The 54,799-nt window shown below is 70.0% G+C and carries 57 protein-coding genes and 1 pseudogene (2 of these 58 only partly in view); 33 read left to right on the top strand and 25 right to left on the bottom strand.

The features are described from left to right. The 5 genes from ACL03I_RS09035 to ACL03I_RS09015 form a co-directional block, all read left to right on the top strand. Positions 1 to 1,037 carry the 3' portion of a 2-dehydropantoate 2-reductase gene (locus ACL03I_RS09035; protein ID WP_355077565.1) on the top strand. Its footprint begins 13 nt before the window's first position, so 1,037 of the gene's 1,050 nt are visible here — the last part of the coding sequence; its start codon lies beyond the left edge, outside the window; the stop codon is at positions 1,035 to 1,037. A gap of 64 nt (positions 1,038 to 1,101) precedes the next feature. After that, on the top strand, positions 1,102 to 1,362 hold the full coding sequence (gene tatA / locus ACL03I_RS09030; RefSeq protein WP_355077567.1) for a Sec-independent protein translocase subunit TatA: 261 nt from the start codon (positions 1,102 to 1,104) through the stop codon (positions 1,360 to 1,362). Positions 1,363 to 1,460: 98 nt separating this feature from the next. Beyond that, positions 1,461 to 2,414 (top strand): twin-arginine translocase subunit TatC, encoded by a 954-nt coding sequence (gene tatC, locus ACL03I_RS09025; RefSeq protein ID WP_355077569.1) that lies wholly within the window; start codon positions 1,461 to 1,463, stop codon positions 2,412 to 2,414. Positions 2,415 to 2,417: 3 nt separating this feature from the next. Further along, positions 2,418 to 5,120, top strand: a complete 2,703-nt coding sequence (locus ACL03I_RS09020; RefSeq protein WP_355077572.1) for a DEAD/DEAH box helicase — start codon at positions 2,418 to 2,420, stop codon at positions 5,118 to 5,120. 164 nt (positions 5,121 to 5,284) lie between these two features. Continuing rightward, complete coding sequence (locus tag ACL03I_RS09015) at positions 5,285 to 5,977, top strand: DUF4333 domain-containing protein (RefSeq protein WP_379251734.1); 693 nt, start codon at positions 5,285 to 5,287, stop codon at positions 5,975 to 5,977. Positions 5,978 to 6,406: 429 nt separating this feature from the next. Here the strand turns inward: ACL03I_RS09015 and ACL03I_RS09010 are convergent, their stop codons facing one another. Beyond that, positions 6,407 to 7,372, bottom strand: a complete 966-nt coding sequence (locus ACL03I_RS09010; protein WP_412805647.1) for a 5'-3' exonuclease — start codon at positions 7,370 to 7,372, stop codon at positions 6,407 to 6,409. Positions 7,373 to 7,456: 84 nt separating this feature from the next. On the opposite strand from ACL03I_RS09010, the gene ACL03I_RS09005 reads away from it, so the two are divergent. Beyond that, positions 7,457 to 8,584 carry a M24 family metallopeptidase gene (locus ACL03I_RS09005; RefSeq protein WP_355077578.1) on the top strand — a complete coding sequence of 376 codons (1,128 nt, stop codon included), beginning with the start codon at positions 7,457 to 7,459 and terminating at the stop codon, positions 8,582 to 8,584. Positions 8,585 to 8,625: 41 nt separating this feature from the next. On the opposite strand, the gene ACL03I_RS09000 is transcribed toward ACL03I_RS09005, so the two are convergent. After that, a complete protein-coding gene (locus ACL03I_RS09000; RefSeq protein WP_412805646.1) occupies positions 8,626 to 9,069 on the bottom strand; it encodes a PPOX class F420-dependent oxidoreductase in 444 nt (147 codons plus the stop codon). A 101-nt stretch (positions 9,070 to 9,170) separates the two neighbouring features. On the opposite strand from ACL03I_RS09000, the gene ACL03I_RS08995 reads away from it, so the two are divergent. The 4 genes from ACL03I_RS08995 to ACL03I_RS08980 are packed head-to-tail and all read left to right on the top strand — an operon-like array spanning position 9,171 to position 12,630. Then, positions 9,171 to 9,926 (top strand): SDR family NAD(P)-dependent oxidoreductase, encoded by a 756-nt coding sequence (locus ACL03I_RS08995; RefSeq protein ID WP_412805645.1) that lies wholly within the window; start codon positions 9,171 to 9,173, stop codon positions 9,924 to 9,926. After that, positions 9,923 to 11,236: a precorrin-6y C5,15-methyltransferase (decarboxylating) subunit CbiE gene (cbiE, locus tag ACL03I_RS08990; RefSeq protein ID WP_412805644.1), complete on the top strand. Its 1,314-nt coding sequence runs from the start codon at positions 9,923 to 9,925 to the stop codon at positions 11,234 to 11,236. Before ACL03I_RS08995 ends, cbiE begins: the two co-directional genes overlap by 4 nt. A gap of 30 nt (positions 11,237 to 11,266) precedes the next feature. After that, on the top strand, positions 11,267 to 11,884 hold the full coding sequence (locus ACL03I_RS08985) for a hypothetical protein (protein ID WP_412805643.1): 618 nt from the start codon (positions 11,267 to 11,269) through the stop codon (positions 11,882 to 11,884). Then, a complete protein-coding gene (locus ACL03I_RS08980; RefSeq protein WP_412805735.1) occupies positions 11,881 to 12,630 on the top strand; it encodes a cobalt-precorrin-6A reductase in 750 nt (249 codons plus the stop codon). The genes ACL03I_RS08985 and ACL03I_RS08980 overlap by 4 nt, the downstream gene beginning before the upstream one ends. A 30-nt stretch (positions 12,631 to 12,660) precedes the next feature. Here the strand turns inward: ACL03I_RS08980 and ACL03I_RS08975 are convergent, their stop codons facing one another. The 5 genes from ACL03I_RS08975 to ACL03I_RS08955 all read right to left on the bottom strand — a co-directional run bounded on the left by ACL03I_RS08975 (position 12,661) and on the right by ACL03I_RS08955 (position 16,403). After that, positions 12,661 to 13,191 carry a PadR family transcriptional regulator gene (locus tag ACL03I_RS08975; protein WP_355077587.1) on the bottom strand — a complete coding sequence of 177 codons (531 nt, stop codon included), beginning with the start codon at positions 13,189 to 13,191 and terminating at the stop codon, positions 12,661 to 12,663. Between the two features lie 57 nt (positions 13,192 to 13,248). Beyond that, positions 13,249 to 13,644 carry a hypothetical protein gene (locus tag ACL03I_RS08970; RefSeq protein WP_355077588.1) on the bottom strand — a complete coding sequence of 132 codons (396 nt, stop codon included), beginning with the start codon at positions 13,642 to 13,644 and terminating at the stop codon, positions 13,249 to 13,251. A 35-nt stretch (positions 13,645 to 13,679) separates the two neighbouring features. After that, positions 13,680 to 15,233: a precorrin-3B C(17)-methyltransferase gene (cobJ, locus tag ACL03I_RS08965; protein WP_412805642.1), complete on the bottom strand. Its 1,554-nt coding sequence runs from the start codon at positions 15,231 to 15,233 to the stop codon at positions 13,680 to 13,682. After that, entirely contained in the window at positions 15,230 to 15,865 is a 636-nt protein-coding gene (locus ACL03I_RS08960) for a precorrin-8X methylmutase (RefSeq protein ID WP_412805641.1), read from the bottom strand. Before ACL03I_RS08960 ends, cobJ begins: the two co-directional genes overlap by 4 nt. 100 nt (positions 15,866 to 15,965) lie before the next feature. Continuing rightward, on the bottom strand, positions 15,966 to 16,403 hold the full coding sequence (locus tag ACL03I_RS08955) for an Lrp/AsnC family transcriptional regulator (RefSeq protein ID WP_043726335.1): 438 nt from the start codon (positions 16,401 to 16,403) through the stop codon (positions 15,966 to 15,968). 98 nt (positions 16,404 to 16,501) lie between these two features. Here ACL03I_RS08955 and ddaH point away from each other — a divergent pair, with 98 nt between their 5' ends. Then, a complete protein-coding gene (ddaH, locus tag ACL03I_RS08950; RefSeq protein ID WP_355077594.1) occupies positions 16,502 to 17,386 on the top strand; it encodes a dimethylargininase in 885 nt (294 codons plus the stop codon). Positions 17,387 to 17,398: 12 nt separating this feature from the next. Here the strand turns inward: ddaH and cobG are convergent, their stop codons facing one another. Beyond that, on the bottom strand, positions 17,399 to 18,604 hold the full coding sequence (gene cobG / locus ACL03I_RS08945; RefSeq protein WP_412805640.1) for a precorrin-3B synthase: 1,206 nt from the start codon (positions 18,602 to 18,604) through the stop codon (positions 17,399 to 17,401). 44 nt (positions 18,605 to 18,648) lie between these two features. Then, entirely contained in the window at positions 18,649 to 19,668 is a 1,020-nt protein-coding gene (locus tag ACL03I_RS08940) for an alpha/beta hydrolase (RefSeq protein WP_412805639.1), read from the bottom strand. 360 nt (positions 19,669 to 20,028) lie between these two features. On the opposite strand from ACL03I_RS08940, the gene ACL03I_RS08935 reads away from it, so the two are divergent. The 3 genes from ACL03I_RS08935 to ACL03I_RS08925 all read left to right on the top strand — a co-directional run bounded on the left by ACL03I_RS08935 (position 20,029) and on the right by ACL03I_RS08925 (position 22,498). Beyond that, positions 20,029 to 21,093 (top strand): hypothetical protein, encoded by a 1,065-nt coding sequence (locus ACL03I_RS08935; RefSeq protein ID WP_364428254.1) that lies wholly within the window; start codon positions 20,029 to 20,031, stop codon positions 21,091 to 21,093. A 154-nt stretch (positions 21,094 to 21,247) separates the two neighbouring features. After that, positions 21,248 to 22,030, top strand: coding sequence for an SAM-dependent methyltransferase (locus tag ACL03I_RS08930; protein WP_412805638.1), 783 nt, complete (start codon positions 21,248 to 21,250; stop codon positions 22,028 to 22,030). A gap of 27 nt (positions 22,031 to 22,057) precedes the next feature. Continuing rightward, a complete protein-coding gene (locus ACL03I_RS08925; RefSeq protein WP_355077603.1) occupies positions 22,058 to 22,498 on the top strand; it encodes a nuclear transport factor 2 family protein in 441 nt (146 codons plus the stop codon). Between the two features lie 272 nt (positions 22,499 to 22,770). Here the strand turns inward: ACL03I_RS08925 and ACL03I_RS08920 are convergent. Next, positions 22,771 to 22,989 (bottom strand): annotated as a pseudogene (locus ACL03I_RS08920) (MFS transporter); the annotation flags it as partial. Positions 22,990 to 23,118: 129 nt separating this feature from the next. Between ACL03I_RS08920 and ACL03I_RS08915 the strand changes: the two are divergent. From ACL03I_RS08915 to ACL03I_RS08905, 3 genes are all read left to right on the top strand, one after another. Continuing rightward, positions 23,119 to 23,289: a hypothetical protein gene (locus tag ACL03I_RS08915; protein WP_412805637.1), complete on the top strand. Its 171-nt coding sequence runs from the start codon at positions 23,119 to 23,121 to the stop codon at positions 23,287 to 23,289. A gap of 176 nt (positions 23,290 to 23,465) precedes the next feature. Further along, positions 23,466 to 27,041, top strand: a complete 3,576-nt coding sequence (cobN, locus tag ACL03I_RS08910) for a cobaltochelatase subunit CobN (protein WP_412805636.1) — start codon at positions 23,466 to 23,468, stop codon at positions 27,039 to 27,041. Positions 27,042 to 27,208: 167 nt separating this feature from the next. Then, positions 27,209 to 27,727 (top strand): hypothetical protein, encoded by a 519-nt coding sequence (locus tag ACL03I_RS08905; protein ID WP_356962095.1) that lies wholly within the window; start codon positions 27,209 to 27,211, stop codon positions 27,725 to 27,727. A 146-nt stretch (positions 27,728 to 27,873) separates the two neighbouring features. Here the strand turns inward: ACL03I_RS08905 and ACL03I_RS08900 are convergent, their stop codons facing one another. From ACL03I_RS08900 to ACL03I_RS08875, 6 genes are all read right to left on the bottom strand, one after another. Next, entirely contained in the window at positions 27,874 to 29,226 is a 1,353-nt protein-coding gene (locus ACL03I_RS08900) for a cytochrome P450 (RefSeq protein ID WP_355077609.1), read from the bottom strand. A gap of 117 nt (positions 29,227 to 29,343) precedes the next feature. Continuing rightward, complete coding sequence (locus ACL03I_RS08895) at positions 29,344 to 29,712, bottom strand: STAS domain-containing protein (protein WP_355077611.1); 369 nt, start codon at positions 29,710 to 29,712, stop codon at positions 29,344 to 29,346. A gap of 454 nt (positions 29,713 to 30,166) precedes the next feature. Next, positions 30,167 to 30,424 carry a DUF4235 domain-containing protein gene (locus tag ACL03I_RS08890; RefSeq protein ID WP_355077613.1) on the bottom strand — a complete coding sequence of 86 codons (258 nt, stop codon included), beginning with the start codon at positions 30,422 to 30,424 and terminating at the stop codon, positions 30,167 to 30,169. Further along, positions 30,421 to 30,816: a DUF3618 domain-containing protein gene (locus tag ACL03I_RS08885; protein WP_355077614.1), complete on the bottom strand. Its 396-nt coding sequence runs from the start codon at positions 30,814 to 30,816 to the stop codon at positions 30,421 to 30,423. Before ACL03I_RS08885 ends, ACL03I_RS08890 begins: the two co-directional genes overlap by 4 nt. After that, positions 30,813 to 31,229, bottom strand: a complete 417-nt coding sequence (locus tag ACL03I_RS08880) for a phage holin family protein (protein ID WP_412805635.1) — start codon at positions 31,227 to 31,229, stop codon at positions 30,813 to 30,815. Before ACL03I_RS08880 ends, ACL03I_RS08885 begins: the two co-directional genes overlap by 4 nt. 179 nt (positions 31,230 to 31,408) lie before the next feature. Further along, positions 31,409 to 31,957 (bottom strand): TerD family protein, encoded by a 549-nt coding sequence (locus tag ACL03I_RS08875; RefSeq protein ID WP_412805634.1) that lies wholly within the window; start codon positions 31,955 to 31,957, stop codon positions 31,409 to 31,411. Between the two features lie 338 nt (positions 31,958 to 32,295). On the opposite strand from ACL03I_RS08875, the gene ACL03I_RS08870 reads away from it, so the two are divergent. Then, a complete protein-coding gene (locus ACL03I_RS08870; RefSeq protein WP_364428226.1) occupies positions 32,296 to 32,586 on the top strand; it encodes an RskA family anti-sigma factor in 291 nt (96 codons plus the stop codon). 12 nt (positions 32,587 to 32,598) lie between these two features. Here ACL03I_RS08870 and ACL03I_RS08865 read toward each other — a convergent pair whose 3' ends face one another. Continuing rightward, entirely contained in the window at positions 32,599 to 33,750 is a 1,152-nt protein-coding gene (locus ACL03I_RS08865) for a carboxylate-amine ligase (protein ID WP_412805633.1), read from the bottom strand. A gap of 139 nt (positions 33,751 to 33,889) precedes the next feature. Between ACL03I_RS08865 and ACL03I_RS08860 the strand changes: the two genes are divergently transcribed. Together ACL03I_RS08860 and ACL03I_RS08855 are read left to right on the top strand one after the other, a co-directional pair. Next, entirely contained in the window at positions 33,890 to 34,225 is a 336-nt protein-coding gene (locus tag ACL03I_RS08860; RefSeq protein WP_412805632.1) for a hypothetical protein, read from the top strand. 72 nt (positions 34,226 to 34,297) lie between these two features. After that, complete coding sequence (locus ACL03I_RS08855; RefSeq protein ID WP_355077625.1) at positions 34,298 to 35,248, top strand: FAD-dependent oxidoreductase; 951 nt, start codon at positions 34,298 to 34,300, stop codon at positions 35,246 to 35,248. Between the two features lie 25 nt (positions 35,249 to 35,273). Here ACL03I_RS08855 and ACL03I_RS08850 read toward each other — a convergent pair whose 3' ends face one another. After that, entirely contained in the window at positions 35,274 to 35,651 is a 378-nt protein-coding gene (locus tag ACL03I_RS08850) for a hypothetical protein (protein WP_355077627.1), read from the bottom strand. Between the two features lie 208 nt (positions 35,652 to 35,859). Here ACL03I_RS08850 and ACL03I_RS08845 point away from each other — a divergent pair, with 208 nt between their 5' ends. Then, positions 35,860 to 37,125 carry a PucR family transcriptional regulator gene (locus ACL03I_RS08845; RefSeq protein ID WP_355077629.1) on the top strand — a complete coding sequence of 422 codons (1,266 nt, stop codon included), beginning with the start codon at positions 35,860 to 35,862 and terminating at the stop codon, positions 37,123 to 37,125. On the opposite strand, the gene ACL03I_RS08840 is transcribed toward ACL03I_RS08845, so the two are convergent. Both ACL03I_RS08840 and ACL03I_RS08835 read right to left on the bottom strand, forming a co-directional pair. Continuing rightward, positions 37,065 to 37,835, bottom strand: a complete 771-nt coding sequence (locus tag ACL03I_RS08840; protein ID WP_412805631.1) for a histone deacetylase — start codon at positions 37,833 to 37,835, stop codon at positions 37,065 to 37,067. The two genes, ACL03I_RS08845 and ACL03I_RS08840, sit on opposite strands and share 61 nt — an antisense overlap. A 131-nt stretch (positions 37,836 to 37,966) precedes the next feature. Next, positions 37,967 to 38,890, bottom strand: coding sequence for a LysR substrate-binding domain-containing protein (locus ACL03I_RS08835; protein ID WP_412805630.1), 924 nt, complete (start codon positions 38,888 to 38,890; stop codon positions 37,967 to 37,969). 118 nt (positions 38,891 to 39,008) lie between these two features. Between ACL03I_RS08835 and ACL03I_RS08830 the strand changes: the two genes are divergently transcribed. Both ACL03I_RS08830 and ACL03I_RS08825 read left to right on the top strand, forming a co-directional pair. Beyond that, on the top strand, positions 39,009 to 39,995 hold the full coding sequence (locus tag ACL03I_RS08830) for a YeiH family protein (protein ID WP_412805629.1): 987 nt from the start codon (positions 39,009 to 39,011) through the stop codon (positions 39,993 to 39,995). A gap of 123 nt (positions 39,996 to 40,118) precedes the next feature. Further along, positions 40,119 to 40,514 (top strand): PPOX class F420-dependent oxidoreductase, encoded by a 396-nt coding sequence (locus ACL03I_RS08825; protein WP_355077636.1) that lies wholly within the window; start codon positions 40,119 to 40,121, stop codon positions 40,512 to 40,514. Here the strand turns inward: ACL03I_RS08825 and ACL03I_RS08820 are convergent. Continuing rightward, entirely contained in the window at positions 40,511 to 40,774 is a 264-nt protein-coding gene (locus ACL03I_RS08820; RefSeq protein WP_355077637.1) for a helix-turn-helix domain-containing protein, read from the bottom strand. The two genes, ACL03I_RS08825 and ACL03I_RS08820, sit on opposite strands and share 4 nt — an antisense overlap. A 102-nt stretch (positions 40,775 to 40,876) precedes the next feature. Between ACL03I_RS08820 and map the strand changes: the two genes are divergently transcribed. Further along, positions 40,877 to 41,641 carry a type I methionyl aminopeptidase gene (gene map / locus ACL03I_RS08815; protein WP_412805628.1) on the top strand — a complete coding sequence of 255 codons (765 nt, stop codon included), beginning with the start codon at positions 40,877 to 40,879 and terminating at the stop codon, positions 41,639 to 41,641. A gap of 4 nt (positions 41,642 to 41,645) precedes the next feature. On the opposite strand, the gene ACL03I_RS08810 is transcribed toward map, so the two are convergent. Next, complete coding sequence (locus tag ACL03I_RS08810; protein WP_355077639.1) at positions 41,646 to 42,362, bottom strand: VOC family protein; 717 nt, start codon at positions 42,360 to 42,362, stop codon at positions 41,646 to 41,648. Positions 42,363 to 42,474: 112 nt separating this feature from the next. On the opposite strand from ACL03I_RS08810, the gene ACL03I_RS08805 reads away from it, so the two are divergent. Next, entirely contained in the window at positions 42,475 to 43,023 is a 549-nt protein-coding gene (locus ACL03I_RS08805) for a PadR family transcriptional regulator (RefSeq protein ID WP_355077641.1), read from the top strand. Positions 43,024 to 43,091: 68 nt separating this feature from the next. After that, complete coding sequence (locus ACL03I_RS08800; RefSeq protein WP_355077643.1) at positions 43,092 to 43,475, top strand: PPOX class F420-dependent oxidoreductase; 384 nt, start codon at positions 43,092 to 43,094, stop codon at positions 43,473 to 43,475. Between the two features lie 10 nt (positions 43,476 to 43,485). Here the strand turns inward: ACL03I_RS08800 and ACL03I_RS08795 are convergent, their stop codons facing one another. Both ACL03I_RS08795 and ACL03I_RS08790 read right to left on the bottom strand, forming a co-directional pair. Then, positions 43,486 to 44,802, bottom strand: coding sequence for a metallopeptidase TldD-related protein (locus ACL03I_RS08795; protein WP_364428578.1), 1,317 nt, complete (start codon positions 44,800 to 44,802; stop codon positions 43,486 to 43,488). Positions 44,803 to 44,870: 68 nt separating this feature from the next. Next, positions 44,871 to 46,394 carry a TldD/PmbA family protein gene (locus ACL03I_RS08790; RefSeq protein WP_412805734.1) on the bottom strand — a complete coding sequence of 508 codons (1,524 nt, stop codon included), beginning with the start codon at positions 46,392 to 46,394 and terminating at the stop codon, positions 44,871 to 44,873. A gap of 172 nt (positions 46,395 to 46,566) precedes the next feature. Between ACL03I_RS08790 and ACL03I_RS08785 the strand changes: the two genes are divergently transcribed. Continuing rightward, positions 46,567 to 47,214 carry a TetR/AcrR family transcriptional regulator gene (locus ACL03I_RS08785; RefSeq protein ID WP_356962114.1) on the top strand — a complete coding sequence of 216 codons (648 nt, stop codon included), beginning with the start codon at positions 46,567 to 46,569 and terminating at the stop codon, positions 47,212 to 47,214. On the opposite strand, the gene ACL03I_RS08780 is transcribed toward ACL03I_RS08785, so the two are convergent. Further along, positions 47,215 to 47,982 carry a TSUP family transporter gene (locus ACL03I_RS08780; RefSeq protein WP_355077647.1) on the bottom strand — a complete coding sequence of 256 codons (768 nt, stop codon included), beginning with the start codon at positions 47,980 to 47,982 and terminating at the stop codon, positions 47,215 to 47,217. It abuts the gene before it with no gap. Positions 47,983 to 48,089: 107 nt separating this feature from the next. Here ACL03I_RS08780 and ACL03I_RS08775 point away from each other — a divergent pair, with 107 nt between their 5' ends. The 6 genes from ACL03I_RS08775 to lnt form a co-directional block, all read left to right on the top strand. Next, positions 48,090 to 49,262: a sensor histidine kinase gene (locus tag ACL03I_RS08775; protein ID WP_355077649.1), complete on the top strand. Its 1,173-nt coding sequence runs from the start codon at positions 48,090 to 48,092 to the stop codon at positions 49,260 to 49,262. A gap of 132 nt (positions 49,263 to 49,394) precedes the next feature. Further along, the gene (locus ACL03I_RS08770; RefSeq protein ID WP_039798341.1) at positions 49,395 to 50,054 is read left to right on the top strand and encodes a response regulator; all 660 of its coding nucleotides are present in this window, start codon (positions 49,395 to 49,397) and stop codon (positions 50,052 to 50,054) included. 92 nt (positions 50,055 to 50,146) lie between these two features. Beyond that, complete coding sequence (locus ACL03I_RS08765; RefSeq protein WP_412805627.1) at positions 50,147 to 50,629, top strand: FxsA family protein; 483 nt, start codon at positions 50,147 to 50,149, stop codon at positions 50,627 to 50,629. Positions 50,630 to 50,683: 54 nt separating this feature from the next. Next, positions 50,684 to 50,938: a hypothetical protein gene (locus ACL03I_RS08760; RefSeq protein ID WP_412805626.1), complete on the top strand. Its 255-nt coding sequence runs from the start codon at positions 50,684 to 50,686 to the stop codon at positions 50,936 to 50,938. 40 nt (positions 50,939 to 50,978) lie between these two features. After that, complete coding sequence (locus ACL03I_RS08755) at positions 50,979 to 52,577, top strand: amidohydrolase (protein WP_355077655.1); 1,599 nt, start codon at positions 50,979 to 50,981, stop codon at positions 52,575 to 52,577. A 666-nt stretch (positions 52,578 to 53,243) separates the two neighbouring features. Continuing rightward, on the top strand, positions 53,244 to 54,799 hold the 5' portion of the coding sequence (gene lnt / locus ACL03I_RS08750) for an apolipoprotein N-acyltransferase (RefSeq protein WP_412805733.1). Its footprint extends 115 nt past the window's final position; only the first 1,556 of its 1,671 coding nucleotides appear in the window; it begins with the start codon at positions 53,244 to 53,246; the stop codon falls past the right edge of the window.

Raw genomic sequence — 54,799 nt, 5'->3', positions numbered from 1 at the left:
TGCTGGTGGTAGGCGCGGGCAGCATCGGCAACTTCGTCGGCGGCAAGCTCGGTGTAGCGGGCGCGGAGGTCACCCTGGTCGGCCGCAGGCGCGTGCTCGACGAACTCGGCGCGTCCGGGCTCCGACTCACCGACCTCGACGGCGGCGACGACGCGTTGCCGCCGGATCGATTCCACCGCGCCACCGAACCGGATGACGTCGGCTCGGCGGACCTGGTGCTGGTCACGGTGAAATCGGCGGCGACGGCGGAGGCGGTGCGCGACCTCGCGGGCAAGATCCGGCCGGGCACCGTCGTGCTCAGCCTGCAGAACGGCATCGGCAACGACTCGGTGATCCGGGAGATCCTGCCGCACTGCGTGGTCCTGGCCGGAATGGTGATGTTCAACGTCGTGCACCACCCCGTCGGGCGTTTCCATCGCGGCACCGAGGGCGGTCTCGCGGTACAGGACGATCCGGCTCTGGCGCCGTTCCTGGACGTATTCGAGCGAGCGGGGCTCGGCCTGCGCCGGTATCCCGACCTGCGGCCGGTGCAGTGGGCGAAGCTGCTGCTGAACCTGAACAACCCGGTCAACGCGCTGTCGGGGCGCCCGCTGCGGGAAGAACTCGCCGACCGGGACTACCGCCGTTGCCTCGCGCTCACCCAGCGCGAAGCGCTCGAGGTGATGAACAAGGCGCGAATTCGCCCCGCCCGGCTGACCCCACTGCCGCCCCGGGTGATGGCCGCGCTGCTGACCGTTCCCGACGGCCTCTTCCGGCGGGTAGCCGGGCAGGTGCTGGCCATCGATCCGATGGCGCGTTCGTCCATGGCGGACGACCTGGAGCTGGGCCGTACCACCGAAATATCCTGGCTGTGCGGGGAAATCGTCGAACTGGGCGCGATGGTCGGGATGCCGACGCCGGTGAATCAGCGGCTGATCGAATTGATCGTCGCGGCCGAGCAGGGCGGCAGGCGCGCGTGGACCGGACGGGAGCTGCTCGGCCAACTGCGGGCCGCAGCGGCGGGCGCCCCGCCCGAACGCAGGGCGAACGAGCGGTGACGGCGGCGTTCGCGCACGTCACCCTCCGGTAGCATCGAAACATCACAGTCTTGGGAGGTAGATCATGGGCAGTCTGAGCATCTGGCACTGGCTGATCATTGCGGTGGTCTTCGTGATGTTCTTCGGCGCGAAGCGGATGCCCGACGCGGCCCGCAGTTTGGGCCGATCGTTGCGCATCTTCAAGAGCGAGGTCAGTCAGATGCAGAACGAGAGCAACGCGCCAACCAGCGGCGCGCAGGCTCAGCAGCCCGCACCGCAGTTGCCCGCCGCGCAGCAGCCGACGCAGCAGGCGACCGAGCCCCGCACCGAGCAGAAATCGGTCTGAGCGGAGCCGCTCGCGCCGGAGTGAGGAAGAACTCACTCCGGACTCAGTGCTGTTGCCGAGCCGTGCGAGGCACGTGAACCCAGGGGCGATCACCAACCATGCGAATCCCGTTCGATCCGCGGCGCAGTAAGCGCAGGACCAATCCCGACGGCACCATGTCGTTGGTCGAGCATCTGCAGGAGCTGCGTTACCGGTTGCTGGTGTCGATCGCCGCGGTGATCGCGACGACGGTGCTCGGGTTCCTGTGGTACGGGCACGGGTTCCTCGGGATCGAGAGCCTCGGTGAGATCCTGCGCGGGCCGTATTGCTCGCTGCCCTCGTCGGCCCGTGCGTCGTTGACCCCGGACGGTGAGTGCCGTCTGCTGGCGACCGCGCCGTTCGAGCAGTTCACGCTGCGGTTGAAGGTCGGCCTGACCGCAGGCGTGGTGCTGGCGGCGCCGATCTGGCTGTACCAGTTGTGGGCGTTCATCACCCCCGGGCTGTACGCGAAGGAGCGCAAGTACGCGGTCGGGTTCGTCTCCTCGGGCACGGTGTTGTTCGCCGCCGGCGCGGTGCTGGCCTACGTGGTGATCGCGCACGCGTTGAGCTTCTTGCTGACCATCGGCGACAACGTGCAGATCACGGCGTTGAGCGGGTCGCAATATTTCTCGTTCATCATCCAGTTGCTGATCATCTTCGGGGTCAGTTTCGAGACGCCGTTGCTGATCGTCGGGTTGAACCTGGTCGGCGTGCTGACCTACGAGCGCCTGAAGGCGTGGCGGCGGGGGATCACCTTCGGGTTGTTCGTCTTCGCGGCGATCGTGACTCCGCAGGATCCCTTCTCGATGCTGGCGCTGGCCTTGGCGTTGACGGTGTTGTTCGAGGTGGCGATCCAGTTCTCCCGGGTCAACGACCTGCGCCGGGCGCGCAAGGAGCGCGAGGGCTGGGGTGCGCTGTCGGACGAGGAGGCCTCCGAACTCGGCGCCCCGTCACCGATCGATCCGGCCGGGTCGATCGGTACGCCCGCGGAGAAATCCGCACGACCGGTGTCGGACTACTCCGATACGCTCTGACGAGTGACAGTTGACCGGTCGCAGACGGGCGAGTTGACCGCATTTTCCGCCGAGCTGAAGTTCCGGCTGGATCCGTTTCAGCGCGAAGCCTGTGCGGCGCTCGAAGAAGGCCACAGCGTACTCGTCTGTGCCCCCACCGGCGCGGGAAAGACGGTCGTCGGTGAGTTCGCCGTTCACCTGGCGCTGGCGGCGGGCGGGAAGTGCTTCTACACCACACCCATCAAGGCGCTGTCGAACCAGAAGTTCGCCGACCTCACCGAGCGTCACGGCCGCGACCAGGTCGGACTGCTGACCGGCGACCAATCGATCAATCCCGACGCGCCGGTGGTCGTCATGACCACCGAGGTGCTGCGCAACATGCTCTACGCCTCCTCGGACGCGCTGCGCGGGCTTTCCTATGTCGTGATGGACGAGGTGCACTACCTCGCCGACCGGTTCCGCGGCGCGGTGTGGGAGGAGGTCATTCTGCACCTGTCCCCGGACGTGCGGCTGGTCAGCCTTTCGGCCACGGTGAGCAACGCCGAGGAGTTCGGCGCCTGGATGGAGACCGTGCGCGGCGACACCGCGGTGGTGGTCGACGAGACCAGGCCGGTTCCGCTGTGGCAGCACGTCATGGTGGGACGGCGGATGTTCGACCTGTTCGACACCAAATCCACCGAGCAGAAGGTGCTCGTCGACGAAGACCTGGTGCGGTTCATCCGCCACCGTGAGGCGGCCGACCGGATGAACAGCTGGGGCGCCCCGCGCAACGGCCGTGGTGGCCCGCGCCGGGATTTCCGCCCGCTGCCGCGGCCGGAGGTGCTCGCCAAGCTGGACGAAGAGGGCTTGCTGCCCGCGATCACGTTCATCTTCAGCCGGGCGGGATGCGACGGCGCGCTCGCCCAGTGCCTGCGCTCGCGGCTGGATCTGAGCCGTCCGGAGGAGCGCGACGAGGTCGACGCGATCATCGACAAGCACACCGGCGATCTGCCCAAGGCCGATCTGGAGGTGCTCGGCTACTGGGAGTGGCGTGAGGCGCTGCACCGCGGCCTCGCCGCGCATCACGCCGGGATGCTGCCCGCGTTCCGGCACACCGTCGAAGAGCTGTTCGTCAACGGGCTGGTGCGTGCCGTCTTCGCCACCGAGACGCTGGCGCTCGGCATCAACATGCCCGCCCGCACGGTGGTGCTGGAACGGCTGGTCAAGTTCAACGGCGAGTCGCACGCGGAGCTCACGCCGGGGGAGTACACCCAGCTGACCGGGCGTGCGGGGCGGCGCGGCATCGACGTCGAAGGTCACGCGGTGGTGTTGTGGCAGCCAGAGGTGGACACCAGCGCGGTCGCCGGCCTGGCCTCGACGCGCACCTATCCGCTGCGCAGCTCGTTCCGGCCGGGCTACAACATGTCGATCAACCTCATCGATCGGATGGGTGCCGACGAGTCGCGCGCCCTGCTGGAGCGATCGTTCGCCCAGTTCCAGGCGGATCGGTCGGTGGTCGGGCTGGTGCGCGGCATCGAGCGCAACGAGGGAGCGCTGCGCAAGTTGCGCGACCAGCTCGGCGGTGCCGAAGGCGGGTTCCTCGAGTACCTGTCGCTGCGTGAGCGGATCAAGCAGCGGGAGCGGCAGTTGGCCCAGCAGAGCCGTGCCGACCGGCGCGGCGCCGCCGTAGACGCGCTCGGCGCGCTGCGGCGCGGTGACGTGGTGGCGATTCCGTCCGGCCGCCGCGCCGGGCTCGCGGTGATCCTGGAGCCGGACGCGACGCCGGGCGATCCGCGGCCGCTGGTGCTCACCGAGGACAAGTGGGCCGGACGGGTTTCGGTCGCCGACTTCCCGGTGCCCGCCGAGGCGCTCGGGCACATGCGGCTGCCGCGCCGGGTGGATCACCGCACCGCGCGCATCCGCCGCGACCTGGCCTCCGCGCTGCGCAGCACGGGAATCTCGGTGCCGGGCAGGCCACGTCGCGGCAGGCAGTCCGCCGCGGCCGACGACCGGGAACTGGCCACCTTGCGCCGGAGCCTGCGTGCCCATCCGGCGCACTCCAGGCCCGATCGCGAGCAGCTGGCCCGGATCGGCGAGCGCTACAACCGGTTGCAGCGCGAAACGGAGGCGATGCGCCAGAAGGTTGCCGCGACCACCAATTCGCTGGCGCGCACGTTCGATCGGATCCTCGGTCTGCTGGAGGAACGTGGATTCGTGCACGAGAGCGAGGTGACCGCGGACGGACGCCGGTTGGCGCGCATCTACGCGGAAAGCGATCTGCTGGTAGCCGAATGCCTCAGGAAGGGGTTGTGGCGCGGTCTCGGCCCGGCCGAACTGGCCGGTGTGGTCTCGATCCTGGTATACGAATCCCGCCAGGAGGGCGGCTATCTCGGCGCGACCGGACCGACGGCTCCGATCCGGCGCGCGGTAGGCGCGACCATCGGCGTCTGGTCCGAGCTGCGCTCCGACGAGGCGCGACACAAGCTGCCGCCGACCAGGGAACCCGATCTCGGTTTCGTCGACGGCATTTACAAATGGGCACGCGGCGACGGGTTGGCCGAGTCGTTGCTCGCCAGCGGCGACCAAGGCTCGCCGCTGTCGGCCGGTGACTTCGTGCGTTGGTGCAGGCAGGTGATCGATCTGCTCGATCAGATCCACGGCACCGCCGACGATCTCGAGGTCGCCGCCACCGCGGCCAAGGCGGTGCGGGCGATCCGGCGCGGCGTCGTGGCGGTGGACGCCGCCTGAGCGGCGTGAGCGCCGGGCACGCGGCGGGCGGCAATATCAACACGGCGGATTCGATTGTGATTTGATTTCTTTCGCGTACCGACCGTGGCGGAGTAGTCGTGTCATGCGACGAGGCCCACGCGGGGGGCTACCGTGTGTACAACGATGCGAGTGGAGGCAAGCAAATGAGCGGCCCTTACGGACCGAACGACCCCGGGGAGGGACGCAACGATCCCACCCAGCAGTGGGGTGGACAGCAGGCGCCGGGCGGGTCCGGTCCCACGCAGCAGTGGAGCGGTCAGCCGCAGACCCCGGCCTCGGCGCAGCCGACCCAGCACTGGGGTGAGCAGCAACCTCAGCAGCAATGGGGACAGCCCCAGCAGCAGTGGGGCCAGCAGCCGCAGCAACCGCAGCAACCGCAGTGGGGCCAGCAGCCCGCTCAGGGCCAGCAGCCGCAGTGGGGCCAACCGCAGCAGCAGGACTGGGGCCAGCAGGGGCAGCAGCCGCAGTGGGGGCAGCCGCAGCAGCAGTGGGGCGCTCCCGGACAGCAGCCTCCGCAGCAGGGCGGCAAGAACAAAGGCCTGATCATCGGGCTGTCGGTACTCGGTGTCGCCGTGGTCGGCGCGATCGTCGCGCTCGTGCTCGTGTTGACCGCCAAGGACCAGTTGGACCAGGCCGCCGTGCAGGACGGCGTGAAGAAGGTGTTGTCGGATTCCTACGGCATCCAGGACATCAGCGACGTCTCCTGCCCCTCCGGCCAGGAAGTCAAGGTCGACGCCACCTTCGAATGCAGCGTGAAGGTCAGCGGCGAGGCCAAGAAGGTGAGCATCAAGATCACCAAGGACGACGGCACCTACGAGGTCGGTCGCCCCAGCTGAGCTAATTCGTTTCTCCAGCGCCCGCGGCGCTGGGTGTTCGCGGCCCTCTGATGGCTCGCGTTTGCGCGAGCCGGGCCGCGGACGGCGGATGCTCGGTCTCGCTTCGCTCGGAACCCGTGGCAGAGGTGAGCTGGGAGTGTCAGGCCGCGCGCGGACCTCGGCGTTCGCTTTCGCCAGCGGAGGGAAGCCATACCGCCGATTGGTGGCGGACCTCAGAGTGGTTTCGGCGCGGTAGTGCAGACGGGGGTGAGCAGGAGTGGTCGCGTGCAACTGCCGCCGATGGCTTCGGTAGCGGACACCGATGCTGGTCGGGGCGGGTGTCAGAGCGGATGCCGCTCTCGTTCGGCAGCCACGAGCCGCGAGTCCGAACGTCGAGTGCTCGGTTGCGCATCGGATGGCTCTTCGCGACGGGTGCGACCAGCTTCCGGATCAGGCGGTGCGGGTGGTGAGTGCCGTGATCAGGCGGGTGACCGGGCTTTCCGCGTTGTAGGCGGTGGCGAGGGCGTGTAGGCGGGCCGGGTCGGCCGGTTCGGTGGGGAGGACGTCGTCGCGGGACAGGGCTACCTCGGCGTCGCAGACCACCCGCACGACCGGTGCGGCGGCCTTCAAGTAGTCCTCGGCGGCGCGCAGCCGGGCACGCACGCCTTGCGACAGGTCGGCGCCGGGGTCCTCGACGGCCGCGACGAGGGCGTCCAGGGAGCCGAAACGGGAGATCAAGGCGGCGGCGGATTTCTCGCCGATGCCCGCCACGCCGGGCAATCCGTCCGAGGCGTCGCCGCGCAGCGTCGCCATGTCGGCATAGGCCGGGCCTGCGTTCCGCTGCGGCACACCGTACTTCGCCGACACCTCGGCCGGGCCGAACAATTCCGCCTTGGCCAGCCCCCGTCCGGCGTAGAACACCCGTACCGGTGGCGCGGGCTCGTCCCGGACGAGCTGCAGCAAGTCACGATCGCCGCTGACCACGACCACCTCGTCGGTGCGCTCACGAGTCGCCAGGGTGCCCAGCACGTCGTCGGCTTCCAAGCCCTCCGCCCCTCCGGTCGCGATCCCTGCGGCGTCGAGCACCTCGAGGATCATCTCGACCTGCGGGGTGAGCCTGTCGGGAACGGTCTCGGCGCCGGGTGCGGCATCGGGCGACGTGTCCAGCCGGTGTGCCTTGTAGGACGGGACCAGCTCGACTCGATACGCCGGGCGCCAGTCCAGATCCAGGCACACCACCAGTCGGCTCGGGGCGAACCGGGTGATCAGCGACGCCACCATGTCGGTGAAACCACGCAGCGCGTTCACCGACCGGCCGTCGGGTGCGGTGATCTTGTCGGGGATGGCGTGGAAGGCGCGGAACCACAGACTGGCTCCGTCCAACAGCAGCAGGGGCCCACCGGAAGCAGAGGTCACGGGCTGAGGCTACTCGGTCGCACCGACACCACCCTGGCGAAGTTCGGCGTTCGCCGGGCCCGCCCGGCGGGTAACGTCGGACGAATGAGCTCGCATACGGATTCGAGGTTCGCGGCGGACGTCTACGGTGCACGGCTGGAGCGGGCGGTGGAGCTGATGCGGGCCGCCCACCTCGATGCCCTGCTGATCACTCCCGGCCCCGACCTGCGCTACCTGATCGGCTCGGCGGCCGAGTCGTTCGAGCGGCTGACCTGCCTGGTGATCCCCGCCGACGGTGCGACGCCGTCGGTCGTGATCCCGAAATTGGAGCTGGCGTCGCTGGAGGGCTCCGCGGCGGGCGAACTGGGTCTGCAAGTGCTGGACTGGGTCGACGGAACCAATCCGTACGCGCTGGTGAAGTCAGCGCTGCACGTGGGTTCCCGGGTGGCCGTGGCCGATGTCATGCCCGCACTGCATCTGCTGCCGCTGGCCGAGTCGTTCACCGGCCTGCCGGTGTCCGCCACTCCCGTCCTGCGCGAACTGCGCATGATCAAGGACCCGGCCGAGGTGGACGCGCTGCGCCGGGCGGGTGCGGCGATCGACCGGGTGCACGCGCGGATGGGCGAGTTCTTGCAGGTGGGGCGTACCGAGGCGGAGGTCGGCCGCGATATCGAGGCCGCGATCGTGGCCGAGGGGCACACCGAGGCGGCGTTCGTCATCGTCGGCAGCGGTCCACACGGGGCGGACCCGCATCACGGCGTGTCCGAGCGCCGGATCGAGGCAGGCGATGTGGTGGTCGTCGACATCGGCGGCCCGGTCGAACCCGGCTATTACTCCGATTCCACCCGGACCTATGTCCTGGGCGAGCCCGATCCGGAAATCGCCGCCCGCTTCGCCGAGCTGGAACGCGCGCAGGCCGCGGCGGTCGCGGCCGTCCGCCCGGGCATCACCGCGGCCGCGGTCGACGACGCGGCGCGAAACCCCTTGACCGAAGCCGGTTTCGGGCCCGCATTCGTGCACCGCACCGGACACGGCATCGGCCTGTCGGTGCACGAGGAGCCCTACATCGTCGCGGGCAACGACCTCGTCCTGCAGCCCGGCATGGCATTCAGCGTGGAGCCCGGCATCTACTTCCGCGGCGAGTGGGGCGCGCGCATCGAGGACATCGTGATCGTCACCGACGAAGGCGGTGAATCCCTGAACAAGCGGCCGCACGGCCTGACGGTGCTGTGATCGACGGCTGACGGCGGCGCGACAGGCGTCCGGCGGAGGCGCTAAGCGCCCGCGCCGTTACCGCCCGCCGCGCCGCCCCCGGCCGGTGCGACCAGCGTGCTGCTGGACAGGACGCGCCGGACCTGGATGGCGATCACCACGCGGGTCGGGTTCTCCCGGGGCACGCGATAACGACCCGCGTACCGCTCGACCGCCTCGGCCACCTCGTCGGGTGCCTCGAGCACGGTGGCCGGGCCCTCCAGCGTGAGCCACCGGATGCCGTCGACCTGGCTGACCGCCGCGTAGCCGGAGCGGCGCACGTTGCGTACCTTCACCGACCCGTCGTTGGTGATCACGCGCGCGATCCCGGCCTCTTGGTCCCAGGTGAATCCCACCGCCACCACATGGGGCGTTCCGTCCGCACGCAAGGTCGTCAGCGTGGCGAGGTGCCGTTCGGCGACGAACTCGAGGGCGGCGGGCGAGAGCTCAGCAGTACTCGTCGGCATCCTCCGACCGTAGCCGTCGGCGCCCGCCCCCGCCGCACCAGCCCGAACCGCGCCGGTGCGCGATGACGAGCCCCGCCCGTGCCAATGACAGACTGAGGCGCATGGGAACGCGTGGTTTGTCCGACGGGACCGTGCTGCTGCTGGGCGGGCGGAGCGAGATCGGACTCGAGGTGGCGCGACGGCTGGCGCCGGGACGAGCCGTGGTTCTGGCGGCCCGGCGCAGCGGCGAATTGGACGAGCAGCGCGCGGAGATCACCGCGGCGGGCGCGAGTGAAGTGCACACCGTCGAATTCGACGCCGACGACATGACGAGTCATCCGGCGTTGCTGGAAAAAATCGCCGCCGAGCACGGGCCGATCGGGATCGCGGTGCTCGCCTTCGGTGTGCTCGGCGATCAGCAGCGCGCCGAGCGGGATCCCGCCCACGCGGCGGCGATCCTGCATACCGACTTCGTCGCCCAGGCCGGCGTTCTCACCACGGTGGCGAATCTTTTGCGCGCGCGAGGGGCGGGACAGATCGTCGTGTTCAGCTCGGTCGCCGGTGTGCGGGTCCGGCGCGCGAACTACGTCTACGGTTCGGCCAAAGCGGGACTCGACGGATTCGCCTCCGGTCTCGCGGACGCCCTGCACGGCACTGGCGTGCGGTTGCTGCTGGTCCGTCCTGGGTTCGTGATCGGGCGGATGACCGAGGGGATGTCCCCGGCGCCGTTCTCCAGCACGCCGGATCAGGTTGCCGACGCGGTGGTCAAGGGTCTGCGCCGGGGCGCGAGCCGAGTCTGGGTGCCCGGAATCCTGCGGCCGGTGTTCTTCGCGATGCGACTGCTGCCACAACCGGTCTGGCGCCGGATGCCCCGATGAGCGCCGCGCCCGGGTCGTGGACAGGAACACCGGTCACGGTCGTCGGAATCGGCGCCGACGGCTGGGACGGCCTCGGTCGCGCCGCGCGGGAGGCCGTCGGTGACGCCGAGGTCTTGTTCGGTTCCGTGCGCCAGCTCGCGCTCGTGCCGCCCACCGTGGCGGCGCACCGGGTGACGTGGCCGTCGCCTCTACTGCCCGCGCTGCCCGGCCTGCTCGAACGGCATGGCGGAGCGCGGTTGTGCGTCCTGGCCAGCGGCGATCCGATGTTCTACGGAATCGGCGTCACCTTGGCTCGATTGCTGGGCGCGCAGGCGCTGCGGGTGCTGCCGCAACCGTCTTCCGCCTCCCTGGCCTGCGCCCGCCTTGGCTGGCCGCTGGCCGAAACACCGGTGGTCAGCGTGGTCGGGCGTCCGTTGGCGACGGTGCTGCCCGAGCTGGCCGACGGCAGGCGGCTGCTGGTGCTCAGCGCCGACGAGCACACACCGCGGGATCTGGCGCGACTGCTCGGGGGCCACGGTTTCGGCGGTTCGGAGCTGACGGTACTCGAGCAACTGGGCGGTTCCGCCGAACGGCGCCGCGCCGGAATCGCGCGGCAGTGGGAACACCCGCCGGGCGACCCGCTGAACGTCGTGGCGATCACCTGCTCGGCCGACCCGGACCGGCCGCGCGCCACTCGCCTGCCCGGACTGCCGGACGAATTGTTCGGCGGCGACGGCCAGCTCACCAAGCACGAGGTCCGCGCGCTGACGCTGGCGGCCCTGGCGCCCGCGCCCGGGGAATTGCTGTGGGATGTGGGCGGCGGTTCGGGCAGCATCGCCATCGAATGGTGCCGGGCGCACGCGGGGAACCGGGCCGTCGCGTTCGAGCGGCTCGAGCGCAGGCGACGCCAGATCGCCGACAATGCCACGGTTCTGGGCGTGCCGCACATCCAGGTGCGCGGCGAAGTGCGTGGCGAACTCGCCGCCGATACCGGAATCGCCGCGCCCGACGCGATTTTCGTCGGTGGGGGCCTGACTCAGGATGGCGTGCTCGAGACATGCTGGGCGCAGTTGCGTCAGGGCGGCAGGCTCGTCGCGAACGCGGTAACGGCGGAATCGGAATCGTTGCTACTCAACTGGTCGAACGCCCAGGGCGGCATATTGCGGAAGTTCCAGATCTATCGCGGAGAACCACTGGGCTCCTTCACCACCTGGCGTCCGCAGCTTCCGGTCACACAGTGGTCGGTGGTGAAGACCGCGCGATCCTTCCCGCGGAGGCGTGAACACGTTACCGGTCACGCGGTAGGGTCGGGGCCGAGTTCCGATCATTGATCGGAAATCCGATTCCTGTTGGGGAGATAGATGAGATACAAGAAGTTCGCCGCTACCGCATTGCTGGCTGTCGCCGCTACCGGAGTGGCCGCCGGTACTTCCTACGCCGCCCCGGTGCCGCCCGCGGTGCAGGACCAGGCCGCTGCGGCGCCCACCGTCACCGGCAGCGATCAGGGCGTCGGTTACGCGCTGCAACTCACCGACGCGGGCAAGTCGGTGGTCACCAGCGTGACCGGTGGCGCGTTCGGCGTCGACACCGACAACCGGGCGGTCACACTGAAGAACTCCGCGGGCGAGACCGTCACCAGCATTCCGCTCACCGCGACGGCCAAGGGGCAGGAGGTCCGGATCGCCGCGGCCGTCGCCGACGAGGGCAGGCAGCTCACGCTGACGCCGCAGGTCGCGCCGACCGCGAACGCGCCGGTCGCCGCCGAGTTCATCGGCGCGCAGGAGTGGTTCTTCGCCGAACTGCAGCGCGCCTCGCTCGGCGCTCTGGTCGGCGGCCTGATCGGCGCCGCCATCGGCATCGTGTTCTTCGGTGTCGGCATCCTGCCGGGCGCGGTGCTCGGCGCGCTGATCGGTCTGGCCGTCGCGGGCGGGCCGTCGCTGCTGAACGCGGGTATCGCCTACTTCAGCGGCCAGCCCTGAGAGTTCTGATTCTGGGCGGCACCCGGGAAGCGCGGGAGCTGGCCCACATCGCTTCCGGCGAGCGAGGATTCGAGATCGTGTCCTCGCTCGCCGGTCGTGTGCGCGCACCCTTGCTGCCCGAGGGCGAGGTTCGCGTCGGCGGCTTCGGGGGCGCCGAAGGACTGCGCGCCTGGCTCGTGGCCAACGACGTGGCCGCGATGGTCGACGCCACCCATCCGTTCGCGGCGGCCATCAGCGCCAACGCGGCAGTCGCCGCGCGAGCTTCGGGTGTGCCGCTGTTGCACCTGCGCCGGCCCAGGTGGGTCGAGCAGGCAGGGGACCGCTGGATGCGCGTACCTGATCTCCCCACGGCCGCGACGGCAGTCGGCACGTTCGGCGAGCGCGTGTTCCTGACCATCGGCAGACAAGGCGTCGACGCGTTCGCGGGACTCGACCGGCCCTGGTTTCTGATTCGTGCCATCGACCCGCCGGAGGGCGCGCTGCCGCCGCGGCACGAATTGCTCCTCGCCCGTGGGCCGTTCGCGGTGCAGGACGAAGCGCGGCTGCTCGCGGAGTATCGGATCGACGCGCTCGTCACGAAGGACAGCGGCGGGGAGCAGACGGAGGCCAAGCTCGCCGCCGCCCGCGCCGCGGGCATCCCGGTGGTCGTGGTGGACCGCCCGCCGCTGCCCGAGGGCGCGCGGATCGTGGAATCCTCTGCGCAAGCGCTGGATTGGCTGCGCATCCGGCGAGCCCGGCGCGGCTGAGACGTTCCGGCTCGCGACGAGCCGGAGAGATCAGCCGCCGAGAATTTCCGGCAGATGATCGAACCAGTCCAGCACCGTGCGCTCGTAGCGAATCCCGAAATCCAACGTGGCGCGGGCGAATGCGGTCTTACCCTCCGGGTCTTCGGCGAGATACCGGGTGAGCCGAGCCTGATGGATCTCCCGGTTGGCGGCGATGATGCCGTCGAGCCGATCGCGATCGAGATGCTCGCCGAAGGAGAGCGTGAGCAGCAACGGCACCCGGATGGTTTCCCCGCCGGGATCGCGGACGACCCATTCCAGGAACGCTTCCCGGCCCGCGTCGGTGATGTGGTAGGGGGTGCGCTCCCTGGCGCCGGTCTCGCCCTTCTCGACGAGTCCCGCCGCGTCCATGGTGGCGAGTTCCCGGTAGACCTGGCTCTGGGTGATGGTCCAGAAGTCGCCGATGCGCTCCTGGGCCTCGGTCACCAGATCCCATCCCGACATCGCGCCTTCGTGCAGAAATCCGAGCAACGACGCCGCCGTCGAGTTCAGTGGTTTGCGCTTGGTCGCGGTGTTGGTCAACGACTGCTCCCTTCGCTCTCAACATTCCATAATGGAATGTTACCGGAACGTGGTGGGTCAGGCGTCGCCGGTCAGCTTGTCGAGCCGGGCGAGCACCTGCGCCATTCCCTGCTCCAGCCGTGCCTGTCCTTGTTCGAGCTGCGCCTGGCCGCGAGCGAGCGCGGCTTGTCCCTGTTCCAGACGGACCTGTCCTTGTTCGAGCACGGTCACCCTGCGGTTGAGTTCGCCCACATTCTCGCGCAGGTCTCCGACGTCCTGGCGCAGCTCGCCGACGGCTTCGCCGAGGGTTTCCGCGCGCAGGTCGATCCGGCCGATGCCGTCGAGCGTCTTCCTGGTCAGCACCGCGAGTTCGTTGAGGACCTCGCCCTGTTCGTCGAGTGCCTGTTCGCTCGCGGTGGCCCTGGCCTCCAAGGCTCGGGCGCGCAGCGTCAGCTCCGACAGTGTCGCGGCCAAGGTCCCTCCGATCTGCTTCGGTGCGTCAGGCGATACTACGCGTCGCCGGCGGCCGCGTCGCGCGTGCGGCCGTAGCGGCGGGAGGTGAAGACCCGGGTGCCCGTACCGGTTTCCAGCGCCGTGGTGGTGGACGCGCCGACGATCAGCAGCGTCCGCATGTCCACCTCCGCGGGGTCGAGGTCGCCCAGCGGCACCACCCGGACCGACTCGGTGGGCCCGCCGACGTCGCGCCCGATGACGACGGGCGTGTCGGGCTTGCGATGCTCCAGCAGCAGATCCCGCATCGCGCCCACCTGCCAGGTGCGTTGCGAGGATGCCGGATTGTAGATCGCGATCGCCATGTCGGCCGCAGCGACCGCCGAAAGGCGCTGCGCCACTACCTCCCACGGCTTGAGCCGATCGGAGAGCGAGATCATCGCGTAGTCGTGCCCGAGCGGCGCGCCCACCCGGCTGGCCACCGCGTTGGCCGCGGTGAGCCCGGGCAGCACCCGCACCGGCACCGCGCGCCACTGCGGGTCGGCGGATTCCTCCAGCACCGCCGCCGCCATCGCGAAGACGCCGGGATCCCCCGAGGAGACGACCGCGACCCGCGCGCCACGCTTGGCCAGATCCAAGGCCATGGCCGCGCGCTCGGACTCGACCCGGTTGTCGCTGGGATGACGACGCTGGCCCGGGCGTTCGGGCACTCGGTTCAAGTAGGTGGTGTAGCCGACCAGGTCGGTCGCCTCTGCCAATGCCGCGCGCACCTCGTCGGTGGTCCACTCGGGCGCGCCGGGACCCAGGCCCACCACCACGACCTCACCGACCCCCTCGGCATCGCGGTCACGCTGAACGGTCTCCTCTTCGAGGCGGGGCAGCGGCGTGGTCGGCTCGGGACCCGGCACGAGGGTGATGGCGAAGTAGGGCACCTCGGCGTCGTCCACCGCGCCCGCGTGCAGCACGCGCTGTTCGGTGGTGCTCGCGCGCTCGACGTAGTACGCGCCCGCGAGTCGGCCGGAATCCGTAAGAGCCTGGCGCACACCGGGATACGTGCGTCCCAGTTTCATGATCGCGGCGGCGTCGGTGCTGCGCAGCCGCCGGGTGAGCTCGTCGACCGGCATGGTGCCCGGCAGCACGGTGAGCACCTGCTCGCCCTCGACCAGCGGTGTGCCCAGCGCCGCCGACGCCGCGCTCACGGACGTGATGCCGGGGATGATCTCGGCTTCGAACCGGTCGGCCAGGCGCCGGTGCATGTGCATATAGGAGCTGTAGAACAGCGGGTCGCCCGCGGCGAGCAGCGCGACCCAACGGCCCGCGGCGAGGTGCTCGGCCAGCCGCTCGGCGGCCTGTTCGTAGAACTCGTCGATCGCACCCTGATAACCGCCGGGATGGTCGGTCGTCTCGGTGGTCACCGGGTAGACGAGATGCTCTTCCAGTTGGCCGGGGCGCAGGTACGGCGCCGCGATACGGCGGGAGATGCTGCGGCCGTGGCGCGCGCTGTGGAACGCGATCACGTCGGCCGCGCCGATCACGTTGGCCGCCTTGACCGTCACCAGTTCCGGATCGCCCGGACCGAGTCCGACGCCCCACAGCTTGCCCGGAGTGCTCATTCCTGTTCGCTCGCAATCGCGTTCAGCGCGGACGCGGTGATAGCGCTGCCGCCGCGCCTGCCGCGCACGGTGAGGTATTCGACGCCGCCGAACTCGATCAGCGCGTCCTTCGATTCGGCCGCGCCGACGAAGCCGACCGGAATGCCGAGCACGGCGGCGGGCCGGGGCGCTCCCGCGTCGAGCAGGCCGAGCAGGTGGAACAGCGCCGTGGGCGCGTTGCCGATCGCGACGACGGCGCCGTCGAGACGGTCGCGCCACAGTTCGAGCGCGGCGGCGGAGCGGGTCGTGCCCCTGGCGGCGGCCAACTCCGGCACGCGCGGGTCGGCGAGGGTGCACAGCACCTCGTTGTCGGCGGGCAGTCGTTTCCTGGTCACGCCGGAGGCAACCATGGTGGCATCGCAGAGAATCGGCGCGCCCGCGCGCAGCGCCGCCCGCGCCGAGGCGACGACGCCGGGGGAGAAGGCGATGTCCGCGGCGAGATCCACCTGACCACAGCCATGGATCATCCGCACTGCCACCTGCGCCACGTCCGGCGGGAATCCGCTCAGATCGGCCTCGGCGCGGATCGTCGCGAACGAGCGACGGTAGATCTCGGCCCCGTCGGTCAGATAGCTGGCACGTACGTCGGACATGCGGTCCACCATATGGGTGCGGGTCCGGACAGATCGGTCCGGGTCGGGCGCTTCGCATCCCGGGCCCGGCGGCCGGACACCGAGGGGCGGGGCCGCCGGATCAGGTCCGCGGACGCTCGAGAATCCGGGACATGACGATGGCGCTGCGGGTACGCCCCACGCGCGCGTTCTCCCTGATCCGTTCCACGGTCACCTCGATCTCGGCCATGTCGGTGGCCATCACGTGCACCAGCGCGTCGGCCTCGCCCGCGATCGTCCACACGCCGACCACCTGCGGGATCGGTTCGAGACTGCGTTTGAGTTCGGCCGGGGAGATGTTGTCGCGGTAGTACACCTCGACGTACGCCTCCGTCTTCCAGCCCAGCGCGGCGGGATTGACCAGCGCGGTGAACCCGGTGATCTGCTTGCCCGCCACCAGCCGGTCGACTCGCCGTTTCACCGCGGGCGCGGACAATCCGACCACGCCGCCGATCTCCTGGAACGAAGCCCGCGCATTCTTCAGCAATTGCTCGAGAATCCGCCGGTCGAGGTCGTCCACGTCACACCTTCTCTCGCCTTGCACAACAATTCGCTGGTTTTTGCCATCTATACGCAATAAATCGTCATTTCTAGCGCAATGCTAGGCGACTTACCGTCATGACAGCTGAAAGTCCACGCTCACTGCCGGGAGTTCCGTTGACGTCTGTAGCCACCCTCCCCCTCGAGTCCACCGCCCGCCGTTCGTCGCCGCGCCGGTTCGTGATGTGCCGTCCCGACCACTTCGACGTCACCTACTCCATCAATCCCTGGATGAATCCCGCCGAGCCCGTCGACCGCTCGCTGGCCATCACGCAGTGGGAGAGATTGCGCGCCACCTACGCCGAACACGGGCACACCGTGGAGGTGGTGCCCGGTGTCGCGGGCCTGCCCGACATGGTGTTCGCCGCCAACGGCGGGTTGATCGTCGGCGACCGCGCCATGTCGGCTCGCTTCACGCACCCCGAGCGTGCCGCCGAAGGCCCGGCCTACCACGCCTGGTTCGCCCGGTCCGGCGTGGCGAACCTGGTGGCCGCCGCGGAATGCAACGAAGGCGAAGGCGACTTCCTCCTGGTCGGCGACCGGCTCCTGGCCGGAACGGGATTCCGCAGCTCACCTGCCGCGCACGAGGAGGTGTCGCGCCACTTCGGTCTGCCCGTGGTGTCGCTGGAACTGGTCGATCCGCGCTTCTACCACTTGGACACGGTGCTGCTTCCGCTGGACGCCGCGACCATCGCCTACTACCCGCCCGCCTTCAGCCCGGCGGCGCGCGCGGTGCTGGCGGAGCTCTACCCCGACGCGATCGTGGCCACCGACGCGGACGCGGCGGTGCTCGGGCTGAACGGGGTCTGCGACGGCGCGAACGTCTTCCTCAGCAGCGCGGCCACCGACCTGAGTGAAGCCCTGCGTGCCCGTGGCTACCATCCGGTGGGGATCGAGATGTCCGAGCTGCTCAAAGCTGGTGGCTCCGTCAAATGCTGCACCCTCGAGATCCATGGCGGGTGACCTGCCGGAATCTCAGGGAACGCGGGGCGGCCGGTCGACGCGATAACCCTCGCTCGTGGCGACGATGTCGGTGACCTCCCCCTGGGGACGGCCGCAGCGACGATCGCAGCCGGACCAGTGCTGGCGGCCGGCCACCGCGACCTCCGCGGCGGACATCGTCCGCGGGAGGTCGAGCGGATCGGCGGGCCCCGGCAGCACCCGGCCTGCGCCGACGGCGTCCGCCGCGTCGGCTCGGACGTCGGTGTGCGACTTCGCGCAGCCCGGCTGCCCGGCGCAGGCGCTGACCAGCAGCCAGGGCGAGTCGGCGTCGAAGATCAAGCCCATCGGCGCGAGCACGCGCACCACCTGCTCGGCGGTCCACTCCGGCAGGTCGGTGACCACCAGGCTGCGCCACGGCGTGAGGAAGACCGGTCGTTCGACCGCGGCGAGGAATTCGGCGGTGCGGGCGGGCAGGGAGCCGAGGCGAACGCCCATGCCGAGGGCGACCGATCCGTCGTCCTGCTCCAGCCAGCCGATCGGAATGTCCGGTGTGGCGGGGAATTCGAGTTCATCGGCGCTCGGTGCCGAGCCGAGGCGATCGATGACGCGTTCGGCGCCGTGTTCGATCTCGTGCAGCCGCCACCGGCCGGGGTCCGCGCCGCGCAGATCCAGGAATGCTTGCGCGGCGGCGAGTACGACGTCCACAGCGTCGGCTGCGGACAGCCGCAGGCCGCTGTCGCCGCCCGCCAGCAGCAGCGCGAACTCGTCTGCCCCGACCGCGTGCACGCCGACGTCGGGGCCGAGGCCGCTGACATCGCCGCGTCCGTCGTCGAGGGTGAACAGCACCCGGCCGGGCAGGTCGGCCAGCCGCGGCGCCGCGAGCAGGCCGGTGTCCAGCGCGCGAACCAGCGGGCGCACGTCCGCCAGGCCGCCGATCCGGCCGGACAGCGGCGAGGCGATGATGTTGCGCACCCGTTCGTGCGTGGTGCTCGGCAGGAGACCCGCGGCCACGAGCCGGTCGGTCAACGCTGCGGCATCGCTCACCCGGCGCAATTGGACGTTGCCGCGCGAGGTGAGCTCGATGTTGCCGTCCGCCAGGTCGTGCGCGGCCTCCGCCAGTGCCTGTAGCTGTGCGGGCTCCAGGCGACCGCCGGGCACGCGGATCCGGGCCAACGGCCCGTCGGCCGCCTCGTGCAGCCGCAGTACGCCCGGGCAGGAATCAGGAGCACGTCGTGTCATAGCGACTCCAGCCTACGGACGCGGCTGCCGGGCGGAACGGCCGGTCACTGCCCGATCGAACGCACCCAGTCGACGACGGCGGCCCGGTATTCGGCGGTGTTGCGCGCCAGATTGACCGAATGCCCGCTGCCGGGCAGCACGAAGGTGCGCAGTCGTGCCGCCGGGCCGAAGAACGGCGCTTCGGTGGCGCGCAATGTCTCGGCATCCGCGCAGACGGCGTACGCGGGGCCGCACGAGAGCCGGTCCCGACTGCCGTTGACGACGAGAACCGGGACATCGATGAAGTTGCTCATCGGGGGAAGGGTGGAGGTCAGGCCGTCGGGATACTCGGTCGGCGAGAAGACCTCCTTGGTGGCCTCGTCCACCGCGAGAACTTCGGGGTCGGCAGTCTCGGGAGCGAAGAAATCGGCCGCGCGGGTACCGGGCCGCGTCGCCAGATAGCCCGCGTCGTAACCGCGCCCAGCGAATTGCGGATCCTCGGCGGCCTGGTGGTAGGTGGAGATGACGCCGAGCACCTCGGACACGTTGAGCGCGTGGGAGTAACCGGTGAGCAAGACGCCGTCGACGTCCTGGTAGGTGGTCGCCTCCAGGACATCGATGCCCGAACTGAGGGAATGACCTCCGGTGATGACCTTGCTGAACGGGGGCGCGCCCGCAAGTCCGGCGCGCAGGGACCGGACGATGTCGTGCAGGGCGCGGGCGGAGACCGTCGCCGTCACCTGCGTGCTCGGTGGGCGGGTGCTCGCACCGTTGCCGAGCCGGTCGACCACCAGCGTCGCGATGCCCGCGGCGTTCATCGCCCGCCGGAAGCTGTAGGTCTCCGGAGCGTAGGGGAAATCCCAGTACGTGGCGTTGTAGTTGGAACCCGCGATCAGCACCATGACGGTGTCGGTGGCGCGCGCCGTGGGGGTGCACAAGGATCCGGCCATCTCGCCGAGCGGAACGGGGATGGAGACCGCTGTGCAACGACCCGGCGCGGTGTCTTCGGCGTGGGCAGTGCTCGGTGTCAGGCAGAGAAGTATGGCCGCCGCGGACACGGCGATCGACCGTAGCGAGGTTCGCACGCGACGCAGGCTATGCGTGAACTTCGCCGCGCGCAATACCCGCGGACGCCGGATCCGGTCACGCGTGGCGTCCGTAAAACATTTTCCAGCAGGCGATTTCGGTGTGCGACCCACGTGCTGCCTCGGACGCCAACGGGCTCCGGATATTCGTGAACGCCGTCGATCGCGAGTGCTGCCCATGGCCGTATGCCGCCAGTCCCGGCGGATCGTGCCGCTGGTTGCCCGGCGAACGGCGATACCGCGCACAATGTTCCGTGGCTATCGCATAGTTGATGCCGCACGCGTGTACTCGGCCGCGCCCGATATCGCTTCGGGACAGCGGATGTCCGGGACGACGCGATGGACAAGGAGCGCGGAAACGTGGGTGCGACGGGACAAGGGGCGGGTACGCGGACGGTGCACTTCGTCGGAAGTTTTCCGGCCGAAAGCACGGACGTCGCGATGCGGGCCATGCTGGACAGTGCGGGGACGCGACTGCGGACCCTGCCGACGGGGGAGACCCGGCGCTACGAGTTCTACATCCAGCCGATCATCGAAGACCTGGTCGACCAAGGGGTCCTGGCGGTGAAGAAGCAGGGGACGTGGGGCTCGAGCAGGCAGCGGACGATCCACCGCGTGGCGCGGGGCGCCGAATTGCCCAGCGAAGCCATGGATCTCGGCTATCTCGGCGAGGCCGAGGAGGCGCTGCCGATCTTTCGCGCACTGCGCGCCGAGCACGACCTGCCCGGTCTCGCACTCCAGATCGGCATGCCGACCGATTTCACGCTGACGTTCATCGCGATGGGAGCCGCCGGCGTGCGGCGGCATCGACGCGCCTTCCTCGACGCCACCGTGCGGGACATCACGGCCATTCGCGAGCTCGCCGGTGACGACGTCGTCGTGCAGCTGGAAGCCACCGCGGAACTGGTGCTCATGGCGAAGTCACAGCCGTTGCACCGGCTGACCGATCGGGTGCTGGGGCTGGGGGAAGGGATCGCGGCCCTGGCCGCGGCCGCCCCCGAAGGTACCCGTTTCGGGGTGCACCTGTGCCTCGGCAGTTTGCGCAACAAGGCACGAGGCCGGTTGCGCGATGCCCGGCCGCTGGTCGATCTGGCCAATTCCGTCGTCGGCCATTGGCCGCGGGGGCGCGTCCTGGAATACGTGCACGGTCCGCTCGCGGCGGGCGACGTACCTCCATCGGAGAAAGCGGAATTCTATGCGCCTTTGGCGAAATTGGCCCTCGATGCCGGTACGAATTTCTACGCGGGGTTCGTGCACGACGTTCCTACCGAGGCACAGCAGACGGAGACATTGCGGATCATCGAGAACGCGCTGGGCCGTCCGATCGACGGCCTCGCTTGCGCGTGTGGTCTGGGTCGCCGTCCCCGCCCGGTGGCGGATGAGCTGATGGCGCGAACGGAGTTGCTAGCGGCGGTCGGCGAGTGAGTCCGTGCGCGCGTGCTCGACAGCGCCTGAAACAACGTTCCCTGCAATGTCATTCGATACGCGAGTGCCTTTTCAGGGCCGAGAACCGAGGCGACGGCCCGCGACTGTTTTGCTAGGATCATGATCGGGGCGATCGGGAGGTACGGTGTCCGGCATGGAGCGAGCACCGCGCGGCGTCGATCCGAACCTGCCGAATTCCGCGCGGGTATACGACTATCTCCTGGGCGGCAAAGACAATTACGAGGTGGACCGGGCGGTCGCGCACCGCATGCTGTCCATCGCCCCGGATACCCGAACCTTGGCCTGGTTCAGTCGCCAGTTCCTGGTGCGTGCGGTCCAGTCGGCCGCCGAGGCGGGGATCCGGCAGTTCATCGATCTGGGCGCGGGTATCCCGACGTCACCGAACGTGCACGAGGTCGCCCACAAGACCGACCCTTCGGCGCGGGTGGTGTACGTCGATTTCGACCCGGTCGTCTACGCGCACTGCAATGCCCTGCTGGCGCAAGCGGACGGGGTGACGGCGATGCTGGGTGACGTTCGCCGTCCGGACGACATCATCGACCGGCTGCGCAGCGGTGGTTCGATCGACTTCGACGAGCCGGTCGCGATCACGCTCGTCGGGGTCCTGCATTTCGTGATGGACGACGAAGGGCCGGCCGAGATCGTCGCTCGGCTGCGGGAAATCATGGCTCCGGGAAGCTATCTGGCGTTCACGCACGGCTCCGACGACAGCAATTCGGACTTCATCGACCAGTCGTCGTCGGATACCGCCAAATCCTCGGCCCAGGTGGTCTATCGGTCTGCGCCCGTGGTCGAGTCGTTCTTCGAGGGGTTCGAGATACTCGAGCCCGGTGTGGTTCCCCTGCAACAGTGGCTCGGCGACGACCTGCCGGAAACCGGGTTGGTGCTGCTCGGCGGGGTGGTCCGCAAGGCATAGGGCGGGCCCGCCGACTAAGGTCGGCGTATGTCCGAAATTTCCACTCTCGCCGACCGGCTCGCCATCGTCGATGTGATCACCAAGATGTTCGTGTACACCGACCAGAAGCGCTGGGAAGACTTGTCGGCGGAGGTGTTCACGCCGACCGTCGATTTCGACGGCGGTTTCGGCGGGCCGGTCGGGGAGCGTGCCACCGCCGACATCATCGCGGATTGGCGCACCGGGCTCGCCGACCTCGACGGGGTGCACCACCAGTCGGGCAACCATCTCATCGATCTGGACGGCGACGCGGCGCGCGTGCACGCGGACGCCATCGCGGTGCACGTCAAGAATGCCGCGACCGAGGGCAAGACCCGTACCTTCGTCGGCAGCTACTCCCTCGGCGTCGAGCGCACATCGCAGGGGTGGCGGGTCAACCGGTTCCACTACCACCTCAAGGTGATCGACGGGAACGCCGACCTGGTCTAGGCCCGGCGCGAATCCTGCACGGCCGTCGTGTGATCGGTCGTGCGGGTGTCACCGGCGCGCGGTCGTCACGGTGTCGTCGTCGGTTGCGTCTCCGGTCGAGTCGGCGCCGGTTTCGCCGTCGCGCGTGAGCGCCCCGGCGCCCACACCCCGATCAGGGCCGCGGCGACGAAGGTGACAATGCCCAGCGCCAGCGCTGACTGCTGGGCGCCGTGCACGAAGGCCGATTCGGCGAAGTCGGCCAGGGGCGCGGCTTGCGGGCCGATCCGCTCGGTGACCTGCAGCGCCGCGCCCGCACCGGCGACACCCGCCCACAGCCCGACGGCATCGCCCCGGCGCGACTCGGGAAATCCGGCGGTGATAAGGGACAGCGTCGAGGGCATGACGAGAGCGGCGCCCACCCCGGCCGCCGTCCGGCCCGCGATCAACCAGCCGGGCGTGTGCAGCAGCGCCGGGGCCGCCGAGGCAGCCGCGAAGACGAACAGACCGGTGATCGAGGCGCCGCCCGCCGGTCCGCTGCGGCAACGGCTGATCGAATTGCTCAGCAGGCAGGCGGCGGGCTGCGCACGCGGCTCATCGAGCAGTACCGCAAGCCGTTCGACGAGCTCTTCGGCGATCCGGACGTGCGCGCCCAACTCGGCGATCCGGACGTGACGTTCGCGCTGACCCAGCTCGTCGGCCCGATCGTCTTCGCAAGGCTGGTCGGGCTCGAACCGATCGGCACCGCCGACTGCGCACGACTCGTGGACGACTTCTTGGCAGCCAGGGCGAGCGACCACGACCGTCGCGGCTGATCGAGCGGGGCGCGTGGACGAGGACGATCCGGACGGCAGGTAGCATCGGCGTGCTCGGCGGACGACGAGGAAACCGGTGAAAGTCCGGTGCGGTCGCGCCACTGTGGAAAGCCAGACCCTCCCCGGCGAGCAGCGAACCCCCCGATGGGCGCGTCACCCGAGGAAGGCTGCCACCCGTGATTGTGCTGTTGTCCACATCCGACACCGATCTGCTCAGTGCCCGCGCCAGCGGAGCCGACTATCGGTGGGGAAATCCGGCTCGCCTGCTGGTCGACGACCTGCCCGGCCTGCTCGACGGCGCCGATCTGGTGATCGTGCGCATTCTCGGCGGCAAGCGGGCCTGGGAAGACGGGCTGGAGGCGCTGCGGGCCAGCGGGATCCCGCTCGTCGCCCTCGGCGGCGAGATCGCCCCGGACGCCGAATTGATGGAATGCTCCACCGTCCCGGGCGGCGTCGCGGCCGACGCGCACAACTACCTGGCCGCCGGTGGCCCGGAGAATCTGCGCCAGCTGCACAATTTCCTGTCCGACACCGTGCTGCTGACCGGCCACGGCTTCGAGCCGCCGATCCAGTTGCCCAGTTGGGGCGAATTGGATCGGGTCGCCGCTGAGCATCCCGATGGGCCGACCGTGGCGGTGATCTACTACCGCGCCCAGCATCTGGCGGGCAATACCGCCTACGTCGACGCCCTCTGTACCGCGATCGAACAGGCGGGCGCGCGGGCGCTGCCGCTGTACTGCGCGTCGCTGCGCACCGCCGAACCCGCGTTGCTCGAAACGTTGCGCCGCGCCGACGCGCTGGTGGTGACGGTCCTGGCCGCGGGCGGCACCAAGCCCGCCATCGCGTCCGCGGGTGGCGAGGACGAGGCGTGGGATGTCGGCGCGCTCGCCGACCTGGATGTGCCCATCCTGCAAGGACTGTGCCTGACCACGGGCCGCGCCCAGTGGGAGGCCAACGACGACGGGCTGTCACCGCTGGACGTCGCCACCCAGGTGGCGGTGCCGGAATTCGACGGGCGGATCATCACGGTCCCGTTCTCGTTCAAGGAATTCGACGCCGACGGCCTGTCCACCTACGTCCCCGACGCCGAGCGCGCCGCCCGTGTCGCGGGCATCGCGACGCGCTACGCGCGGCTGCGTCACATCCCCGCCGAACGCAAGCGCATCGCCGTCATGCTGTCGGCCTACCCGACCAAGCACGCCCGCATCGGCAATGCCGTCGGTCTGGACACCCCGGCCAGCGCGATCCGCCTGATCACCGAAATGCGCTCCGCTGGTTACGATCTGGGCGCACCCGGCGAGATTCCCGGCCTGGACGAACAGGACGGGGATGCGCTCATCCACGCCCTGATCGCCGCCGGAGGCCAGGATCCCGACTGGCTGACCGCCGAACAGCTGGAGGGGAACCCGATCCGCATCGGCGCAGCGACCTACACCGCCTGGTTCGACACCCTGCCCGGCGACCTGCGCGAGGCCGTCGTCGAAGCGTGGGGCCCGCCGCCGGGCGAACTCTACGTCGACCGCTCCGCCGACCCGGCCGGTGAGATCGTCATCGCCGCAATGCGTTTCGGCAACGTCGTACTCATGGTGCAGCCGCCGCGCGGTTTCGGCGAGAACCCCGTCGCCATCTACCACGACCCTGATCTGCCACCCAGCCACCACTATCTGGCGGCCTACCGGTGGCTCAGCGCGCCCGAGGGTTTCGGCGCCGACGCGATGGTGCACCTGGGCAAGCACGGGAACCTGGAGTGGCTGCCCGGCAAGACGCTGGGTATGTCGGCCTCCTGCGGCACTGATGCCGCTCTCGGTGATCTGCCGCTGATCTATCCGTTCCTGGTGAACGATCCCGGCGAGGGCACCCAGGCCAAACGACGCGCGCACGCCACCCTGGTGGACCATCTGATCCCGCCGATGGCTCGCGCCGAAACCTACGGCGACATCTCGCGACTGGAGCAGCTGCTCGACGAGCACGCCAACATCTCGGCCCTGGACCCGGCCAAACTGCCCGCGATCCGTCAGCAGATCTGGACGCTGATGCGCGCCGCGAAAATGGACCACGACCTCGGCCTCACCGAGCGTCCGGACGAAGAATCCTTCGACGACATGCTGCTGCACGTCGACGGCTGGCTGTGTGAGATCAAGGACGTGCAGATCCGCGACGGCCTGCACGTTCTCGGCTCGGCTCCGGCCGGGGAGAGTGAACTCGACCTGGTGCTGGCCATGCTCCGCGCGCGTCAGCTGTGGGGTGGCGAGCGCACCGTGCCCGGCCTGCGCGAAGCCCTCGGCCTCGACGAGTCGGGAGGCGAGGCGCGTGAGCGCGTGGATGCCGTGGAGGCGCGTGCCCGCGCGTTGGTCGCGGCGTTGCAGGCGGCGGACTGGTCGCCGGAGGCGGTCGACGGTATCGCCGACGACCCGCAGGTGCGCCTGGTGCTGCGGTTCGCGGCCACGGAGGTGGTGCCGCGCCTGCGGCAGACCGGCGTGGAGATCGACCGCGTCCTGCACGCGCTCGACGGTGGGTTCATCCCGGCAGGCCCGAGCGGGTCGCCGTTGCGCGGCCTGATCAACGTCCTGCCGACCGGGCGCAATTTCTACTCGGTCGATCCCAAGGCCGTGCCGTCCCGGCTGGCCTGGGAGACCGGGCAGGCCATGGCGGAATCCCTGCTGGAGCGCTACCACGCCGACCACGGTGAATTCCCGCGGTCGGTGGGTCTGTCGATCTGGGGTACCTCCGCGATGCGCACCTCCGGCGACGACATCGCCGAAGTGCTCGCACTGCTGGGCGTGCGGCCGGTCTGGGACGAGGCCAGCCGCCGCGTCCGCACGCTCGAGGTGGTCTCGCTCGCGGAACTCGGCCGCCCCCGAATCGATGTCACGGTGCGCATCAGCGGCTTCTTCCGCGACGCCTTCCCGCACGTGCTCGCCCTGCTGGACGACGCGATTCGCCTGGTCGCCGATCTGGACGAGCCGCACGAGGACAACTACGTCCGCGCGCACGCCCAGGCCGATCTCGCCGAGCACGGCGACCAGCGGCGCGCCACCACCCGCATCTTCGGTTCCAAGCCCGGCACCTACGGGGCGGGCCTGTTGCAGCTGATCGATGCGAAGAGCTGGCGCACCGACGACGACCTCGCCGAGGTCTACACCACCTGGGGCGGCTACGCCTATGGGCGCGATCTCGACGGCGCGCCCGCCGCGGAGGACATGCGCGGCGCGTATCGCCGGATCGCCGTGGCGGCCAAGAACACCGACACCCGCGAGCACGACATCGCCGACTCCGACGACTACTTCCAGTTCCACGGCGGCATGGTGGCCACGGTGCGTGCGCTGACCGGCAAGAACCCGGAGGCCTACATCGGCGACAGCACACGCCCGGACGCGGTGCGCACCCGGACGTTGTCGGAGGAGACGGCACGGGTGTTCCGGGCCCGGGTGGTGAACCCTCGTTGGCTCGAAGCCATGCGCAGGCACGGCTACAAGGGCGCGTTCGAAATGGCCGCGACCGTCGACTATTTGTTCGGCTACGACGCCACGACCAACGTGGTGGCCGACTGGATGTACGAAAAGCTGACGGAGAGCTACGTTTTCGACGAGGCGAACCGAAAGTTCATGGAGCAGTCCAATCCCTGGGCGCTGCACGGGATCACCGAACGGTTGCTGGAGGCGGCCGAGCGGAAACTGTGGGAACGTCCCGAGCAGGACACGCTCGATCGACTGCGGCAGGTCTACCTGGAGACCGAAGGGGAGCTGGAGTAGGGTCCGCCCATCCCATTTTCCGGATTCGTCACGAAATGCGCTGTCGTGCAGGGCATCTTGGGAATACCAACTGTCCGAAGCAGTGATGTGTAACGTCTATAATCGCTGATGTTCCATGGCTGTACCCAGGTAACGACAGATCGATTCTGCTGAGGATGGGAAAGCTCATGAAGTTCAGGAAATTGGTAGCGACCACGCTGCTGACCATCGCCGCCACCGGCGTCACGGCGGCTACCGCCTACGGGCAGGCCGAAATCTACGATCCCGCGCTCGGCGACGACGTCGTGGCCTCCTCCGTCGTCGTCGCGCCGGACCGGTCGAGCGCGACGCTGACGCTCGCCTCCGGCACGTTCGCCGTCACACCGGACGTGATCACCGTGCTCGCGCCGGACGGCGAGGTGGTGGCGACGGTGCCGACCACTCTGCGATCCGCGATGGGGCAGCAGGTCGCCGTTGCTCCGGAAATCAACGCGGACGCAACGACTTTGACCCTGACTCCGGTCGGCGCCGCCATTCCGGAGCCGGGTGCGCCGCAGTTCGTCGGTGATGCCGGGAGTGCCCTGGGCGGCGTGCTGATCGGCTGCGCCATCGGCGCCGTGGTCGGCCTGATCTTCCTCATCATCGGCGTGTTCCCCGGCTGCGTGCTCGGCGGCCTCATCGGCGGTGTCGCGGGCGCGGTCCGGTAGTACTTCCGCGTGAACTGTGCGATCGGCCCGCTCCCGGTATCGGTCCGGTGGCGCGGCCGATCGCCATCTCGACGCCTAATGGCATGGGCGGACGTACGTAGTCCGTCTTCAGCCTGCGCATGGCCGGAGCGAAGGCGGAGGTACGCCTAACCCGCCTGGGTCATGCACGGCTCGACAGTGAAGTCGAGGCCGAAATTGTTCAAGGTCACCGGCAGCGGAGCGTCCGGGTTGGGGCGCGGCGTGGACCGCAGCCGGAAGTCGGCCGACGTCAGCAAGTGCGCGAGCAGCGTGCTGGTGACGAACAGCACCAGGTTACGGCCGGGGCAGTCGGCGGGGCCCGCGCTGAACGGCACGAGTTGGGGATACTGCTCCGCGCGGCCGTCCAGCCAGATCTCCGGGACGAACTGGTCGGCGAAGGGCAGCAGTTCGGCATCCCGGTGGAACGCAGGGACCGCGATCATCAGCGCAGCGCCCGCGGCGATGGTGAAGCGCTCGTCGCCGTCGCGCCACTCGGTATCGGCGGTGATGTCGCGCAGCAGCATGGGTGTGGTCGGCCACAGCCGAACCGACTCGAGGACGCAGGCGCGCAGATAACCGCGCAGGTCGACGCGTTCCGGATCGACGGCGTCGGCGAGTGCGCGGGCCTGGTGCTCGGGGTGAGTGCTCAGCACCGCCAGTGCGCGGCTCAGCGCGATGCCCGCCGCGTCGAAGGCGAACAACCAGTGCGGTATCTGCCCGACCGGATCGGTGGCGCCGCCCGCGGGCACCGCGGCCAACGCTCCGGCGAGACTGTCCGGCGAAGCGGACTCCACGTGGCGGTACAGCCGGTTGGTGAACTGGTCGCGCTGCCTGCGATGCGCAGGCGCGAGGAACGACCAGTTGCCCGCCGAGCGCAGCCGGGAGAGTTCGTCGGTGAGCACGGTGTCGTCGCGTCCTCGCTCGCCGAGCACGATCCGCCGCACCAGCCGCCACCAGCGCGTGGTGAACTGCCGCGCGTCCAGGTGGCCGCGGTGCAGGGCGGACAGGATCAACTCGCGCGCCTCCTCCGCGATCGCCTCGGCGAACGGACCGGCCAGGCGATGCAGCGGCTCGGCCGAGTCCAGCGCGGCCTCGTTCACGGCGCGGCGCTGGTCACGGATCGGTCCCTCCGAGAGCAGGACGCCGTGCGGCTGGAACTGGCGCAACGCGGCGCGCTTCTCCCGATTCGCCGGACTGAACGGCGTCGGCGCGTCGGCCAGCACCCGTCCCACGTCATGCGGATCGAGAACGACCACGATCCGGCGACCCGGCACCACGAGCTCGACCGGGCCGGCGCCGAACTCGCGCCGCAACTGCCGCACGCGCTCGATCGCCCTGGAATCGGCTCCGGTGCGTTCCAGCAGGCCCAGCACCGGCCTGCGCCGGGCGATGACACCCGAGGCGACCGAGGCGAATCCGAGATCCGCCAACGCCGCCACCGCGGGCACTCCCACCAATCGGTGTTCGCGGGTTTCTGCCATACGGCCTCCTCCCGGTGCGCTCTGGTCGACACGGTGCCGACGACCGGTCACATACCCGGCGACACGGGGTCGAAACCGCGTCGCGGGCTGAGCGGCACCGATGCGGTGCCGGGAAGCTCAGTTCGGCGCCTGGGTCTCGTTCACCGCGAGCGCGTCCTCGACCGAGTCGAACACCGTGAGCAACCGGTCCAGCGCGGTCACCTCGATCGGCCTGCGCGCGGCGTCGCTGGGGACGACGCGCAAGCCACCGGAGCCGGTGGCTTCCGAGGCCGCCAGCAGGACGCTCAGCCCGGCGGAGCCGAGGAACCCGACGTTGGTCATGTCCACCACGACGGCGGCGGGTGCGTCGCGTAGCGCCTCGTCGAGAGCCGATTGCAAGCGCGGCGCGGACGCCATGTCTATCTCGCCGTGCACGGTGACGACGACCGTGTCCTCCGCCGACCGCACCTCGACCTCCAGCGCCCGGGGCGCGCTTTCGGAACTCACAATCCACCTCCCGTGCCGGCGACGCGTCCTCGGCAGTACGCCACGTCGACCTCCGCTCCGGTTCACGTCTCTTGCGCACGGGTTCTCGGCGCAGAGAGCGACCACTCCGCGGCCAACTTACCCCATCCCGTCGTGCGCTAATCACACTGTGCGCCCGGTCGCGCCTCCGACCAGGCGGTCTCGTGCGGCCGGACAAGCTCGTTGCGCCGGTCCGACGGCTGCCCCGATCGTCGCTCGGGGCAGCCGTGACACAAGAGCCGACCTGAAGGGGCCGATCCCCATCAGCGGCGCGACGAAGCATGCCCGTCGTGCACCGCCGAGGCGGACGATCGACCTCGGTGACGGGTGCGGCTTCGTGATGACGCTGGGATTCAGACGCACACCGAATTGCCGCCGTGACTCGAGAACGTCGAGTCACGGCGGCAGTGATTTCGAGCTGCGGCGATGCGCCGCGTTATTCCGGCCAAGTGCCGGTGAGCGATTCGTAGCCCGTCGCGCCCGCGCGGTCGATCGCGGCCTTGACCAGGCCGAAAACCGCGCCCTGCAATGCCGCGGCGAAAAGCACCTCGCGCCAGGAATGATCCCGCGCGGTCGACGTCGGGGCCTGCCGCTCACCGGTGATCTGCTTCCACACCTTGGTGAACACGGCGTTCGCCGCGAGGCCGCCGAGCACGCTGATCAGCAGGCCGAGTGGTTTGTAGAGCGTCTTCATCGCCGCCTCCGCACGATCTGCCAGACCACGGCCGCGAGCACCGCCGCGCCGAGGGCCGCGGGAATCGGATGGGCGCGCAGTGCGCCACCGGCCTGCCTGCCGCGTTCGGCCACCGGCTCCGGTGTGGCCGCCGCCACTCGGTGGACGAGGTCGGCCGCGCCCGTCCTGGCCTGCTGGGCCTTGTCCGCGACGGTGAGCGCCGCCTCGGACGCCGCGTGCTGAGTCGCCTCGACGGCGTCGTGCGCCTTCTCCTTGCTGCGCGCGGGCACATCGAGTTTGTGGCCGAGCTCTTCGACGGTGCGGCCGAGATCCGCCCTGGCCTGGTCGCGGTCGCGCCGCAGGGCCGCGACGTCGTCGGTGGGCCGCTCGGCCCCGGGTCGGCTGTCACTCATCCCCGCCTCCTGTCCTTGATCACCTCGATGTCCTCGCGAATGCCCTCGACCGCTTCCTGCGGGATCGGCGGATTCGCCTCTTCGACGCTCTTCTTCCCGGCCAGACCGAGCGCCGCCGCGACCACCAGCAGCGCGCCCGCGACGATCAGCGCGGACGCCCAGCCCGGCAGCACCTCGGTGAGGCCGAGCACCGCCGCGGCGACCAACGCCGCCCCGCCGTAGAACGCCAGTAGCGCCGCCACGCCCGCCAGGCCCGCTCCGAAGCCGAACCGTTTGCCCTTCTCCCGCATCTCGACGCGAGCGAGCTGGAGTTCGTCGCGGATGAGCCGGGACACCTGGGTGGTGGCGTCCTCGACCAGTTCGCTGACCGACCGTGCGTTCGCGGGCGGGCGAACCTGTGTCGTCCCGGTCATGAGACCTCCTTCGGCATGTCACACCTCCTGCCCGGCGACTACCCGCGCGTCCGAATTCCAATCGGAGGCCGCGGCCGGTCCGGCGGGGAAGGGGTGTGCGACGCGCGAAGCGGCCGGCGCCAGACCGTAGCTCGCGCTGAAACCGAAGCCGTTGCGGCGCAAGCCGAATCGCTACGAGGTCATTCGATGAACGGGCCGAGCTGCGGAATCGCCTCGATCGGGTGCCGCGCCCGCAAGCCCGCGCCGACGTCCTGGAAGTGCCAGGCGCCCTCGGTGCGACGCACTCGGCCGAGCACCAGGCCGGTGTGCGAGCCGCCGCCGGTCAGCTCGTGGCGGGCGAGCTGGGTGCCCGCCACGGTGTCGATCACTCGGCAGTACGCGTTCGCGATCCGCTCGAAGGTCTGGCCGGTGTAGCAGGTGATGAGGAACAACACCGTCGTCACCTGCGCGGCGAGGCGGGACAGATCGACGCTGATGATCTCGTCGTCGCCCTCGCCTTCTCCGGTGATGCTGTCGCCGTGCAGACGGACGGCCCCGTCGGTCGAGCTGAGCTGCTCGTGGTACACGACGTCGACGAGCCGGTCCGCGGCGAAGAGCAAGGCCGCGACGTTGAGATCGATCTCCTCGCGCCGGCCGAAGAAGCGCGAACGGGTGGCCGGATCCCAGCCGAGCGCCACGGTGACGTGTTCGAGCGGGACGCCACGATCGTCGCGGAGCTCGGTGCGCATCGGTGATCTCCTCTGCGTCGGAAAGCGGGCGCGGGCGCGGCGGCCTCCGGCGCGTCCGCCGACGTTCCGGGCCGAAACCATCGGAACGACTTCGGCGGACCAGGAGCGTACCCGTTTTCGGTTCAAATATGGCGAGAATCCAATCCGCGAGACGGTGCGCCGCGAAGTCAAGGCATGCGGGTTGGCACGAGACAGGTGCGCCCAGACCGCGGTGCGGGTCCATCCACGCATGGTCGTACGCCTGCGGAGTCGGCGGTCCGTTCGCGCGTCGAGGTCGCGGCGAGGCCGCGATCGGCGCACCCAGGGCTGCCGGTCGGGTCGGTCGAAGGTGACCGGCGATGACCGGCGCCGAGCCGTGTCGCGCGAATCTGCTCGATCTGGCGTACCCGTACGCGATGGACGCGGTGGCCGAGATCGAGCGCAGGCGCATCGAAAACCGCGTCGCGACAGCCGAATCCGGCACCGCAGCGGCGTTCGCCGGCGCGGTGCGGCGTATCCGGGACACGTTGGCGGCACTGAGCGCGACCGCCGCGGTGAATCCGCCAACCACCCTCGAGTCGAAGATCCTGCGGGCGATCGATGATTCGAGTCCGAGCGCGGACCAGCGCGGCCGACCACGCAGCGCATAGCCACCGTGGTGCTCAGCTGAGCGGCGCTCCGGTCGCCGGTGTCGCGCGGGAACTTCCCGGCTGGTCGCAGCCTTCGAGGGTCGAGCGCGCCACCTCCTCGACGACGTCGTCGATCTCCCCGCGCGCCCGCAGCGCCGCGATCTGTCGGTGCGCGCCGTTGCCGCGCGCGAGCAGGCGGCCGAACGCCTCGTCGACGAATCGGCGGTCGCCCGCGTCCTCCAGCGCGGGCGCGGCGTAGTCGATCAGCCGGCACAGCAGGTCGCGCACGGGCGCCACCGTGCCGTCACGAGGGTCGACGCCGTCTCCGGCCAGCCCCGAACGCGCTGCCTTCCAGTACGCCGCCCGCAACATCTCCGCGGGCACCTGCGGCGCGAGCTGCCCCGCCGCCAGCGATCTCTCCGCCATCACGACGACGGCGCGCACCAGCGCGGCCAAGAGCGCGGTCTCCTCGACGGTGGCCGGAATGTCGCTGACCCGTATCTCGACGGTCGGGAACGAGACCGAGGGACGGACGTCCCAGTAGACCATCTGCTTGTCCAGGATGCTGCCGCTGTTGAGCATCATCGCGACCATCGCCTCGTAGTGCCGCGCGGATTCGAAGTACGGAGGCGGTCCAGCGCTGGGCCAGCGCCGCCACAGGATGCTGCGCCAGCTGGCGAAGCCGGTCTCGGTGCCGCGATAGATGGCGGAGTTCGCGGTCATCGCGAGCAGTTGCGGCAGCCACGGCCGCAGGTGGTTGCTGACCTGGATCGCGGTTTCGACGTCGGGGATGCCGATGTGCACGTGACAGCCCGACAGCCCCTGCTCGTGGGCGAGCATGCCGAAGTTCTCTTCGATGCGCTGGTAGCGCGGGGTCTCGGTGACCGGGAACTCGTGCGGGACGGTGGGCGGGATGCCGACCGCGAGCAAGCGGGCGTCGTTGCGCTCGGCGCAGGCGGCGATGCCACGGCGCAGGTCGCGCAACTGCTGGTGCAGTGCGCCGATATCGGTGTGGACCGCGGTGCTGGTCTCCACCTGACAACGGGTGAGTTCGAGTTGCAGGTCGATGCCGAGTTCCTCCGCGGTACGCGCCACCTCGACATTGCGTGCCAGCGGTTCGCCGGTGCGCGGGTCGACGAGCAGGAACTCCTCTTCCACCCCGATGGTCAGCCGCCCATCGTCCATGGATTGGCATTACCCACGGGCCGACGGGCTAGTCAACCGAACGAGTCGCGTTCGCCGATCGGTTGCCGGTCGGCTTCGACGCGGTTTGAACGGCCGGAGGGCGGCAACGCGAACGACGAGGGGCCGCAGGAGTTGTCGTATGTTTCGGATCGCTGCACGTGTCGCCGCTACCGGGGGCTGCGTCGTGATCGTCGCCGCTGCCGGCGCGGGGGTGGCCGCCGCGGGACCGACGTTGTCGGCGGACAGCCAGGAGGAGGGCGCCATCGCGGTGGGCAGCCAGCCGCCGTCGGAGAACTGGAACTGTGTGTTGATCGGCTCGGCCGAGGCGGCCGGTCCCCGGGTGGACATGGCCGGGACCGGCGAGAGCCGGGGCGGGTTCGCGGATGGCAGTACCGTGGCCGCGGCCTGTGCCGGGCCGCAGTGGCCGGTAGTGGCCATGACGACCGGTGTCACATCGCTCGACGATGCCGACTGATCTATCCGCGCCTCCCACGGGCGGTGCTACGGGAACAGCGCTGGGCGGGTAGGGCTCGATACTCTCGCTCCCATGCGGATCGTCGTCCTCGGCTCGGGCATTTCGGGTCTGTCCACCGCGGCCGAACTGCTCCGAGCCCGGCACGAGGTCATCGTCGTCAGCGCCGAGCCGATCACGGCGACGACGTCCTTCCTGGCCGCGGCGGTCTGGTTTCCGACCGCCGCCGGTCCCGCCGATCGCGTGCTGGCCTGGAGCGAGGCGACTTTCGAGCACTTGGCGGCGCTGGCTGCCGCGGAAGCGCCGGGCGTGCGGATGTGCGCGTCCATGGCGCTGTATCGCGACGAGCCCGCGATTCCCGCGTGGTCGCGGTCGGTGCGCTCGTTCCGGCAGGCCGATCGGGTGGACCTGCCTCCGGGCTACGGATTCGGATTCCGTTTCGAAGTTCCTTTGGTGGAGATGCCGACCTACCTGCCGTTCTTGAGCGCGCAGGTGGACGCGGCAGGCGCGCGTCGCGTACCGCGTGCTGTGCGGAGCCTCGATGATCTCGCGGACCTGTCGCCGGACGTCGTGGTGAACTGTGCCGGTCTGCGAGCCGCCGAGTTGGTGGGCGACCCGGAGGCGTATCCGATCCGCGGCCAGATCGTGCGGGTCGCGAACCCCGGGCTGTCGGTGTCGGTCCGCGACGAAGCCCATCCGCTCGGTCGCGCCTACGTCCATCCCCGGGCGAACGACTGCGTCCTGGGCGGTTCGCTGGACACCGGCGAGTGGGACACCACGCCCGACCCCGACCTCACCCGATCTATCCTGCGGCGCTGCCGCGATCTGGTCCCAGGGCTCGACGGCAGTGAGGTGCTGGACGCCGTGGTGGGACTGCGCCCCGGTCGCCGGGAAGTCCGCGTGGAACTCGACACCGCCGTGCTACCCGGCACGCCCGTCGTCCACAACTACGGCCACGGCGGCTCCGGCATCACCATCGGCCACGGATGCGCGCTGGAGAGCGCCGCGCTCGTAGCGGCGCTGTGAGCGGCGGCCGGTGCGTCGGCCGCGCTCAGTTGGCGTAACTGCGCGCCACCACCGAGTTCAGCGTCTCCAGGAATTCGCTGAGCACGCCGGGCTCGACCCGATCGCGCGCGGTGCGCCGTCCGGGGGAATCCGTGGCGGGTGCGGCGAGGCCCGCGTCGACGCTGTCGCGCAGGACGGCGTGCACCGCTTCGATCGGGATGCCCGCCTGGGCGCATCGGGTCGCCGCGTGCTCGAACCGGCCCAGCGCGAGACTGCCCGCCGCCTCGGCCGCGTCGACCAGGACGAGGGCCAGTTCCAAGCCCATTCTGATCAGCGCGTCGGGACCGCCGCGATGGGCGCCACGAGTGAATCTCGCGGACACTTCGGTGATGTCCCGATCTTCTTCGTGCGGGCCGATGTTCATGGCCCTCCCTCCGCGCGGCGACCCTGCTGCCACCGACGTTACGACGGGGATCGAAAGAATTCGACCGCGCGATGACGACTTGTGAGGCTTCACAGACGCGCGTCGCCCGGTTCGGGTGGTGTCCCCAACCGGAGGCTTGGACCTCGGCACGCCGACCCGGTCAAGTTACCGTGGAGTACTTTCCGCGATCGGGGAGGGAAGGAGTCACATGTCCATCACCGATTCGGCAGGCCCGGATCTGACCCTGTCGGGCCGCCCGGCCAGTTCTTCACTGCGAGACGTGCGGAATCTGTCACGCAAGATGGTCGGCCATTTCATCGAGACCGTCGCGCACTGCCGGACGCTCCCCGGTGAGGCGCTCAACGGCGACATCACCAACATCACCCGCCTGTGCCTGGAACTGGCCGTCAGCATGCTCGACGGCAGTGACATCCCGGAGAAGACCCTCCTGCTGCGCAACGCCGCGGCGGGCTGGGCGCGAGAAGGCATTCCGATCGACACCATCCACCACGCCGTGCACGAGGGATTCAAGCTCGGCTTCGACCTGATCGTGGCGAACGCGACCGCCGCGGACTTCGACAGTCTCAAGGAGATCAGCCGCCGCCTGCTGGAGATCCTGGACACCATCACCTCGACCGTCTCGCGGGCCTACGTGACCGAGTTGCGCGCCGTGGTCGGCGAGCACCACACGGCCGCGCACACCCTCGCTTCGGCCCTGCTCGGCGGGCACCCCACCTTCACCATGGCCCGCGAATGCGGAATCCAGATCGCCGACTCGTATTCCGTTGTCGCCCTGGCGATTCCGCCGCACCCGGAGGAGCGCAACCCGCATCTCGACGGTGCGGTGGTCGCGCGGCGGAAGCTGCGCCGAGTGCAATCCGAACTCGCCACCCGCTGCGGTGAATCGGTGTTGTCGCTGCTCAGCGTCGACGGCGGCACCATCCTGCTACCGTCCGCGTCGCCGGAGGACAAGTCACTGGACGAACTGGTGGACAGTCTCGGCCGCGCCGCGCAGGTGCCGATCGTCGCGACGGTGATCGCCGCGACCCCGGTCGAAGTGCCGACGGCCGCCGACCGCGCGCACGAGCTGCTGGACATGGTGCAACGGCTGCGCTGGACCCGCGGACTGTTCCGCTTCGACGACCTCGCGCTCGAATATCAGCTCACCCGGCCCGGACCCGGACTGGAGACCCTGCGCACACTGCTCGACCCACTCGACGAGCACCCCGAACTACTCGAGACGCTCAAACGTCATATCGGTACGAATCTCAATCGCCAGCGCACGGCGCGATCGCTGCACATCCACACCAACACCGTGGACTACCGGCTCAAGCGCATCGGTCAGCTCACCGGTTTCGACCCCGCCCAGGCATCCGGGGTGTGGTACCTGCGTGCGGCGTTGGTCGCCCGCAGCTACCGGGACTCCGAGGACGAATCGCCGGTCGGTGCGTGGGCGGGGGCGGTCTCCTCATAGGTTCGGCGCACCACTTCATCGTCGCCGAGCAGGGCATGGACCGCCTCGGGGGTCCAGCGCCGGTCGGCGCCGGGCCGAGTGGCGAGGTAACCCGCGGTCGCGCGGGCGGACCAGCCGTGTGCCGCGCGCAGGCCCGCGGCCAGATACCGCAGGTAGGCGGCGGCGGGCGGATTGCCCCGAACGTCGCGACAACGCCACGGGGCGGTGAAGGTGAGCACCGGGTACCCGGCGTGCGTTCCCGCGCAGACCAACGTTTCGTAGCGTCCCGGGCCGAGAGTCATTGTTCCCTGCGCGATCGCATCGCTGAGATCCATGTCCGCCCCCGGGACGCGATACATCTCTTGCGCCACGATGTCGGAGAACTGGGCGGTGGTGAGCAAGTGGGCGTGCACGGCCATCTCGCCCGGGCAGTCGGGGTCGTAGAAAGCGCGGCCGCCGGTCCAGGTCAACGATTCGGTGGCGAAATACAGTACGCCCCGGAGCAGGAGGGGCGTCGAGCGGATCGGGTCGGCGTTGTCGCGGCAGCCGGGCAGGGTGAGTGTTCCGCCTGCGGGCTTGCCACCGCGAAGATAGGTCCGCAGCCTGGCCAGACTCATATTCGAGCCGTACGCGGCGTACCAGACCGGATCCGTGCGCACGGGCGGCTCGGACCGACTCACGTCCGGTCGCGCGCCGGGCGCTGTCGCGCCGTCGGTATGCCAGGCCGTCATGGCACCCATTCTCGACTGTTCGCGACGTGGCGCCCACCTGACATTCCGGCCGAGGGACGCGGTCGGCCGCCTGCGCATCGTCATTCCTTGCCCGTCGGCGGGTGGGTGCCCGTGTGCGCGGACCGAGTGCTTCACCGGTTGCGCGCCACGCCGCCGTCCGCGGCGCACCGGGCCAGCGCTTCCGCGGGCCCGGACGGAGGAGCTTGCCGACGCCAGATGACGCGGAATTCCCGGGTGAGCACGACGGAGTCGGCCGTCGGTACCTCCACGAGGGCCGCGCTGTCCAGATCGGGCGCCGCGATCAACCGGCTCAGCACCGCGGGTGCGACTCCGGCCCGCGCCGACGCGACGATCGCCGCCGCCGAGCCCAGTTCGGCGGCCGGGCGGGCAGGCTGGCACTCCGCGTCCAGGATTTCCCATACCGTGTCGCGGGTGCCGGATCCGGGCTCGCGCCACAGCAGGGGAGTGGTCGCGAGTTCGCGCAATGTCACCGGCCGTCGGCGGTGTGCCCACCGGTGGCCGGGCGCGACCACGACAACCAGATCGTCGGCGCCGAGCACTCGGCTGCCGAGTCCGGGCGGCGGGTGCGGTCCCTCCACGAAACCGATGTCCGCCCTGGCGTTGCGGACCAGTTCCTCGACATGCCGGGTGTTGTCGACTTCGAGGGATACCGCCACCTCCGGATAGGACTCGCGGAAAGCGTCGAGCCACTGCGGAATGCGATGGTCGGCGATGGTCTTCGACGCGGCGATCCGCAGGTGTGGCACCTGAGCGGCGTGCAGCGCGGCCACACCCGCGCCGAAGGCCCGCGCCGCGTCGAGCACGGCTTGCGCGTGCTCCACGACCGAGCGCCCCGCGTCGGTGAGCGCCGACCCGGTGGGCCCGCGATCCAGCAGCCGTAGCCGTAGCCGTCGTTCCAGGGCGCTGATCCGCATGCTCGCGGCGGGCTGGCTGATGCCGTGCCTGCGCGCGGCCGCGCCGAGGCTGCCCGACTCCGCGACAGAGACCAGCAGGTCGAGCACCTCCAGATCAGGTGTTCCTGGCGGCAGCGTCATGGGCAGATTATGAGCCTGCTGCGATGGCGCGGCATTGCCCGCCCCATCAGCGCGGCTTATGAGGTGCTGTCGTCCCGACGGCTACCCGGACAGATCGTTTGCCGCGATCGTTGTCGAAATGACGCATCTTCGCCGGCACGGGCCCGGCCTTCTGGTGGCAGCGGTGCTCGCCACCGCCGCGACTTTCCTGGGCGCGGTGTGGCCCGTCCTCGGCGTGCCCGTGCTCGCCCTGGCCGGTGGCGCGATGTTCGGTGTTTTCGCACGCCGCACCGGGGACGAGCGATTCACTCCCGGGCTGGCCTCGGCGCAGCAACGATTGCTCGGCGCCGCCATCGTCCTGCTCGGTCTCGGGTTGCCCGTCGGCGCGGTGGTCGGCGTGGGCCGCGGCACGATAGTCGTACTGATCGGCACATTGCTCGTCGGCGCCCTGGCCGCGCTGGTCGTCGGCAGGCTGCTGGCCCTGGACCGGGATTCCGCCATCCTGGTGGCGGTGGGCACCACCATCTGCGGGGCCTCCGCCATCGCCGCCGCCACGGCGGTCATCAAGCCCGACCGCGAGCGGACCGCCTACGCACTCGGCACCATCTTCGTCTTCAATGTCGTCGCGGTGCTGGTCTATCCGCCGCTGGGCCACCTGCTCGGCATGTCCGAGCAGGCATTCGGCTTGTGGGCGGGCACCGCCATCAACGACACGTCCTCGGTGCTCGCCGCCGGCGTGGCGTTCGGATCCGCCGCCGCGCATTTCGCCGTCATCGTCAAGCTGGTGCGCAGTCTGGCGATCCTCCCGCTGTGCGTCGGATTGCACTTCGGAGCCCGGCGCGATTCCGGCGTCACGCCACTGTGGCGCACCATTCCGCTGTTCGTGGTGCTGTTCCTCGCCGCGTCGGCCCTCGCCGCCACCGGCGTGATCCGGCCCTCGTGGACGACCACCTTGAGCCATGTGAGCGCCTGGCTGATCGCCGCCGTCCTGGCCGCCGTCGGCGCCACCCTCACGCCGCAGCGCCTACGCACCGCAGGCCATCGCCCCCTGCTCTTCGGCGGCATCCTCTCCGTCATCCTCGGAATCTCCAGCCTCGCGCTGCAATTCGCCACCGGCTGGTGGTGAGCAACATACGAATTGTGGCGGCGGCTCGGCGGACACGGTTGCCGCCACCTACGCCCATACACGTAATCGCGAACCGTCCTGCGGTCGGATGTCGCCGCCGTCGCGCGGGCCTACCGTTGCCCTATGACGTGGAACGAGATGAGCCAGAGCAAATACGTGCGGCTGACCACCTTCAAGAAGGACGGGACGCCGGTCGGCACACCCGTGTGGGTGGCTCCGGATGGTGACCGGATCGTCGTGTGGACCAATCCCGAGACCTGGAAGGTCAAGCGGATCCGCCGCAATCCGGACGTCACGCTGCAGGTCTGCGACGGGCGCGGCCGACCGACGGCGGCGGAGGTCCTGCCGGGCAGCGCGCGCATTCTCGACGCGGACGGCACCCAGCGCGTGCGCGATGTGGTCGCGGACAAGTACGGGATCATCGGCAAGCTCGCCATTCGCGGGCACAAGCTGCTGCGCGGCGCGAACGCGTCCGTCGGGATCGCGATCGCTCCGAAGGCGACAGGCGATCCGGCCTAGGCGGATTCGGCGAGACCGGCCGAGCGCCAGATGTCCGCGAGATCGTCGAGCGGGATCGAGAGCGACTGTGCCAATGCCACCACGGTGCCGAAAGCAGGCGAGGGCAACCGTCCGGTCTCGATCTTGCGCAGCGTCTCCGGTGAGATCCCGGCGGCGTGGGCGACGTCGGTGAGTTCGCGGTTCGCGCGGGCCGCGCGCAGGGCGGCGCCCAAGCGGCGACCCGACTCGATCTGCGCGGGGGTCAACGGGAGGCGGACCATGCGCTCAGGCTACGGACGGCAGTGCGAGGTCGCAAGACGGGTTGGTATTAAAATACCGGCGCGGCTAGGGTGGTATTAAAATACCGGCGCACTGGAGGAATGATGGTCGAGTTGAAGAGCCCCGCGGAGATCGCGCGGATGCGAGTGGCGGGGCGCTTCGTCGCAGACGTGCTCGCCGAGTTGCGCGACCGGGCGCGGGTAGGGGTGAACCTGCTCGACCTGGAAGCCCACGTCCGAGAACGCATCCGCGCGCGCGGAGCCCAGTCCTGCTACTGGGACTACGCGCCCTCGTTCGGGCGAGGACCGTTTCGCAATACCGTCTGCCTGTCGGTGAACGACGCTGTGCTGCACGGACTTCCGTTCGACTATGCCTTGCGCGACGGCGACGTGCTGACCATGGACCTCGCGGTCGGCGTCGAAGGCTGGGTCGCGGACGCGGCGACCACGGTCGTGGTCGGCTCGGCCGCGGAGGAGGACGTGCGGCTGGTGCGGGCGACCGAGGAGGCGCTGGCCGCGGCGATCACGGTCGCGGTGCCGGGCAACCGCATCGGCGACATCTCCGCCGCCATCGCCGAGGTGGCACGGGCGTACGGCTATCCGGTCAACACCGAATTCGGCGGTCACGGCCTCGGCCGCACCATGCACGAGGAACCGCACGTGCCCAACGACGGCCGCCCGGGGCGCGGCTATCGGTTGCGCCCCGGGCTCACCATCGCGATCGAACCGTGGTTCGCGCGCACCACCGACCGCATCGTCACCGATCCGGATGGCTGGACCATCCGTTCGGCGGACGGCTCCCGCACCGCCCACTCCGAGCACACCATCGCGATCACGCCGGACGGGCCACAGGTGCTGACCGCGGCGTGAGGGTCTAAGTCTCCGACAGCCAGGAAGACAGGTCGTCGGAGGCGCGTAACTCGTCGGCGATGAACGCGCGTTCCTCGGCGGACAGTTCCATCGCGCGCAACTCCGCCCGGAATCCATCGGCTCCGCCGGGGTCGCCGGTCGCGACGGCGAGTTCGGCGAGCGCCGCCAGTGCCCGCGCCACGTCGAGCCGGGGCGCTTCGCTGCGGAACCGGCCGAGACCGACCTCGAGCACGCGGAACGCGGCCTTGTCGTCGGTCTTGAAATCGCGCAGGATGCGGGCGTTGTCCAGCACTCTGGACAGCCCGTCCAGCTCCTTCGATCCGCCGTACTCCACCTTCGGGGGTTCGTCGCGCTGGATGTAGATCACCTGGTTGCCTCCCGGATCGATGACGGTGAACCGGGACTGCCCCGGCCGGAAGCGGGTGATCCGGGGCAGGCCCTTGGCGGGGATCTTGCCGTAGCGGCTGCGCAGCGCCGCGGAGAAGGCTCGATGCCTGCTCGCGACGTCGTCGACCATCACGAGGCAGCCTGCGCGTTCGGCGGGGATGTCGGCGTCCTTCGGCGCGGGCACGAAGTGCAGGGCGCAACCGTGGTCCTCCACCGCTCCGTAGACGTAGGGACGGGTCTGCTCATGGGTCACCGTGTAGCCCAGCGTCCGGTAGAAGTCGAGCGTGTCGGTCAGGTCGCCGGTCCAGAGTTGCGGTACCGCCGTGTCGGCCATGAAAACTCCCATTTACCTGCGGTAGTCAATTTTGACTAGGTGAGCGTAGCGATGGTTTTCGCCGGAAGTCAAACTTGACTACCATGCGATCTCGGACCGGAAGGAGTTCGCGATGTCGGTGGTGCGCCTGCTCGTGCTGGGGGTGATGCGCCTGCGTCAGCCCGTGCACGGCTACGCGGTGCGTCAGGAGCTGCTGTCCTGGCGGGCCGAAACCTGGACGAACGTCAAGCCCGGCTCGATCTATCACGCTCTCAAGCAGCTCACCCGCGAGGGCAAGCTGAGCGCGTTCGGCACCCAGACCAGCGACCAGGGCCCTGGGCGCACGCTGTTCGAGCTGACCGAGGCGGGAGAGGCCGAGTTCCGCGGGCTCATGGACGAGGCGCTGGTCAGCATCGATATGGAGGAACTGGGCGCTGCCATCGCCTTCATGGACGCGCTGCCAAGGGCGCACGTCATCGCGAAATTGCGGGAACAGCGCCGCCGCAGCGAGGAAGTGCGCGCCGACCTGCTCGCCATGATCCCGGACTTCCCCGGGCGGTACGAAGCGCCGCACGCGACCGATCTGCTGGAGCTGTGGAGTGGCGTGTTCGAGAACCTGTCGAAGTGGACCGACGGAGTACTGGCGCGTCTGGAAGCGGGGGAGTACCGACTGCCGGAGTGAATGTCCGGCACGAACCCGCGCCTTTCCCGCGTCGCTCACCGCACCGGGATGCGGGATACGCTGCCCGCATGACGAATTCGCTGGACGCCGTCGCCAAGGCCGACTACGTGCTGCTGACCACCTTCCGCAAGGACGGATCGCCCGTCGGCACCGCGGTGTGGGCGGTGTCCGAGAACGGCAAACTGTACGTTTGGACCGTGACCGACAGCTGGAAGGTCAAGCGCTTGCGCCGCAATCCGGCGGTCAGCGTGCAACCGTGCAGCGCGACCGGCAAGCCGCACGGCGCGGTGGTCGAAGGAACCGGACGGATCCTCGATGCCGAGGGCACGGAGCGGGTCCGCAAGCTGCTGCGGCGCAAGTACCGGCTCACCGGTCCCCTCGTCATCCTCGGCAGCAACCTGCGGCGCGGCAAGTCCGGAACCATCGGCATCGAGATCGACCTCGCGGCCTGACCCGCCGCGCTCAGGTCGCCTGGCTGACCGACGACATGTGGAAGTCCGGAATCCGCAAGGGCGGCATCGCGGTCCGGGTGAACCAGTCCTTCCATTCCCGGGGCAGCGTGAGCTCGGTGGCACCCGCCTCGCTCACCCGCCGGAGCACATCCAGCGGGCTTTCGTTGAACCGGAAGTTGTTCACCGCGGCGGTGACCTCGCCGTTCTCGACGAGATACACCCCGTCCCTGGTGAGACCGGTGAGCAGCAGCGTCGCCGGATCGACCTCACGGATGTACCACAGGGTGGTCAGCAGCAAGCCGCGCTCGGTGCGCGCGATCATGTCGTCGATCGTGGCGTCGGAACCGCCGGTGAGCAGCAGGTTGTCGCCGGGAACCGTGGCGGGTGCGTCGAACTCGGCGGCGGTGGCGCGCGGATAGATCAGCGCGGAGATCACGCCGTCGCGCAGCCAGTCGACGCGCTCCGCGGTCAGGCCGTTGTCGAACACCGACATCGATTCCGACGACGCGGTCGCCGCCACGAACGGCTGGTATTCCAGTCCGGGCGCGTGCGGATCGGAGTAGAGCGTGAGCGGGATATCGCTCAGTCGCTCGCCGACCCGGGTCCCGCCCGCTCGCGCGAACGCCGTGTGGCCTTCCTGCGCGCCCCTGCCCTCCATCGACCAGGCCAGGTAGATCATCAGGTCGGCCACGGTGGAGGGCGGCAGCAGCGTCTCGTAGCGGCCCGCGGGCAGCTCGACCTTGCGCTTGGCCCAGTCCAGGCGGCGGGAAAGGTCCGCGAGCAAGCCGGATACGTCGACGTCGGTGAAGTCCGCGGTACCCACCCCGACCCACGCGCTGGCCAGATCCGCGCCCTCGCCGCGTTTGCCGTTGATCTCCACCGAACCGGTGGGTTGCACGAAGCGGCGCCGGATGCCGGTCGAGGTGCCCAGCCAGGTGGTGTGCATCTGGTGATGGGCGAAGCCGTACAGACGGTCGGCGCTGTCGAATCCGGCGGACAGGCCCTCGGCCAGATCGGTGAACACCTCGATGCCGGTGCCGGTCGCCGGGGCGGCCCAGTCCTGGTCGACGGTGTCGGGCTCCAGCAGCGGCATCGCGTCGCGCGCGGGTTCGGCGCCGCGCGCGGCCTCCTCGCTGGCGCGCACGACGGCCTCGATGTCGTCGGGGTCGACGCTGGACGAGGCGATGGTGCCGACGCGGGCCAGCGTGGGCCCCTCGCGGAACACCGAGATCACCGCCCATTTGCGCGACACCGACGACCCGTTGGTGGTCATGGAGTTGCCCGCCCAGCGCAGTGACGCCTCGTGCTCGTCACGGACGATCACCATGGCCTCGTCGGCGCGCGACAGCGCCAGCGCGCGCTCCACGGTCACGCCGGCGGGGAACAGATCGTCGCTCACTGGCCTGCCTCCGTCCGGGTGTTGAGAATGTTGACGCCGCGCACCAGGACCGACGGGCAGCCGTGGCTGACCGCGGCGACCTGGCCCGGCTGCGCTTTCCCGCAGTTGAACGCGCCACCGAGCTGCCAGGTCGACGGCCCGCCGACCGCTTCCATCGCGCCCCAGAAGTCGGTGGTGGTGGCCTGGTAGGCGACATCGCGCACCTGGCCGTCGAGCTTGCCGCCGCGGATGCGGAAGAACCGCTGGCCGGTGAACTGGAAGTTGTAGCGCTGCATGTCGATCGACCAGGACCGGTCGCCGACGATGTAGAGGCCGTCGTCCACCCGGGAGATGAGTTCCTCGGTGCTGGTATCGCGGTCGGGATCCGGTTGCAGTGACACGTTGGCCATGCGCTGGATCGGCACGTGATGCGCCGAATCCGCGTACGAGCAGCCGTTGGACCGCTCCAGGCCGAGGCGCGGCGCGAACACCCGGTCCAGTTGATAGCCGACCAGGATGCCGTCGCGGACCAGATCCCAGCGCTGCCCGGCGACGCCCTCGTCGTCGTAGCCGACCGTGGCCAGCCCGTGCGACTCGGTGCGGTCACCGGTCACGTGCATGATCGGCGTGCCGTAGCGCAGTGACCCGAGCTGGTCCGGAGTGGCGAACGAGGTTCCCGCGTAAGCGGACTCGTAGCCGATGGCGCGGTCGTACTCGGTGGCGTGGCCGATGGATTCGTGGATGGTCAGCCACAGGTTGGTCGGATCGATGACGAGGTCGGTCGGCCCGGCCTGCACGCTGGGCGCCTTCACCTTCTCGGCCAGCCACTCCGGAATCCGGGCCAGTTCGCCGTCCCAGTCCCACATGCCGTCGGCCCCGGTGACGTACTCCCATCCGCGGCCGACCGGTGCGGCGAGCGTGCGCATGGTCTCGAACACACCTGCCGACGCGTCCACGGTGATCGCTTCGAGGCTCGGGTGCAGCCGCACCCGTTGCTGGACGATCGAGGAGCCCGCGGTGTCGGCGTAGAAGGTCTGCTCCTTGACCTGCAACACGCTCGCGGTGACGTGATCCACTCCGTCGGCGTGCGACAGGCGCTCCGAATAGTCCTGCAGCAGCGCGACCTTCTCGCCGGTCGGGACGGCGAACGGGTCGACATCGTAGGCCGACACCCAGCGCGCGTCGGCGTAACGCGGCTCGTCGGCCAGCTCGACGCGTTCGCGGTTGAGTGCCCGCAGCGTGGTCGCGACCGTGACGGCGGTGCGCGCCACTTCGGCGGCGGTACCGGGCGAGAGCGCGGCGTGCGACGCGAAACCCCATGTGCCGTCGACGATCACCCGCACGGCGAAGCCGAGTTCGGCGCTGTCGGTGACGGCCTCCACGCGCCCGTCGCGCAACCGGATCGATTGGGTCACCAGGCGGTGCACCCGCAGGTCGGCGTGCTCGGCGCCGGCCGCCGTGGCCGCGGCCAGTGCGGCGTCGGCGAGCGCGGCCAGTGGCAGGCCGAGGAACTCGGCGTCCACGTCTCTGGAAGTCGCGATGCTCACCCGCACCAACCTAGTCGGTCTCGCCGCGGGTGCGCGGTGATCACACGCCGTGCGACAGCGCATCGGGTGCCGATTCGCGCGCGATGCGTAGTGGCGCCGGGTGAACGGCGCGCGCGACACTCGGGCTTTGCCGCGTGTTGCTCGCCGGATGCCGTACTGTGCCCGCGTGCCGCCATCCGCCCTCCGTGACCGTAAACGCGAACGTACCCGCCGAGCCATTCTGGAAGCCGCAGCCGAGCTGTTCGAGACGAGCGGCTACGAGGAGACCACGGTGGCCGACATCGCCGCGGCGGCGGACGTCGGCACACGCACGTTCTTCAACTATTTCGCGAGCAAGGAAGAGCTGCTCTTCCCGGAATCCGACGAGCGGGTGCGCGCCGCGGTGGCGGCCATCGCCAGCAGACGTCCGGGCGAACGGCCGGTGGAGGTCGTGCTGCGCGGGCTGCGCGCGGCGGGTGACAACCCCGGCGAGCACCTCGTCGACGACCTCCATGCCCGGATCGGGGCGCTGCGCGCCCAGGTGTCGCGGACGGTGCCCGCGGTGAGCGGCCGCGCCGCGCACGCCCAGCTGGTCACTCAACGCGAGATCGCCAGGCAGTTGCACAAGGCGTTCCCCGCCGAGCTCGACGAGGTCGGCGCCGCCGCGTTGGTCGGCGCGGTCGTCGGTGCGGTGTCGGGTGCGTTGACGGTGCTGTTCCAGCGACCGGTGGCGGGAGTCGAGGACGGCGAGCGCCTGCAGCGCGAGATCCACGAGACCACCTCGCGGGTGCTGCAACCGTGGCTGGCCACCCAGCACCCCCAACCGGTGGGCTGATCAGCCGAACTGCTGCCAGCCCAAGCGGATCACCATCCCGATCACCACCACCAGCAGCACGACGCGGACGAACTCGGCGCCCTTCCGCAGCGCCATGCGCGCGCCGACCACGGCACCGAGGACATTCGCGACGGCCATCCCCGCGCCGAGTGCCAAGAGGATGTGCCCGGTCGCCCCGAAGAAGAGCAGAGCGCCGAGGTTGGAGCCGCAGTTGATCACCTTCGCCATCGCGGCGGCCCGCACGAACTCGGTCCCGAGCAGGGTCGCGAAGGTGATGATCAAGAACGTCCCGGTGCCGGGCCCGAGCAAGCCGTCATAGAAGCCGATCAACCCGGCCGCCAACGCCACCGTGAGGACGACCTTCCGCCTGGTGGGTGGATGCGTGGCCAGGGTGACGCCGATCGACGGACGCAGCGTGACCACCACCGCGACACCGACCAGCACCACCATGACGATCGGAATGAACAGTTCCCGGTCGATCAGCGAGACCGCGGCCGCGCCCAGTGCCGCCGCCCCCGCGGCGATCACCGCCGCGGGCAGCAGCACCCGCCAGCGCATCGGCACCTTGCGAGCGAAGGTCAGCACCGAGGCGCTGGTCCCCGCGACCGCGGCGAGCTTGTTGGTGCCCAGCGCGGTCTGCGGCGCGATCCATGGGGCCACCACGAACAACGTCGGCAGCACGATCAGCCCGCCGCCGCCCACCACCGCGTCCACCCAGCCGGCCGCCGTCGCCGCGGTCAACAAAACCGCCCAGTCTCCGATCTCCACCCGGTCAGACAACCAGACCGCGGATCCGGACCCTGCCCGGTGCCGGGGACGGGCAGTCGTCGGCTGGGCCGGGTCGCCCGCGTGCCGAGGCCACCTACTCTGATCCGGTGCGTCGTTTCAGTCTGTGGCTCCGGGGCAAGCCCGTCGTGGCCGACTCGGCGCTGGCGGCGATCTTCGTGCTGCTCGAGATCATCGGGGTGGGGAACGCGCACAACAAGCTGGCCTACCTGGCCATCGGGGTGCTGCTTCCGCTGCCGATCGCCCTGCGGCGGGTGTATCCCCGGGCCATGGCTGCGGCGACCTTGGCGTTGTCGCTGACCGAGTCGCTGGTCGGCTTCCTGGTCCAGGACGACGCGGACCACGTCGCGCAGCTGTCCCACGGCATCATGCTGTACACGCTGGTCGCATACGTCGGCAGGCGGGACGGACTGTGGTACGGGCTCGGTCTGGTGGTGGATCTCGTGCTCTCGATCGTCGCGATCGGCAAGCCGTCCGGGTCCGACAGCGTGTTCACCGCCATGTTCTACGCCTTGTGCTGGACGCTCGCGGAGTTCATCGGCGCGCGGCACGCCTACGACGCCGAGGTGGCGGCCCGGCTCGCGGTCGCCGACTACGACAAGGAACGTCGCGCGCACGACGCCGTCGCGGCCGAACGCACCCGCATCGCGCGGGAACTGCACGACGTGGTCGCCCACGCGGTGAGTGTGATCATCGTGCAGGCCGACGGGGCGAAGTACGCGCTGCGCCGCGACCCGGACGCGGCCGAGCAAGCGCTCGCAACCATCGCGAGCACCGGCCGGGAGGCGCTGCGCGAACTGCGCAGAACCGTGGCCCTGCTGCGCACGGAGCACGCGCCCGACCAGTTGCCCCAGCACGGCACCGCGGGCATCGCCAAGGTCGTGGAGATGATGCGCGGCACCGGCCTGGCCGTCGAGCTGGAATTGACCGGCGAACTCGACGACATCGCGCCGGAGGTCAGTCTCGGCGTGCACCGTATCGTGCAGGAATCGCTGACCAACACGCTGCGGCATGCCGGTCCGCATCCGAAGGCGTGGGTGCGGGTGCGCCGCACCGATGCCGACGTGCTGATCGACGTCACGGACACCGGTGGGGCGTCGCCGACGGAACCGGGCGCGCGCATCCAGGGCAGCGGTCTCGGCTTGGTGGGGATGCGTGAACGCGTCGCCGTGCTCGGCGGCAGCCTGGACGCGGGCCGCCACGCGGACGGAGCCTGGCGGGTGCACGCCAGCATCCCGCTGCGTTCCGACCCGGCGGACTGAACGAGCCGCCAGCCGCTTGTTGCGTGAAAAGTAATGAGCAGCAGTGCAATTCGTCCCATGTCGACCGGTAGGCGAGACCGGCGCCGCAGCTGCCGCCCGGCGCGGCGAAGCGGCCACGTTACATTGGGGAACGTGCCGATCACCGTGCTCGTCGTCGATGACCAGGAACTCATGCGGATGGGATTGAAGATGGTGCTCGGCGCGCACCCGGACATCGAAGTGATCGGCGAGGCGGCCAACGGCGCGGCCGCGGTAACCACAGCGGCGGAACTGCGTCCCGACGTGGTGCTGATGGACGTGCGGATGCCCGTGGTGGACGGGGTCGTCGCCACGACCCGCATCGTGGAGGCCGGGCACGGCAGCCGGGTGCTCGTCATGACGACCTTCGATCTCGACGAGCACGCGCTCGGCGCGCTGCGGGCGGGGGCGAGCGGATTCCTGTTGAAGGACACCCCGCCGGAGGATCTCGTCTCGGCCATCCGCAGCGTCGCCGCCGGTGACGCCGTGGTGTCGCCGAAGGTCACCAAACGTCTGCTGGACCGGCTCATCGCGGAGAACCCGGCGCGCACCCGCGACCCGGGCGTGCTCGACGTGCTCACCGCCCGCGAACGTGAAGTGCTCGAGCAGATCGCGGCAGGCCGCTCCAACGCGGAGATCGCCGAGCAGTTGTACCTCTCGGAGGCCACGGTCAAGACACACGTGGGCCGGGTGCTGACCAAACTCGGTCTGCGCGATCGGGTTCAGGCAGTCGTGCTCGCCTACGAGACCGGGCTGGTGCGGCCGGGCGGATGACGGCGCGGGCTCTCAGCGACCTATCAGGCGAATCAGGGAGAAAAAACTGGGCGCGAGACGTTGACCGGGGTAGATCGTCCGAAAGGATCGCCATGCCCGCCTTGTTGTTCGTGCTGTACGTCGTCGTGGAAATCGCCGCGCTGGTCACGGTCGGTCAGCTGATCGGCGCGTTGCCGACCATTCTGCTGCTGATCGCCGGATCGGGAGCGGGCATGCTGCTGGTCGGTTCGCAGGGACGGCGGGTGTTCGAGCAGTTCCGCCGGGCCGCGCGCGGGGAAGTGGCGCCAGGGACCGCCGTGGCGGACGGCGCCCTGGTCGCGGCGGGCGGTGTGCTGATGTTCGTACCCGGACTGGTCACCTCGCTGTTGGGTCTGCTCCTGCTGCTGCCGCCCACGCGGTTCCTGGCGCGTCCGGTGCTGGCGGCCTTCGCCGCACGGCGCTTCGGCAAGCTGGTCGCGACCGCGCCTTACCGTGGGGTGGTCGTCGACGGTGGTGACGTGGTGGACGGCGTCGTCGTAGGGCAGTGGTACGACGACGGTCAGGGCAACGCGCGCCGCGCGATCCCCTCGTCCTGAGTGAACTCGCCGCACCCGGTTCCGTGTCGCGCCGCGAAGGGCTATCGTGACGCGATGACCACCGAGCAACTCACCGTGACGGTGAGCGAAGAGCTGGCCGCCGCGGTGAAACGAGCGGCCGCCGCTGCGGGACAGTCGATTTCCGGATTCACGGCCGCGGCCCTGCGGCTGGAGCTGATCGCCGTGGAGGCGGGCTGCCTGCCCGCGGCGGCCGGGAGAACCGCCGGTACGCCGCCGGAATACGCGGAGGTGATGGCGGTGCTCGCGCAACCGGAGGATCTGGACCGCCACTCCGTGCTGAACGCCTGACCGAAACCGCCGAATCGGGCATGGGGCAGACTGGTGCCTCGTGAGTACCCAGTTGCTGATCGGCGGCCGTTTCTACAGTGCCAGTTCACCCGACGCCACGGCGATGGCGGTGAGCGACGGAACCGTCGTCTGGCTGGGCGCCGAGCAACCCGGACGGGCGCTGCATCCGGATGCCGAGATCGTCGACCTCCACGGCGCCTTCGTCGCGCCCGCGTTCGTCGATCCGCATGTGCACGTCACCGCGCTGGGCCTGAAGCTGACCGGGCTCGACCTGTCGGCCGCCCGGTCGCTCGAACACTGCCTGCGGCTGCTGCGGGAGTTCGCCGAGGCGCACCCCGACGGCGCGGTACTGGGTGACGGCTGGGACGAGACCACCTGGCCGGAGGGACGGCCGCCCACCGTCGAGGAGATCGACGCGGCGGCGGGTGCGGGCAGGCAGGTCTATCTCTCGCGCGTGGACGCGCACTCCGCGGTGGCGTCCTCGGCGTTGCTGAACGCGCTGCCCGGGCTGGCGGCGACCGACGGATTCACCCGAGGCGAGCCCGCGCGTGCCGCCGCCCACCACTTGGTGCGCGCCGCCGCGCTCGCCGGATTGACTCGGGCACAACGGGATCGAGCGCGCGCCGCAGCACTGGACCATGCCGCCGCGCGCGGTGTCGTCGCGGTCCACGAATGCGCGGGGCCGGAGATCGCGGGCCGTGACGACGTCCGCGAACTGCTCGAATTCGAGCACGGCGTCCAGGTGCGGGCCTACTGGGGCGAGGCGGTGCGCAGCGCCGAGCAGGCTCGCGCCCTGATCGGCGAACTCGGCGTGCACGCACTCGGCGGCGACCTGTTCGTCGACGGCTCCTTCGGATCGCGCACCGCGTGGCTGCGCGCGCCCTACTCCGACGAATCCGGCTGCGGCCGAAGCTATCTCGATGTCGAGGCGATCGCGAATCACGTCCGCGCCTGCACCGTCGCCGGCATCCAGGCCGGATTCCACGTGATCGGCGACGCCGCCATGGATGCCGTGGTCGCCGGTGTCGAACGGGTGGTCGCCGAACTCGGCGGTCCCGCCGTCGCGGCGCTGGGGCATCGCGTCGAACACGCCGAGCTCGTCGATGCCGAGCACATCTCCCGCCTGGCCCGCTGGGGCGTGATCGCCAGTGTGCAGCCGGGATTCGACGCCGCGTGGGGTGGAACCGACGGCATGTACGCGGCTCGGCTCGGCGCGGAGCGCGCCGCGGCGCTGAACCCGTTCGCCGCCATGGCCTCCGCGGGCGTGGCCCTGGCGATCGGTTCCGACGCCCCGGTCACCGCGCTCGATCCGTGGGCGGCGGTGCGTGCCGCCGCCGGGCACCGCACGCCCGGCCACGCCCTGTCCCCGCGGGCCGCCTTCGCCGCGGCAACGCGCGGCGCGTGGCGCGCGGGCGGAGTTCGCGACGGGGTGGCGGGCACACTGGTCCCCGGGGCGCCCGCCTCCTATGCGATCTGGGATGCCGGCGAACTGGTCGTCAGCGCGGCCGCCGACTCGGTGCAGCGCTGGTCCACCGACCCGCGGTCGCGCGTCCCTGGGTTGCCCGCGCTGGAGCCGGGCGCGCCGCTGCCCACGTGCCTGCGCACCGTGCACCGGGGAGTGACTATCTATGCGAAGTGAGCGCGCGATGGTGGAGTCCGCGACGGCTCCCGGCCGTCTCGTGCCCGGCGTCCGGGTGCGCGGGGCGGCTCGTGAGCGGCTCGGCTCGGGCCGGGCCGACAACACCCCCTGCCGCGCGCACTCTGTTCGTCCGCGGTGGTCCGATGTGGCACTGGGTGCCAGTCCTCCATCTTCGCCGTTTGCCGGACGCTCTCCGGTGAGCCGTGGCGCCACCGCGGATCGGTGCGTGAATCGGCCGCACAACCCAGCGTGGCGGCTCGCGATTTCGCCTGCGGCGGCTGGAACGCTGCGGTCTGTTCGACGGAGCGCGAGCGGAGAACCTATATCGCGTGCACGGCGGCTAACGATTCAGCGGGGCCCGGCGATGAAAAGATGGACACCCGATGACTCGCGTATCCGCCGTTTTCCGGGCCTCGCCTTCGGGCGGTCGGCCGTGTGGTGTGAATACGCCCCCGGGCGGGTCGATCGGTTTGGCGAGTCGCGTGCGCGCACTCGAAGCATGGCGGACTTGATATTCCGTGTGATAAACATCACGTCCATTGCTGGGTCGAGGTTTGTCGAGCGGCGTGGGACGGACTCGGACCGATGGACGGCTCGGTTGTCGACCGCCGACTGGCGAGGGCCCGCGCGGTGGCGGACGGTGGCCGAGTGATGGTGCGAGAGCGAATGCTCGCGTCGGTGCGGCAGGCGTCCGCGGTGGCGCGCAATCATCCGGTGGCGACGCGGTCGGTGGCGGCGGTCGTCGCGGGCTTGTTGCTGTTCGGCAGCTTCCCGCCCAGGCCGTGGTGGTTTCTCGCCCCTTTGGGCGTGGCGGTGCTCACGCTCACCGTACGCGGCGAGGGCCGCCTGCGGGCGGGCTTCGGCTACGGATTTCTGGCCGGGCTGGCGTTTTTCGTCCCGCTGCTGCCGTGGACCGGCATCTACGTCGGACCGCTGCCGTGGCTGGCGCTGTCCACCGCCTGCGCGGTCTACCTCGGCGTCTTCGGCGTGCTCGGGCGGTTGGTCGGCGCGTTGCCCGGCTGGCCGCTGTGGGTGGCACTGGCCTGGGCCGCGGCGGAGTGGGGCAGGTCCAGCTTCCCGTTCGGTGGTTTTCCCTGGGGCCGTTTGGCCTTCGGTCAGGCCGACGGCTGGTTCCTGTCACTGGCGGCGATCGGCGGCGCCCCGCTGGTCGGGTTCGCCGTCGCGCTCACCGGAACCGGGCTGGCCGCGTTGGGCTCCGTGTTGTGGTCGGTGTGTACCACGGATGACGGGCGCGAAACCATGGTCTCCGAGAACGGTGCGCCCGAGTCGACCGCCGTGAGCGGACCCGTCCCGGCGACCCGACTGGGATACGCCGCTGTGGCTTTCGCCGTCTTGATCATGCCGCTCAGCGGTCTGCTGCTCCGGTCGGCGCTGCCGGATCCGGACGCGGGCGACCGAACGGTCACGGTCGCGGCGATCCAGGGCAGCGTGCCCCGCCTCGGACTGGACTTCAACGAACAGCGGCGGGCCGTGCTGGACAATCACGTCCGGCGCACCGAAGAACTGGCCGACGAGGTGGCGGCGGGCCGCGCGCCGCGCCCGGATGTGGTGATCTGGCCGGAGAACTCCTCCGACATCGATCCTTTGCGCAACGCCGACGCCGCCGCCCTGATCACCGCCGCCTCCGAGCGCATCGGCGCACCCATTCTGGTCGGCGCCGTGCTGATCAACCCGGACCGGACGACGACCAACTCGGTGATGGTGTGGAACGGCGCGGCGGGTCCGGGAGACCGGCACGACAAGAAGATCATCCAGCCTTTCGGCGAGTATCTGCCGATGCGGAGTTTCTTCCGGCATTTCTCCGAATACGCCGATCGGGCGGGGTATTTCGTACCGGGAAATGGTGACGGAGTTGTGCACGCGGCGGGTATAGACATCGGCGTGGCGACGTGCTACGAGGTCGCTTTCGATCGCTCGTTCGAGGACGCGATGCGCGCGGGCGCCCAACTGCTCACCGTGCCGACGAACAACGCGACCTTCGGCGACAGCGAGATGACCTATCAGCAGCTGGCCATGTCCCGCGTTCGCGCCGTCGAACACGGCAGAGCGCTGGTCGTCGCGGCCACGTCGGGTGTCAGCGCCATCATCGCCGCCGACGGCAGTGTGCGGCAGGAATCGGCGTTGTTCGTGCCCGCGGCTCTGGTCTCCGAGCTTCCGTTGCGCAACGACACCACTCTCGCAACACGAATCGGGCCCGCGCC

This window comes from Nocardia sichangensis (genome assembly GCF_047200615.1).
Taxonomy (GTDB): domain Bacteria; phylum Actinomycetota; class Actinomycetes; order Mycobacteriales; family Mycobacteriaceae; genus Nocardia; species Nocardia sichangensis.
The sequence above is the reverse complement of the archived record's forward strand: the minus strand, read 5'-3'. Positions and strand labels throughout refer to the sequence as shown.

Bases quoted from the DNA above. Each gene is read 5' to 3' on its own strand.
- tatA (WP_355077567.1), top strand. From the start codon at position 1,102: ATGGGCAGTCTGAGCATCTGGCACTGGCTGATCATTGCGGTGGTCTTC.
- tatC (WP_355077569.1), top strand. From the start codon at position 1,461: ATGCGAATCCCGTTCGATCCGCGGCGCAGTAAGCGCAGGACCAATCCC.
- ACL03I_RS09015 (WP_379251734.1), top strand. From the start codon at position 5,285: ATGAGCGGCCCTTACGGACCGAACGACCCCGGGGAGGGACGCAACGAT.
- ACL03I_RS09005 (WP_355077578.1), top strand. From the start codon at position 7,457: ATGAGCTCGCATACGGATTCGAGGTTCGCGGCGGACGTCTACGGTGCA.
- ACL03I_RS09000 (WP_412805646.1), bottom strand. From the start codon at position 9,069: ATGCCGACGAGTACTGCTGAGCTCTCGCCCGCCGCCCTCGAGTTCGTC.
- ACL03I_RS08995 (WP_412805645.1), top strand. From the start codon at position 9,171: ATGGGAACGCGTGGTTTGTCCGACGGGACCGTGCTGCTGCTGGGCGGG.
- cbiE (WP_412805644.1), top strand. From the start codon at position 9,923: ATGAGCGCCGCGCCCGGGTCGTGGACAGGAACACCGGTCACGGTCGTC.
- ACL03I_RS08985 (WP_412805643.1), top strand. From the start codon at position 11,267: ATGAGATACAAGAAGTTCGCCGCTACCGCATTGCTGGCTGTCGCCGCT.
- cobJ (WP_412805642.1), bottom strand. From the start codon at position 15,233: ATGAGCACTCCGGGCAAGCTGTGGGGCGTCGGACTCGGTCCGGGCGAT.
- ACL03I_RS08960 (WP_412805641.1), bottom strand. From the start codon at position 15,865: ATGTCCGACGTACGTGCCAGCTATCTGACCGACGGGGCCGAGATCTAC.
- ddaH (WP_355077594.1), top strand. From the start codon at position 16,502: ATGACAGCTGAAAGTCCACGCTCACTGCCGGGAGTTCCGTTGACGTCT.
- cobG (WP_412805640.1), bottom strand. From the start codon at position 18,604: ATGACACGACGTGCTCCTGATTCCTGCCCGGGCGTACTGCGGCTGCAC.
- ACL03I_RS08930 (WP_412805638.1), top strand. From the start codon at position 21,248: ATGGAGCGAGCACCGCGCGGCGTCGATCCGAACCTGCCGAATTCCGCG.
- ACL03I_RS08925 (WP_355077603.1), top strand. From the start codon at position 22,058: ATGTCCGAAATTTCCACTCTCGCCGACCGGCTCGCCATCGTCGATGTG.
- ACL03I_RS08905 (WP_356962095.1), top strand. From the start codon at position 27,209: ATGAAGTTCAGGAAATTGGTAGCGACCACGCTGCTGACCATCGCCGCC.
- ACL03I_RS08900 (WP_355077609.1), bottom strand. From the start codon at position 29,226: ATGGCAGAAACCCGCGAACACCGATTGGTGGGAGTGCCCGCGGTGGCG.
- ACL03I_RS08890 (WP_355077613.1), bottom strand. From the start codon at position 30,424: ATGAAGACGCTCTACAAACCACTCGGCCTGCTGATCAGCGTGCTCGGC.
- ACL03I_RS08885 (WP_355077614.1), bottom strand. From the start codon at position 30,816: ATGAGTGACAGCCGACCCGGGGCCGAGCGGCCCACCGACGACGTCGCG.
- ACL03I_RS08880 (WP_412805635.1), bottom strand. From the start codon at position 31,229: ATGACCGGGACGACACAGGTTCGCCCGCCCGCGAACGCACGGTCGGTC.
- ACL03I_RS08875 (WP_412805634.1), bottom strand. From the start codon at position 31,957: ATGCGCACCGAGCTCCGCGACGATCGTGGCGTCCCGCTCGAACACGTC.
- ACL03I_RS08870 (WP_364428226.1), top strand. From the start codon at position 32,296: ATGACCGGCGCCGAGCCGTGTCGCGCGAATCTGCTCGATCTGGCGTAC.
- ACL03I_RS08865 (WP_412805633.1), bottom strand. From the start codon at position 33,750: ATGGACGATGGGCGGCTGACCATCGGGGTGGAAGAGGAGTTCCTGCTC.
- ACL03I_RS08860 (WP_412805632.1), top strand. From the start codon at position 33,890: ATGTTTCGGATCGCTGCACGTGTCGCCGCTACCGGGGGCTGCGTCGTG.
- ACL03I_RS08855 (WP_355077625.1), top strand. From the start codon at position 34,298: ATGCGGATCGTCGTCCTCGGCTCGGGCATTTCGGGTCTGTCCACCGCG.
- ACL03I_RS08850 (WP_355077627.1), bottom strand. From the start codon at position 35,651: ATGAACATCGGCCCGCACGAAGAAGATCGGGACATCACCGAAGTGTCC.
- ACL03I_RS08845 (WP_355077629.1), top strand. From the start codon at position 35,860: ATGTCCATCACCGATTCGGCAGGCCCGGATCTGACCCTGTCGGGCCGC.
- ACL03I_RS08840 (WP_412805631.1), bottom strand. From the start codon at position 37,835: ATGACGGCCTGGCATACCGACGGCGCGACAGCGCCCGGCGCGCGACCG.
- ACL03I_RS08835 (WP_412805630.1), bottom strand. From the start codon at position 38,890: ATGACGCTGCCGCCAGGAACACCTGATCTGGAGGTGCTCGACCTGCTG.
- ACL03I_RS08830 (WP_412805629.1), top strand. From the start codon at position 39,009: ATGACGCATCTTCGCCGGCACGGGCCCGGCCTTCTGGTGGCAGCGGTG.
- ACL03I_RS08825 (WP_355077636.1), top strand. From the start codon at position 40,119: ATGACGTGGAACGAGATGAGCCAGAGCAAATACGTGCGGCTGACCACC.
- ACL03I_RS08820 (WP_355077637.1), bottom strand. From the start codon at position 40,774: ATGGTCCGCCTCCCGTTGACCCCCGCGCAGATCGAGTCGGGTCGCCGC.
- map (WP_412805628.1), top strand. From the start codon at position 40,877: ATGGTCGAGTTGAAGAGCCCCGCGGAGATCGCGCGGATGCGAGTGGCG.
- ACL03I_RS08810 (WP_355077639.1), bottom strand. From the start codon at position 42,362: ATGGCCGACACGGCGGTACCGCAACTCTGGACCGGCGACCTGACCGAC.
- ACL03I_RS08805 (WP_355077641.1), top strand. From the start codon at position 42,475: ATGTCGGTGGTGCGCCTGCTCGTGCTGGGGGTGATGCGCCTGCGTCAG.
- ACL03I_RS08800 (WP_355077643.1), top strand. From the start codon at position 43,092: ATGACGAATTCGCTGGACGCCGTCGCCAAGGCCGACTACGTGCTGCTG.
- ACL03I_RS08795 (WP_364428578.1), bottom strand. From the start codon at position 44,802: ATGGTGATCGTCCGTGACGAGCACGAGGCGTCACTGCGCTGGGCGGGC.
- ACL03I_RS08765 (WP_412805627.1), top strand. From the start codon at position 50,147: ATGCCCGCCTTGTTGTTCGTGCTGTACGTCGTCGTGGAAATCGCCGCG.
- ACL03I_RS08760 (WP_412805626.1), top strand. From the start codon at position 50,684: ATGACCACCGAGCAACTCACCGTGACGGTGAGCGAAGAGCTGGCCGCC.